This window comes from Ornithinimicrobium tianjinense (assembly GCF_014636495.1).
Classification (GTDB): Bacteria; Actinomycetota; Actinomycetes; order Actinomycetales; family Dermatophilaceae; genus Ornithinicoccus; species Ornithinicoccus tianjinensis.
Genome location: NZ_BMEM01000005.1, coordinates 1 through 55,892, shown reverse-complemented (window position 1 = coordinate 55,892; position 55,892 = coordinate 1). Strand labels below are relative to the sequence as shown.

The following is a 55,892-nucleotide window of genomic DNA, read 5'->3' as shown; positions in this document are numbered from 1 at the left end:
CGTGCCGTCGGCGAGGGAGACCTGGCCGGCGTGCAGGGACCGGCCGATCCCGACACCGCCGCCGTGGTGCAACGACACCCACGAGGCACCCGACGCCGTGTTGACGAGGGCGTTGAGCAGCGGCCAGTCGGCGATCGCGTCGGACCCGTCGAGCATCCCCTCGGTCTCGCGGTAGGGGCTGGCCACGGAGCCGCAGTCGAGGTGGTCGCGACCGATGACGATCGGCGCGGACAGCTCGCCGGAGGCGACCATGTCGTTGAACCTCACGCCGGCCTTGTCGCGCTCCCCGTAGCCGAGCCAGCAGATGCGGGCGGGCAGACCCTCGAAGTGGACCTTGTCCCGCGCGCCGCGCAGCCACTTCTGCAGGCGGTCGTTGTCGGGGAAGAGATCCATGACGGCCTGGTCGGTGGCGTAGATGTCCTTGGGGTCGCCCGAGAGCGCCGCCCAGCGGAACGGACCCTTGCCCTCGCAGAACAGCGGGCGGATGTACTTCGGCACGAAGCCCTCGACGTCGAAGGCGCGGTCGTAGCCGCCCTTGCGCGCCTCGTCGCGGATGCTGTTGCCGTAGTCGAAGACCTCGACGCCCTTGTCCTGGAAGCCGACCATGGCCTCCACATGGCGGGCCATGGACTCCTGGGCGCGGTCGGTGAACTCCTCGGGCTTCTTCTCGGCATACTCGAACCACTCGTCCACCGACACCCCGACCGGTAGGTAGGACAGCGGGTCGTGGGCCGACGTCTGGTCGGTGACGATGTCGATGTCGACGCCGTGGCGCAGCAGCTCGGGGAAGATCTCCGCAGCGTTGCCCTCGATGCCGACCGACAGCGCGCGCCGCTCGGCCTTCGCCTTCAGCGCCTGCTCGACACCGGCGTCGAGGGAGTCGGCGATCACGTCCAGGTAGCCGTGGTCGACCCTGCGCTGCAGGCGCGAGCGGTCGACGTCGACGATGAGGCAGACGCCGCCGTTGAGCGTGACGGCCAGGGGCTGGGCGCCGCCCATGCCGCCGCAGCCGCCGGTGAGGGTCAGGGTGCCGGCGAGCGTGCCGCCGAACTTGCGCTCGCCGATCGCGGCGAAGCACTCGTAGGTGCCCTGGAGGATGCCCTGGCTGCCGATGTAGATCCAGGAACCCGCGGTCATCTGGCCGTACATCGTCAGCCCGAGCTGCTCGAGGCGACGGAACTCCGGCCAGGTGGCCCAGTCGGGCACGAGGTTGGAGTTGGCGATGAGCACCCGCGGCGCCCACTCGTGCGTCTGCATGACGCCGACCGGACGCCCGGACTGGACGAGCATGGTCTCGTCCTGCTTGAGCGTGGTGAGGGTGCGCACCATCGCGTCGAAGCTCTTCCAGTCGCGCGCGGCGCGGCCGGTGCCGCCGTAGACGACGAGGTCGTCGGGACGCTCGGCGACCTCGGGGTCGAGGTTGTTCATGAGCATCCGCAGGGGGGCCTCGGTCGCCCAGGACCGGGCGGTCAGGGTGGTTCCGCGGGGTGAGCGGACGGGTCGTGCGCCTTCCATCGTGGTCTCCTTCGACTGGGTATGGCGTGGGCTGGGGCAGGGGGCCAGCGCCGGGTGGCGCGGGCCGGGTGGTCAGCTGAGCAGGCCGGTCTCGCGCTCGGCGGCGGCGCGGACGCGCCCGTCGAGGACGAGGTCGACGGTGCTCTCGATCTCCGGGGAGAGGTAGCGGTCGGGGCCGGGGCCCTCGACGCCGGACTCCCGCAGCAGCGCGACGACGGCGGCCGTCGCGGGGGCGGGGGCGAGCGGGGCGCGCAGGTCGAGGGCGCGCGCCGCGGTGAGGATCTCGATCGCGAGGACCCGGCCGAGGCCGTCGACGCTCCTGCGCAGCTTGCGCGCGGCGTTCCAGCCCATCGAGACGTGGTCCTCCTGCATCGCCGAGCTCGGGATCGAGTCCACGCTCGCCGGGGCGGCGAGGCTCTTGAGCTCGGAGACGATCGCGGCCTGGGTGTACTGCGCGATCATGTGGCCGCTGTCGGTGCCGGGGTCGTCCGCGAGGAACGGCGGGAGGCCGTGGTTGCGGGCCACGTCCAGGAACCGGTCGGTGCGCCGCTCGGAGATGCTCGCGAGGTCGGCGGTGACCACGGCCAGGAAGTCCAGGACGTGGGCGACGGGGGCGCCGTGGAAGTTGCCGTTGGACTCGACGCGGCCGTCCAGGGTGACCACCGGGTTGTCGACGGCGGCGGCCAGCTCGCGCTGGGCCACGACCTCGGCGTGGTCGCAGGTGTCGCGGACCGAGCCGTGGACCTGCGGGGAGCAGCGCAGCGAGTAGGCGTCCTGCACCCGGGTGCAGGCCTCGGTGCGGTGGCTCTCGCGGATGGCGCTGCCCGCCATGAGCGTGCGCATGTTCTCGGCGGCGCGCGCCTGGCCCGGGTGCGGGCGCAGGGCGTGCAGGTCGGCGGCGAAGACGTCGTCGGTGCCGAGCTGTCCCTCGACGCTCATCGCCGCGGCGATGTCGGCGGTGGTCAGCAGGGTCCGCAGGTCGTGCAGGGCCAGGACCAGCATGCCGAGCATGCCGTCGGTGCCGTTGATGAGGGCCAGGCCCTCCTTCTCGGCCAGCTGGACCGGGGCGATCCCGGCCGCGGCGAGCGCCTGGGCGGCGGGCACGAGCTCGCCGGCGGTCCCGTCGGTGCCGTCGCCGACCCGGACCATGCCCTCGCCCATGACGGCGAGGGCGCAGTGGGCCAGCGGGGCCAGGTCACCGGAGCAGCCGAGCGAGCCGTACTCCTTGACGACCGGGGTGATGCCCGCGTTGAGGAGCGCGGCATACGCCTGCGCCGTCTCGACCTTGACGCCGGTGCGGCCGGTGGCCAGGGTCGACAGGCGCAGCAGCATGAGCGCACGGATCACCTCGCGCTCGACCTCGGGGCCGGAGCCCGCGGCGTGGCTGCGGACGAGGCTGCGCTGCAGCTGGGCGCGCTTCTCCGGCGGGATGCTGGTGTTGGCCAGGGCGCCGAAGCCCGTGGAGATGCCGTAGTGCGGCTGGGTGTCGCTCGCGAGGTCCTCGATGATCCGGCGGGTCGCCGCGATGCCCTCGACGGCGGCGTCGGAGAGGCGGACGGGGGCACCGTGGCGGGCGACGGCCACGACGTCGGCGAAGCTCAGGGGGCCGACGTCGACGGTGACCTCGGTGGGGGTGTCGTGCTCGGGGAGGCGGCTCATGACACTACTGTCGGGGCATACTGCGCCCTCGTGGTGCGTCGTGGAGGGGGGTCCCGTCTCAGATGCAAGACCGCGCCCGCGTCCTGCGCCATACTTGAGGGATGGCCAACGCACGCGCCGCCGCCCACGCGCTCGACGTGCTCACCTTCCTCGCCCGCCACGCGACCCCCCAGCCGGCCGCCGCGATCGCGCGCGAGCTGGGGCTGCCAAGGTCCACGACCTACCACCTCCTCACCGTGCTCGTGGAGCGCGGTTTCGTCGTGCACCTGCCCGAGGAGCGTCGCTACGGCCTCGGCGTGGCGGCCTTCGAGCTGGGCTCGGCCTACTCGAGGCACGGCCCGCTGCAGCGGCTGGCCGCGCCGGTGCTGCGGCGCCTCGCCGACAGCGTCCAGGAGAACGCCCACCTGGCGGTGCTCCACGGCCGGGACATCGTCTACCTCGTCGAGGAGCGGGTCGCCGGACGGCCCTCGCTCGTCAGCGACGTCGGCGTGCGGCTGCCGGCGTCGTTGACGGCGACCGGTCTGGCGATCCTCTCCGCGCTCCCCGCGGCGCAGGTCCGCGCGCTCTTCCCCTCCCCCGACGCCTTCGTGCAGCGGCACGGCGCGGGGCCGACCTCGCTCACCACCCTGCACCCCCTGCTGGCGCAGGCACGGGCGCAGGGGTATGCCGCGGAGTCCGGCTACGTCACGCCCGGCCTGAACTCGGTGGCCGCCCCCGTGCTCGACCACGGCGGTCACCCGGTGGCGGGCGTCGCCGTCACCGCGGAGGTCGGGCGGATGACGCCGGAGGCCCGGGAGGAGATCGTCCGCCAGGTCCGGCGCACCACCGAGGAGATCTCGCGCCGGCTGGGCGGACGCAGCACCTCCACGACCCGCTGACCGACCGGACAGGCGTTCCTGCCAGACCGGACAGGCGTTCCTGCCCCACCGGACAGGCGTTCCTGCCCCACCGGACAGGCGTTCCTGCCCCACCGGACAGGCGCTCCTGCCGGACCGGCCCCGAGTCGCTGACCAGCACCGATCCACGCGCCACCGGCGACGATCTCTGGCGCACCGGCCCGCACGGGGGTACTTTCTTCCCACGGGAGCCGACCCTCGCTCCCCCAGGTCGACGACGATCGGAGCCTCCTTATGTCACCTCGCAGCTGGCCCACCCGCACGCTTCGAGCCGGGGCTGTCGCGGCAGCCGCGCTCCTGACCCTCACCGCCTGCGGCGACGGCGGGGGCGAGGGCGGCGACGCCGCTTCCTTCCCCGAGGACGACATCTCGATGATCGTGCCCTTCTCCGCCGGCGGCCCCACGGACACCGTGACCCGCCTCATCGCCGAGCCTATGGGCGAGGCGCTGGAGGTGCAGGTCCTCGTCGAGAACGTCGAGGGCGCCGGCGGCACCGTCGGTGGCGCCGAGGCCGCTCAGGCCGACCCCGACGGCTACACCGTCCTCATGCACCACATCGGCATGTCCACCGCGCCGACGCTCTACGAGGACCTCGCCTACGACCCGCAGACCGACTTCAAGACCGTCGGGCTGGTGACCGAGGTGCCGATGACGATCATCGCCCGCAAGGACTTCGAGGCGACCGACGCCAAGGACCTCATCACCTATCTCAAGGAGAATGCCGACTCGGTCAACCTCGCCCACGCCGGTGTCGGCTCGGCCTCCAACCTCTGCGGCCTGCTGCTGCAGGACGCGCTGGGCGTGACGTTCAACGAGGTGCCCTACGACGGGACAGGCCCGGCCATGACCGAGCTGGTGGGCGGACAGGTCGACCTCATGTGCGACCAGACGACCAACACCTCCAGCCAGATCAAGGACGGCAGCGTCAAGGCCTACGCGGTGACCACGCCAGAGCGTGTCGAGTCGCTCTCGGACCTCCCGACGGCGCAGGAGTCGGGACTGGACCTGGAGGTCAGCGTGTGGCACGGCCTCTACGTGCCGGCGGAGACTCCTGACGACGTCGTCGCGAAGCTGACCGAGGCGCTCCAGGCCGCGCTCAAGGACCAGACGGTCATCGACGAGATGGCCAAGCTCGGCACCGCACCGGTGGCCGAGGACCAGGCCACCCCGGAGGCGCACTCGGCCAAGCTCAAGGAGCAGACCGAGCTCTGGGCGGGGATCCTGCCGGCCGGTGGCTGACATCAGCGCCGGCACCCCCGCCGCGTCCTCCTCCGACGGGCCGACGAACGTCGACCCGTCGGAGGGGGCACGGCAGCGCACCTGGTCCTCCGCGGACCTCGCCGCGGGCATCATCTTCGTGCTCCTCGGGCTCGCCTTCGCCCTCGGCTCGCTGCAGTACGAGATGGGCACCCTGCTGAAGATGGGCCCGGGCTACGTCCCGCTGAGCGTCGGGCTCGTGCTGTGCGCCCTCGGCGTCGGCGTGATCGTCAAGGCGTTCGTCGGTCCCGACCGCACGGCGGATCTCGCCGGCGTCAGCGACCCGCAGGGCGCACCCCGTGAGTTCGGGCGGCTGCAGTGGCGGCCTACGGTCCTCGTGCTGGCCGCGGTGCTCTTCTTCGCGCTGACCTTCGAGGGCCTCGGGCTGTTCCTCTCCGTCTTCGGCACCTCTCTGCTCGCCTCCTACGCCCGCCCCGGGACGACGGCGGTGCAGGCTCTCGCGCCGGCCGCCGGGCTGACCGTCGCATCGTGGTTGATCTTCGTCCTGGGACTCCAGCAACGACTGCCGTTGCTGGGCGAGTGGTTGGGGGGCTGACGTGGACCTCTTCGACAACCTCATCCTGGGCCTGACGACCGCGTTCCAGCTCAAGAACCTCCTCTTCTGCCTGCTCGGCGTCGCGCTGGGCACAGCGGTCGGCGTGCTCCCGGGCATCGGCCCGACGGCCACGGTGGCGATGCTGCTGCCGATCACCTTCGGCTTCGACGAGCCGGTCACCGCCATCATCATGCTCGCCGGCATCTACTACGGCGCGCAGTATGGCGGTTCCACCACCGCGATCCTGATCAACCTTCCGGGAGAGTCGTCCTCGGCGGTCACCGCCCTGGACGGACACCAGCTTGCTCGCCAGGGCAAGGCCGGGACCGCCCTGGCCATCGCCGCCCTCTCCTCCTTCGCCGCCGGCACCGTGGCCACGGTGGCGATCGCCGTCGCCGCCCCGCCGCTCACGGCGGTGGCGCTGAAGTTCGGGCAGGCCGAGCTGTTCTCCGTCGTGGTGCTCGGCCTCATCGTCTCGATCGCCCTGGCCAGCGGCTCACCGCTCAAGGCGCTGGCGATGATCGTCCTGGGCATCCTGCTCAGCACCGTCGGCCGCGACGGCTTCACCAACACGGCTCGCTTCACCTTCGGCATCCCCGACCTTGACGCCGGGTTCAACTTCGTCTCGGTGGCCGTCGGCCTGTTCGGCGTCGCCGAGATCCTGCGCAACCTGCACGACCCCCAGCACAGCGGCCGGATCGTCGGCGCCATCAAGGGCCTGTGGCCGGGGCGCGAGGACCTGCGCCGGTCCGTGGCGCCCGCCACCCGCGGCACCGTGCTGGGATCGATCCTCGGCGTGCTGCCCGGCGGCGGTCACGTGCTCGCGTCGTTCGGCTCCTACGCCCTGGAGAAGAAGGTCTCCAGGAACCCCAAGGAGTTCGGCCACGGTGCGATCGCCGGCGTCGCCGGACCCGAGGCCGCCAACAACGCCGCGGCGCAGACGAGCTTCATACCCCTCCTGACCCTGGGCCTGCCGGCGAACGGCGTCATGGCCATGATCGCGGGCGCCCTCATCCTGCAGGGCATCGCCCTCGGTCCTTCGGTCATCCAGGACGAGCCGGAGCTGGTCTGGGGGCTCATCGCCTCGATGTGGATCGGCAACTTCCTGCTGGTGCTGCTCAACCTCCCCCTGATCGGGATGTGGGTCAAGATGCTGCAGGTGCCCTACTGGGTGCTCTTCCCGGCCATCGTCGTCTTCGCCTGCATCGGCTGCTACTCGATCCGCGGCAACATCTACGAGGTCCTGGGGATCGTGGTCTTCGGCCTCATCGGCTACCTGCTCATCCGCGCTGGCTGCGAGCCGGTCCCGCTGCTGCTCGGCTTCGTCCTCGGCCCGTTCCTGGAGGAGTACCTCCGTCGCGCGCTGATCATCAGCCGTGGCGACCCGATGACCTTCCTCACCCGCCCGATCTCCGCGACGCTCCTGGGGCTGGCCCTCGTGGCCCTGGTGATCGCGGTCCTGCCGACGATCCGCCGCAAGCGCGAGGTGGTCTTCGCCGAGGAGGAGTAGGTGCCGCTCGAGGTGCTGCTCCTGATGTGCGGCACCGTGTGCCTGGGCGCGCTCCTGCAGAGGACGGCGGGGATGGGGCTCGGCATGGTCGCGGCCCCGCTGCTGACCCTGCTGCTGGGCCCGGTCGCCGGGGTGACGACCAGCAACATGGCTGCCGTGGCCGTCGCCCTGCTCGTGCTCCGCGACCTGCGGCACCACGTCGACTGGCGCCGGTATGCCGCGCTCGCGCCGCTCATCGTCGTGGGCTCGGTGCTGGGCGCCCTCGCCGTCCGCTCGACGCCGGCCGCCTGGCTCGACGTGCTGGTGGGAGGTTCGGTGCTCCTCGCCCTCGTCGCCGGCGGCGTGCTGGCCAGGCGCACCGAGATCACGCTGCCCGGCACCTCCGTGGTCGCCGGCCTGGCCGCCGGCTTCATGAACACCACCTCAGGCGTCGCCGCACCGGCGATGACGGCCTACTCGCTGGCCACCCGGTGGGAGCACCGCGCCTTCCGCGCCACCCTGCAACCGGTCTTCCTCACCGCCAACCTGACCTCGCTGCTCACCAAGGGACTGCTCGGCGCCGCACCCGCGCCGGGGGTGCTGCCTGTGGTGATCTGGCCAGCCCTGGCGGCAGCCGCGGTGCTCGGCGTCCTCCTGGGCAGGCCGGTGGCGAGGCGACTCTCGGCCCGCGCCGCGGCACGCACGGCGCTGGTGCTGGCCACCGCCGGCGCCTGCGCCGCCCTGGTGCGCGGGCTGCTGAGCCTCGCCTAGCGTTGTGCTCATGCGCGCCATCGAGATCCGAGAGCCGGGCGAGGCCGAGGTCCTCGTGCCCGTGGACGTCCCCGCCCCCACCCCCGGCGAGGGTGAGGTCATCGTCGACGTCGTCGCGGCCGGCGTCAACCGCGCCGACGTGCAGCAGCGGAAAGGCTTCTACCCGCCGCCGCCCGGCGCCAGCCCGCTGCCGGGGCTCGAGGTGAGCGGCCGGGTGGCCGCGCTCGGCCCCGGGGTGAACGGCTGGTCCGTCGGCGACGAGGTCTGCGCGCTCCTCACCGGCGGCGGGTATGCCGAGCACGTCGCCGTCCCCGCGGGGCAGCTCCTGCCGGTGCCGCACGGCATACCCCTGGCCGATGCCGCGGCACTGCCGGAGGTGGCGTGCACGGTCTGGAGCAACCTGGTGAGCGAGGCCGGCCTGCGCGACGGCGAGACCGTGCTGCTGCACGGCGGTTCGAGCGGCATCGGCACCATGGCGATCCAGGTCGCCTCGGCGCTGGGGGCGCGGGTCGTCGTGACCGCGGGCAGCGAGGACAAGCTCGACGCGTGCCGTGAGCTCGGCGCGGACGTGCTCGTGAACTACCGCGAGCAGGACTTCGTCGAGGAGGTGCGGGCGGCGACCGATGGCCGGGGAGCCGACGTGATCCTCGACGTGGTCGGTGCGAAGTACCTAACCCGCAACGTCGACGCGCTGGCCCCGGACGGCCGGCTCGTCGTCATCGGGCTCCTCGGCGGACGGCGGGCCGAGCTGGACCTCGGGACGCTGCTGAGCAAACGCGCGCGGGTCATCGCCACGTCGCTGCGCTCCCGACCGGCGGACGGCAAGGCCGGGATCGTGGCCGAGGTCCGCGAGCGGGTGTGGCCGTGGCTCGAGGACGGACGGGTGCGCACCGTCATCCAGTCCCGCTACCCGCTCGACCGGGCCGCCGACGCCCATCGGGAGATGGAGGCCTCCGGACACGTCGGCAAGATCCTCCTCGACGTGGGCCCCGCCTGACCGTGGCCGTTGCGCCTGTCCGGTCCGGCCGTTGCGCCTGTCCGGTGCGGCCGTTGCGCCTGTCCGGTGCGGCCGTTGCGCCTGTCCGGTCCGGCCGTTGCGCCTGTCCGGTCCGGCCGTTGCGCCTGTCCGGTGCGGCCGTTGCGCCTGTCCGGTCCGGCCGTTGCGCCTACCGGCCGGCGTCCCGCAGCAGCCGCCCCGGTCGGCGCGGCTGGTCCGCGGCCTGGATCGCCGCGAGGATGCCGACGGTGCTGCGGTCGGCCTCATCGAGCTCGGCAGGCGCCACCCACATCGCTTTCCTGGCCTCGGTCGCGAGCCCCAGCACGGGCCTGGCCTCGAGCGGCACCCGGAAGATCACGTCGATGCCCTGCCGCTCCACGTCGACCTGCACGGCCACGACGTCGCCGGGGTCGACCTCGATCCCGATCTCCTCGGCCACCTCCCTGCGCACGGCGTCCTCGGGCGTCTCGCCCTTGCCCATGAACCCGCCGGGCAGGCTCCAGCCCGCCCGGTGCGGCTGCCACAGCACGAGGATCTCGCCGGCATGCTCCAGGACGCACACGGCGCCGGCGGTGTAGCTGGGCGAGGCCAGCCGCACCACGTGGCGCTTCAGCGGCGTCGGGATCCCCCGGAAGGCCAGCAGCGCAGCCGTCCCCAGCTTGCGGCGCAGCGTGCCCGTGTCCATCCGTCCACCCAACCACATCGACCTGGCACCGGCCCGGCCACCGCATGGCACGATGAGGCACCGTGTCGCCTACGTATCGAGAGAAGCCCGTCGGTCCCGTCGCCTGGCTCGTCCTCGCCGCCCTGATCCTGCTCGGTCTCTACCTCGTCCGGCTGCGCCTGGGCACCCTCGACGGCCTGGCGCTGGCGATCGTCGGGGTGGTCGCCGTCCCGGCCGCCATCGCGATGTGGTCGACCAACCACTACTCCGGTCTGCGGATCACCGACACCCACCTGGTCGTCGGCCGCGACAGGATCCCGCTCTCCTCGATCGACCCGGCGAGCGTCCGGGCCCCCGGCGAGCCGGACCCCGCCCCGCGGGGCAACCTGGCTGGCGGAGGGTATGCCGTGCCGCTGGGCATGAAGGCGGTCGCCGCCTTCGTGCACGGCCGGGGTCAGGTCCGCTTCCCGACCCACCGGCCGGAGGAGCTGGCCGAGGCCCTGCGCGCCGCGCTCACCAGAAGTCGAGATTAGCCGTCCGGTAGGCCGGGGGCGCCACCCCACGGAAGAGCTCGTCGGCCGTCCACATGAGCGCCAGCACGAGCTCGGCCAGGCGAGTGCCCTCCACCCAGCTCACGCCGGTGGTCCGCGACCCCTCCGCCATCACCTGCTCGAGCAGGGGCGGCAGGTCGTGCGTGACCACGACGGTGCCGTCGGCGCGCTCCAGGAGCGCGCGGTGCGTGCCGACCGAGCGCTCCTTGACCGGCCGGGGGACCGTCGGACCCACCACCCGGTAGACCCACGAGCCACCGCCGTCCTCACGAGCCGCCACGAGCTGGGTGTGCGCCACCAGCGGGCTGCGCGGCGTAGGTTCGACGGCCACCCGCCCGCAGGTGACCTCCACGCCGCCCAGCGTCAGCGGCATCGTGGTCCAGGGCCAGGGCAGCGCCTCGTGGAACTGCGCCTGCCCGCTCGCGACCGGCGCGCCGCGCCAGGTCGCGACGAGCTGGCGGCCGGTGGCCCACGCGAGCTCCAGGCGTCCCTGGGCGAGGTCGTACGAGCCCCGGGGCAGCGACCCCGGTTCCTCCGTCGAGCGCCGGTCCCAGGTGCGCCGGTCCAGGAAGGTCGTGGTGGCCGAGCCGGCCGCCAGGAGCGTGTCCCACACGTCAGCGCCCGGCGAGGCGCCCGGGCTCACTGCGGCGCACCGGTCGTGGCCAGCTCGCGCTCACGGGCCTGGGCGGCCCAGGCGTCGGCCCGGACCCGGCCGGCCCGGTGCCGCAGGTCGCGTGCCGCGGCCTGGGCGGCGTTGCGGTAGGTCCAGACCTGCCCGCGGACGTCGTCGGCGTGGGGGCAGTCCCAGAGCGGACTGGCCGCCGTAGCGCTCACGCCGTCGAGGACCGTCTCGACGTCGTCCGCGAGCGTCTCGAGCTGGCGGGCACGGGCAAAGAGCTGTTCAGAGGTCATGGCTGCTCCTGTCCTAGAACCAGTTCATCGGGTTGAGGTCGGACTCGGCGACGTCCTCGAGCCGGTCGCCGGCCCAGTCCGCGGCCTGGTCGGCCGCGGCGGTGATGTCGTCCCAGTGCTCGACGACCTCGGCACCGGCCCAGACCACGCCCGTCACGGCCACCAGGCCCAGCGTCACCGGGTTCGGCGCGACCATGGCGGCCGTCATGGAGGCGTTGAAGGCCGTCTCGGCATACTCCCCGACGACGTGCGCCCGGCCCTCGACCCCTCCCTCGTTCCACATCTGCTGGTGCTCGTCGAAGTTGTTCACCAGGCCGACGACCCCGTCCACAGTGGCGAACGCGCTGCCTGCCGCGCCCGCGACGCGCAGCGCGCCGGCGGAGGAGAGCATGGTGCGCACCCCGCTCTGGTTGGCCATCGAGAGCATGTTGCCCGCGCCGCGGACATAGGTCGCCCCGGTCGTCGGGTTGGTCCAGGCCCGGCCCAGGACGCCGTTGGTGATCGCGGACAGCCGCGTGGCGAGCTGCCCCCCGCTGGTGGTGCTGAGGATGCCGCTCACCCACGTCGTCGCCCGGGTCCCGGTCTGGGACTGCAGGAAGCGGGCCAGCAGGGTGGACCGCTGCACCCCCTGGACCTGGTACGGCTGGGTCCGGCTGGCCATGCGAGCGACCCAGTCGTCGAAGTTCTCGGTGATCGGGGTGATCGTCGTCAGGACCCGCCCGGCGGTGTTGGGCACGAAGGCGCCGGGGTACTTGAACTGCGTGCGCCCCCGCAGGTAGTAGTCGTCGAGCGTGTTCAGCGCCGAGCTGATGCGGTTGGCCCAGGCGGCCCGCGAGCCCTCGTTGACCGTGGCGAGCGCGTCGAGGGCCGGGGTGACGATCCGCGACCGCGCGAGCAGGTTGGCCAGCGCCGGCCCGCCCACCTGGAAGATCGCGGCCATCGAGGACACGCTGACGTAACCCACCTGCGCGACGTCGTTGACCAGCCCGAAGGCCTCGACGAGCGCCTCCGCCTGCTCCTGGTTGGCCATCCCCGCGAGGCGCCGGATCGCGTCGGCCTGGAGCTGCTCGAAGAGCTCCTTGAGGTTGGCGGGGTCGGTGTTCTGCCACCTGCGGTCGTCGGGGTCGGCGAGCGCCACGGCGATCATCGCGTCGTCGATCGGCGTCTGCCCGCCGGCGATCTCGGTCGCCAGCTCGCGGGACATCGTCACGCCGCCGATCGTCACGGTGGCGCCGTTGATCTTGTCGACGATGCCGATCCGCTTGGTGATCTCGCGAGAGGTGTCGGTGGCCCAGCCCTCCACCGGGGCGAGGCGGGCGACGTCGCCGGCCGCGTCCAGGTCACGGGCCCGGCTCAGCAGCCCGGGCAGCTCACGCGCCGCGGTGTCGAGGGCGACCACGGTGGCGGCCAGCACGTCCGGGTCGACCTTGACCCCCATCAGCCGGCCGCCCTCGTGACCGCCTCACGCAGCTGCGAGGAGCCGGGGAGCAGACCGGCATACAGCGTCCAGACCTCCGCGGCCCGGACGGGACGGAAGGTGGCGACCGTCTCCGGGGTGACGTCCTCGCGCCGCAGCGGCTCGGCCGGGCTCTCGCGGACCCAGTAGCCACCGTCGCCGCAGTCCCACACCGCGACCCCGGCGCAGTCCGAGACCTCCGGCCCCCAGACCACGGTGACCCGGTGGCTGCTGCGCAGGTGCGCCAGCGTGGCCATGACCAGGTGGGCGTCCTCGTCGGGCAGGCCGTCGAAGTAGGTGTCGAACTTCGCGGTCACGACCGTGCGCACCGAGTCCCACGCCTCGGCGTCGACCGCCATGGCGCCGAGCACCGCGTCGACCGCCCCGAGCGGGACGCTGAACGGCCTGGCGGCCGCGGGGACCTCGTGCCGCCGCAGACCGGTGAGGCGGGCCATGAGGAACACCAGCTGGGTCAGCTCGTCCCGGTGGTAGACCGTGGCGTCGCGGGTCTCCCCGGGCCACGGGTCGGTGTACCACATCGTCTCGCCGTGCACGGCGACCGTCGCCACGGTCGGACCCTGCGGCCCGGCGACCTCGACCAGCACCTGCAGCAGCGGCTCGTGCACCGCCTGCACGAGGTCGAGCACGAGCGGGTGGACCGCCTCCGTGCCGTCGTGCTCGACGACCAGGCCGCTCTCGCGCACCCGTCGACCTGCCTCGCTGTCGCTGACCGCGGCCCCGTGGTTGATCTCCCGCAGGGCCTCCAGCTCCCTCTCGGTGACCTCGATCCGCTGGCGTACCTCGTCAAGCCGTGCCATGTGCTTCCTCCCGGTGGTGAAGACGGCGCCAGTCCTCCCCCGACACCCTGCGCCACCCTACCGGCTCCGGGACGGTCCCACCCGGAGTAGTCACGGGGCTCGTTAGGGTGGGCCGTGATGGGCATCCGTGAGCGCATCCCGACGACCGTCGCCCTCGGCCTGCGGCGGGGTCTCGTCGTGGGGCTGCTCGCCCTCGTCGCCTTCCTCGGGGGCGTCTCCGCGACCCAGCTGTGGCCGGTGCACGCGCAGACGCGCTACTTCTCGGCCGACGTCGCGGTCACGCCGAGGCTGGACTCGACGGTCGAGCTGCCCACGGTCGTCGGCGACGTGATCATCACCTTCGACGGCCCCCTGCCCGCGCCCGGGCTGACCGCACAGGTGCAGGTGCGCGACGAGGTGACCGACCTGCTCCGCTCGGGGCGCCTGCGCAGCGCCGACCTCCAGCCCGACCGGGCCGAGCTGCGGGCGGCCATGGACGGCGCGGTGCGCGAGGTGGCGTGGAAGTTCGCCGCCGGTGCCCTCGGCACCTCCCTGCTCGCCCTCCTCGCGTATGCCGTCTCCCGCCCCCACCACGCCCGTCAGGTCGTCGTGGCGTCGGGGCTGGCGACGGGGCTGGCGCTGGCCGGGTCGGGCGGGGCGGCCTCCCTGACCTACCGCACCGACCGCGTCGCGGAGTACCGCGCGACCTCGCTCCTGTCGCTGGTCCAGACCAACGCGAGCATCCTGGACGACCTCGACCGCAAGGCCGACCAGGGCGCGATCTACGTCACCAACCTGCTCGCGCTCTCCGACGCGGTGCGTGAGGAGTTCACCTCCGCGGTGGCGCAGCAGCCCGAGGCCGCGCGCTTCCTGCTGGTCAGCGACATCCACGGGATGAACCAGTACCCGCTCATGCGTCAGGTCATCGCCTCGGAGGACATCGACGCGGTCATCGACGCCGGCGACCTCATCAACTTCGGGCAGGCGCGCGAGGGCGAGCTGACCGGGATGTACGACGGGATCGAGAGCCTGGGCGTGCCCTACATCTTCGTTCGCGGCAACCACGACGCGTTCTCCGCGACGGACGAGGGTCTGCTGCGGCGGATGGCGCGGGTGCCCAACGTGGTGCTGCTCGAGCCGACTGCGGGACAGTTCAACCGCGTCGAGGTCAACGGCGTCTCGCTCAGCGGTTTCAACGACGTCCGCTGGTACAACCAGCGCAGCGAGGACTACGGCGGGGAGCAGGTCTCGGCGGCCGAGCGCTTCGGGGCTGCCCAGGACGGTCTGGAGCCGACCGACCTTGTCGTCACCCACCAGCCCTACGCCGCGCACCGGGTCACCACCGGCGCCATCACCGTCAACGGGCACATGCACGTCCCGGCCCTTGAACGAGAGCACGTGCAGGTGGGCTCGTTCACCGGGGGCGGCCTCGTCAACCAGTTCCAGCTGCCGCCGCTGACCGAGGAGGCGCGTGAGGCCGCCGCCGAGGACCCGGAGACGCGCGGTGAGCTCGAGGGCAACCCCTACGCCTTCGACATCCTCACCGTCGGCCAGGACTGCTCGCTGCTCAGCCTCACGCGGTTCAGCTACCGTAACCTGGTGTCCGGGCGCCCGCAGTACGACGATGTCAGCGTCCTCAACGGCCGGACCCTCCAGCCGGACGTGCCCGAGGGCCGCACCTGCGGACCTGAGCTCGGCCTGACCGTCGGTCCGCTCTCCAGCGGCCCGCCGCTGGGCGGGACGACCGGCGACGACTCGTCGGTCACCACCGTGCCCTGACGGCGCGGCGGTCACAGCCGCCAGGTGTGGCGCACCTCGTACCTCGGCGTCCCCCCGGGCCCCTGCCCCAGGAATGAGGCGACCAGCACGACCTCGTCGGCCGTCCAGGCGGGCGTGCGCAGCGTGTCGAGGGCCTGGAGAAGGTGGCCGGCCGACCGCGGTCGACCGACGGAGCGGGCGAGGGTGACGTGCGGGCTGAACCTCGTCCCGGTGACCGAGGCCCCGGCGTGGCTGGCCAGGGCCCGCAGGTCCTTGGCCCAGCCGGCCAGCGTCCCCGGCGCGTGCTCCTCGACCGCGGCCCAGAGCACCCGCGCGGAGCCCGGGTCGGGGAAGGCCCCGGCGCCGGCGAGCGCCAGGCGGACCGGGGTATGCCGCTCCGCCCACCTCTCCCCGTCCTCGACGAGCTGCTCCTCGCGCCACTCCTCCAGCTCGGGCAGGAAGGCCAGGGTGAGATGCACGTGCTCGGAACGGGTCCAGCGCCACTGCCCCGAGCCGGACAGCGCGTCCCGGCGCGGCTCGAGGAAGGCCTCGACGGACTCCACCACCTCCGCGGGCGGCACGACGGCGAGGAAGGCGCGCACCCGCCCAGCCTGCCACGGGAGGGCCGTGGCAGGGTGGGTGCGTGACCGTGACGCCGTCGTCCCCGCCCCCACCAGCCCCTCCGAGCGACAGCCGCGCGGTGTCCATCGCCTGGGCGGCGGCGGCGATCGTCGTGGCCCTGGTGATCGGGTTCATCGCCTGGCTGGCCATGGGCGACCGCGCTGAGCAGACGGCGGCCCCGCCCGGCACCGCCTCGACCGCGCCCCAGCCGACCGCGTCCCACCCGACCGCGCCCGAGCCCGAGGTGGCGCAGATGATGCTCGACCTGCAGCGGCCCGACCCCGAGGACCTGCTGGCCGTCGGCGAGGTCGACGCGCCGGTGGTGATGATCGAGTACGCCGACTACCGCTGCCCCTACTGCGCGAAGTTCCACGCCGAGGTGCGCCCTGCGCTGCAGGAGCTGGTCGACGACGGCACCCTGCGGATCGAGTACCGCGACCTCGTGATCTTCGAGGAGCAGTCCCAGCAGGCGGCCGTCGCGGCACGGGCCGCAGCGCAGCAGGACAAGGGCGCCGACTACCAGACGGCGCTGTTCGCCCGCAGCTCCGCGGGTCACGCCGAGCTCGCCCGCGAGGACCTCCTCGCCATCGCCGAGGAGGTCGGCGTGCCGGACCTCGCGGCGTTCGAGGCCGCGCTGGACGACGACCGGTTGGACGCTCTCGTCACGGCGGACACCGCGGAGGCCAAGGGGCTCGGGATCAGCTCGACGCCGACCTTCCTCATCAACACCGCGGTCGTGCAGGGCGCCTCCGACGCCGCGCACGTGATCAGCGTGATCGAGCAGCAGAAGGAGCTCGCGCTGACCGGTCAGCAGTCGTGACCCCACCTCGTCGGAGGCCGGCTCCGCGGTGACCGAGAGAGCCGCGAGGGCTTCGCGCAGTCACCCTGAAGCCGCGTCGTCATCTGCCGCTCGCCGTCCCACCCACTCCCCCGGCGTGTCGCGCACCGTGCACTTCTGGTGCTGCGTGTCGCGCGCCATGACGCGGATCCTGCAGCACGTCCGACGCACAGGCCGTCAGCGTGATCGCGCAGCAGAAGGAGCTGGCGCTGACCGGTCAGCAGTCGTGACCCCCACCTCGTCGGAGGCCGGGTCCGCGGCGCGGCGACGGCGCACGGCATACCAGCGGTGGGCGAGCGCGACGACCAGGGCGAGCGCGACCGCCACGGCGACCACGAGCCCAGGGCCGCCGGCGACCGCTGCCTCCAGGAGCGCCGCCCAGACCGCGAAGCCGATCGTGGCGTAGATGACCGCCCAGGCCAGCGCACCGGGCACCTGCGCGAGCGTGAACCGCAGCCAGCGCATGCGCAGCACCCCGGCGGAGGCGATGACGACGCTCTGCAGACCGACGGTCAGGTAGCACAGCGGCACGGCGGCCACCCCGCAGCGCTCGATCGCCCCTCGCCCATGGTCCATCGCCTCGCTCGAGAGCCACCGGTGGACCCTCGCGCGCCAGCCCCGCGTCGGGCGGGTGCGGCGCAGCGTCTGCTCGGTCACGGTGCGGGCCAGCCAGTAGGTCGCCTGCCCGCGCGTCATCGCCCCGGCCCAGAGCAGGACCAGCGTGAGCGCGAAGGGGAAGGACCCGAGCGAGGCCATGCCTCCTAGCCTGCCACGACCTGCGGCATACTCACCGCTCATGAGGGTCGTCGTCGCGCTCGGGGGCAACGCGCTGCTGCAGCGCGGGCAGGTGCCGGACGCCGCCGCCCAGGTCGACAACATCCGCCGGGCCATGCACGCCCTGGCGCCGCTCACCGACGACCACGCGGTGGTCATCACCCACGGCAACGGCCCGCAGGTCGGCATCCTGGCGATGGAGAGCGCCGACGACGCCCGGCTGAGCCAGCCCTACCCCTTCGACGCGCTCGGCGCGATGACCCAGGGGCTCATCGGCTACTGGATCCTGCAGGCGATCGGCAACGAGCGCCCCTACCGGCAGTTCGCCGCCGTCCTCAACCAGACGCTCGTGGACGCCGACGACCCCGCCTTCGACAACCCCACGAAGTTCGTCGGGGAGGTGTATGACGAGGCCGCCGCCCGCGCGCTCGCGGACCGGCACGGGTGGCAGGTCAGGCAGGACGGCCAGCACTGGCGTCGGGTCGTGGCCTCGCCGCGGCCGCGGGAGATCATCGAGACCAGGCTCATCGACCACCTCCTGGACGAGTCGGTGATCGTCGTCTGCGCCGGCGGCGGAGGGGTGCCCGTCGTGCGGACGTCCTCCGGCGACCTGCGGGGCGTCGAGGCGGTGATCGACAAGGACCTGTCCGCCGCGCTGCTGGCGCACCGGCTCAAGGCAGACCGGCTCCTCGTGCTCACGGACGTGCCGGCGGTGATGGAGGGCTTCGGGACGACGGACGCCCGACCGGTGCGGCGCACCACGCCCGCCGCGCTGCGCGCGCTCGACCTGCCGGACGGGTCGATGGGGCCCAAGGTGGAGGCGGTATGCCGCTTCGTCGAGCTGGGCGGGAAGGGCGTGGCCGCCGCCATCGGCAACCTCGAGGAGGCGCTGGCCCTCGTCGACGGGTCGGCCGGCACGTTCGTCACGGCCGACGGCTGAGGCCGCCAGTCAGAGCTCGGCGTCAGAGCTCGTCGGCCAGCGCTCCGTCGAACCACGCGCCCAGCACCGGCGTCCACTCGCGCACGGCCACCTGCTCGACCAGGCCCTGCTGCTGGAAGGGGTCCTCCCGCAGCAGCTCGACGAGCTCGGCCGCCGACTCCCCCCGCAGGATGAGCAGCGCCGCGTCGGGCGCCTCGTCCACGGCGGCGTAGGGGCCGGAGATCATCACGACACCGTCGGCGGCCAGGCCGGACAGGAACTCCCGGTGCGCCGCGCGGTGCTCGTCCCGCGCGGCCGTGTCGTCGGTGTAGCTGTAGTGCACGGCGAAGAGGCTCATGGCAGGCAATCTATCGGCCGTCGAGCGAGCGGCGGACGCCGTGGCGGAGCGCCTGGTCGAGATCGGCCCAGAGGTCCTCAACGTCCTCCACGCCGACGGACAGCCGGATGAGGTTCTCGGGCACGGTGTCGACCTCGAGGACGTGCCGGCGCCGTCGCTCCAGCTGCGACTCGACCCCGCCCAGGCTGGTCGAGTGCATCCACAGCCGCGTGGCGTCGCACACCGCGTCCGCCGCGTCAGCTCCCCCGTCCACCTCGATCGAGACCATCGCGCCGAACCCGGGGTAGCGGACATGCTGCACGGCAGGGTGCTCCTCCAGCCGCGCGACGAGCACCTCCGCCGAGGCGCTGGCGCGCTCCAGCCGCACGTGCAGGGTGCGGATCCCGCGCAGCACCAGCCACGCCTCCATCGGACCCGGGATCGCCCCGTGCAGCGTCCGGTAGGTGTGCACCCGCTCCCGCAGGTCAGCACGCTCCGGATGGGCCACCACCGCGCCGAGCAGCACGTCGGAGTGGCCGGCGAGGTACTTGGTCGCCGAGTGCACGACCAGGTCGACGCCCCACCGCAGCGGCTGCTGCCCCAACGGCGTGGCGAAGGTGTTGTCGAAGGCGACGACCGGCCGCTCGGCGCCGTAGCGGGTGCGCAGCCCGCGCATCACCGCCGGCACGTCGGTCAGCTCCATCATCGGGTTGCTCGGCGACTCGAGCAGGAGCAGCGAGGCTCCCTCGCAGGCGGCGACGACGGACTCCACGTCCTCGGGGTCGACCCGCCGCACCCGCAGCGCACCGGTGGCGGCCAGCTCGTCGAGCAGACCGGTCACCCCGTTGTAGACGTGCCGCGGGGCGACCACCGTGCCGCCGGCGGGGACCAGCCCCACGACCGCTGCGAGCGCGCCCATGCCCGAGGCGAACGCGAGCGCCATACCCGGGCCCTCCTCGAGCGCCCCCAGCACCTCCTCCAGCGCCTCCCACGTCGGGTTGGAGGTGCGGGCGTAGATCGTCGGTCCCCCCGCCACGAACGTCGAGGTGAAGGTCACCGGCACGTTGACGGCGGCACCCGGAGCGCGCTCCGGGCGGCCGAGCGCCACGACCTGGGTCGCGGCGCGTGCCGCGTGGGGAAGGTGCTCCATGCCTCAACGCTGCCATACTCGGTGCGCTGCGCACGGCGCGGCCGCTCGGAAAGGAAGCAGCGACGCGCTGCCCAGAACAAAGGCAGGACCATGAGTGACTCCACCTACCAGCTGATCGCGATCGCGATCTACATGCTGGCCATGCTCGGCATCGGCTACGTCGCCTACCGCCGCACGTCCGACCTGGACGACTACATGCTCGCCGGCCGCGGCCTGCACCCCGCCGTCGCCGCCCTCTCCGCCGGTGCGGCGGACATGTCGGGCTGGCTGCTCATGGGTCTGCCCGGGGCGATCTACGCCAGCGGCCTGTTCGAGGCCTGGATCGCGATCGGCCTGACGATCGGCGCCTGGCTCAACTGGAAGTTCGTCGCCCCGCGCCTGCGCGCCTACACCGAGGTGTCGCAGAACGCCATCACCATCCCCAGCTTCTTCGAGAAGCGCCTCAAGGACAGCTCGCACCTGCTGCGCATCGCCGCGAGCGTGATCATCCTCGTGTTCTTCACCTTCTACGTCTCCTCCGGCATGGTCGCCGCGGGCAAGTTCTTCGACTCCTCGTTCGGGTGGAACTACACGACCGGCCTGATGCTGGTGGCCGGCGTCACCCTCGTCTACACGATGTTCGGCGGCTTCCTCGGCGCGACCCTGACCGACGTGGCCCAGGGCCTGCTCATGTTCGCCGCCCTCGTCACCGTGCCGATCGTCGCCGTCTTCGCCGTCGGCGGCCTCGACAACGCCTTCGCCGGCATGCGCGAGGTCAACCCCGACGCGCTCAACCTCTTCGCCGGCATCGGCGAGGGCTCGGCCCTCATGTGGGTCGTCGGCGTCATCTCCACCGCCGCGTGGGGCCTGGGCTACTTCGGCCAGCCGCACATCATCACCCGGTTCATGGCGCTGCGCTCCCCCGCGGACGCGAAGGCCGGTCGTCGCATCGGCATCGGCTGGATGGTCCTGACCTGCCTCGGCGCCATCGCCACCGCGCTCGTCGGCATCGGCTACTTCGCCGACAACCCCGAGAAGCAGCTCGAGGACCCCGAGACGGTCTTCCTCCTGCTGAGCCAGATCTTCTTCCACCCGCTCGTCGCGGGCCTGGTGCTGGCCGCGGTGCTCGCCGCGATCATGTCGACGATGTCCTCCCAGCTCGTCGTGTGCTCCTCGGCCCTGGTCGAGGACCTCTACAACCTCGCGGGCCGGCGCTCGACCCCCAAGCAGGAGGTCATGCTCGGCCGTCTCGGCGTGCTCGTCGTCGCGATCATCGCCTTCCTGCTGGCGCTCAACCCCGACTCCTCGGTCCTGGAGCTGGTGGCCTTCGCGTGGGCCGGCTTCGGCGGCGCCTTCGGCCCGCTGGTCCTGCTCAGCCTCTACTGGCGTGACCTGACCGCCAAGGGCGCGCTGGCCGGCATGGTCCTGGGCGCGGTCACCGTCTTCGTCTGGGGCAACATCGAGTCGCTCTCCAGCACGATGTACGAGATCGTCCCCGGCTTCCTCGTCACCCTGATCGTGGCGGTCGTCGTGTCCAAGCTGGCTCCGGAGCACAAGCCGGAGATCGAGCAGGAGTTCTCCCAGATGGAGGCCGAGCTCGGTCGCACCCACGCGGAGGAGCGCGCCGCCCAGGTCTGACCCCTTCCCCGGGTATGCCGCGCGCGTGCCCGTCAGTCCGTGGCCGCGGTGGCCTGCCTCTCCCGGTAGGCCGCCGCGGCCATCCTGTTGCCGCAGGTGGTGCTGCAGAAGCGCCGCGACCGGTTGCGGGAGAGGTCGACGTGGACGCGCTCGCAGTCGTCGGCCTCGCAGGTGCGCAGCCGCCGCAGCTCACCGGCGCGCAGCACGTCACCCATGGCCATCGCGGCCTCCACCGCCATCCGCTGCGCCAGCGGGGCGTCGTCGGAGGTGGCGTGCAGGTGCCAGCCGTAGTCGTCGTGGTTGACCAGGCGCGGCAGGGCGCGGGCCTCCTCGAGCAGCGCGTTGCACAGGTCCGCGAACGGCACCTCGTCGAGCTCCCAGAACTGCGCGAGCCGGGGGCGCAGGGCGCGCACCAGGTCCACCTCGGCCCGGTCACGGTCGCGCCGACCCGACCAGCGCCATACCCGCACGTAGTCGTCGAGGTCCGCGACGGTCGAGAGCTCGTCCGCGTCGCCGGGGCGGCGGACGGCCGTGTTGACCAGACCCGCCGCGCTCTGGAGGGCGATCTCCGTGTCATGGGTGAACTGCATCTTGACTCCTGACCGGGACTGGACGTATCGTCATGGGTGTCAAGTCCTGACATCCATGATGACACGAGAGAGGGGGAGATCGCGGATGACGACGATCCAGTCGCACCACACGCTCCACGAGCCCACCAGCACGACCACCCAGGAGGACACCGTGCGACGCGCCCTGATCATCGGCCTGCTCGTCGCCGTCGTCTCCGCCGCGCTCTTCGGCACCTCGGGCGCGGTCGCCAAGAGCCTGATCGTCACCGGCTGGGACCCCGGCGCCGCGGTGGCGATGCGCATCTCCCTCGGCGCCCTCGTCCTGGCGCCCTTCGCCCTCCGGTCGATGGCCGGCCGCTGGCACCTCCTGCGCACCCCCGTCGCGCTCGCCCACGTCGGCGGCTTCGGCCTGGTCGCGGTCGCCGGGTGCCAGCTCTTCTACTTCCTCGCCGTCGAGCGGCTCTCGGTCGGCGTGGCTCTCATGCTGGAGTACCTCGGCCCGATCCTCGTCGTCGGGTGGCTCTGGCTGGCGCACGGGCAGCGTCCGCGGCGCCTCACCGTCGCGGGGATCGGCCTGGCGATGGTCGGCCTGCTCCTCGTCCTCGACGTGATGGGCGACGTGCAGCTCAGCACCGTCGGCGTGCTCTGGGGTCTTGCGGCCGCGGTCGGCCTGGCCGTCTTCTTCGTCATCGGCTCGGACGACGCCTCCGGCCTGCCGCCGATCGCCTTCTCCTGCTTCGGTATGGCGATCGGCGCCGCGGCCCTCGCCCTCGCCGGGGCGGTCGGCCTGGTCCCGATGGCCTGGTCGACGAGCGCGGTGTCGCTGGCCGGCGTCGAGGCACCCTTCTGGGTGCCGCTGCTGTGGCTGGGGGTCGGGGCCGCCGCGCTGGCCTATGTCACGGGGATCGTGGCCGCGCGGGCGCTCGGCGCCAAGGTGAGCTCGTTCGTCGGCCTGGCCGAGGTGATGTTCGCGGTGCTGTGGGCCTGGCTGCTCCTCGGCGAGCTGCCCGCCCCCGTGCAGCTGCTCGGCGGTCTGCTCATCCTCGCCGGCGTCGTCGCGGTCAAGATCGACGAGCGCGACGACGAGAGCCCGATCGAGGTCGAGCCGGTCCCGGCCCCCTGAGACGCGGCGCTCAGCCGGCCGGGCGACCCGGGTCGGCCGGCCGACGGTACTCGTGGGTGAGGACCCCCTCGGGGTCGAGCCGGTCGAGCATCGCGTCGGCGATCGCCCCGAGCTGGGAGACCTGCTCGTCGTCCAGCCGGTCGAAGACGTAGCGCCGCACCGCGTCGACGTGCCCCGGGGCCGCGGCGACGAGCACGGCATACCCCTCCTCCGTCAGGTGCACGAGGACCGAGCGGCCGTCCTGCGGGTCGGGCGTGCGCCGCACCAGACCGCGCTCGGCCATCTTGCGGACGACGTGCGAGAGCCGCGGCAGGGTGGCGTTGGTGCGGGCGGCGAGGGCGCTCATGCGCAGCACCCGCCCGTCCGCCTCGGAGAGCATCGCGAGGACGTAGTACTCGAAGTAGGTGAGCTCGGCCGCGCGGCGCAGCTCCGAGTCGAGGGCGCTGGGCAGGAGCTCCATGACGGCCTTGAGCCGGACCCACACGTTGAGCTGCTCGTCGTCGAGCCACGTCGTGACCATGATCACACCCTAGCAGGCATAGTTGTAGGAACAAGTATTTGCCAGGTGGTGTTGGACCGGGTACACCCGCCCCGAAAGGACCCACCTCATGAGCACCGTCACGATCATCGGCACCGGCAACATGGCCCAGGCGATCTCCGGCATCGTCAGCAAGGCCGGCGGCACCGCCCAGCTCCTCGGCACCGAGGACTTCGCCACCCCGGTCGCGGGCGAGATCGTCGTCCTGGCCGTCCCCTTCCCCGCGGTCGACGAGGTCATCGCGCAGCGCCCGGGCCAGCTCGACGGCAAGATCGTGGTGGACATCACCAACCCGCTGAACTTCGAGACCTTCGACTCGCTCGTCGTGCCCGCCGACTCCTCCGCCGCGCAGGAGATCGCCGCCCAGCTGCCGACCGCCCGCGTGCTCAAGGCCTTCAACACCACCTTCGCGGGCACCCTCGCGGCCGGCACCGTCGGCCCGCTGACCACGACCGTGCTCATCGCCGGTGACGACACCGCCGCCAAGGAGCAGCTGGCCGGCATCGTCCGCGCCGGTGGCCTCAACGCCGTCGACGCCGGTGCCCTCAAGCGCGCCCGCGAGATGGAGGCCCTGGGCTTCCTGCAGCTGACCCTCGCGGCCTCCGAGAAGATCTCCTGGACCGGCGGCTTCGGCGTCGTCGCCTGAGCTTCTCCTCCGCCGCACCGCGGCTCCCCGAGCACGGGCCACTCACGTGAGTGAGTTACGCACGCGCTTGCCGGGTATGCCGTGCCTAACCCACTCACGTGAGTGAGTTGCGCACGCGTCTGCCGGGTATGCCGTGCAGAACCCGCTCACGTGAGTGAGTTACGCACGCGCTTGCCGGGTATGCCGTGCCCAACCCACTCACGTGAGTGAGTTGCGCACGCGCTTGCCGGGTATGCCGTGCCCCACCCACTCACGTGAGTGGCCCGTGCGCAGGCCTCGGGTGTCAGAGCGCGCTGGCGCGCCGCACGAAGTCGGTGATGCCCTCGGCCTCCTCGGCGCGGGTCGCGGCACCGACATACGGCATGTGACCGGTCTCGAACCACGCGTGCTCGATCCGGTCGAGCGCCTGCTCCGGCAGCTTCAGGTGGGCCACCATGTCCTCGGCGGCGCCGTACGGCGTGGCGAGGTCGTAGTAGCCGTACTCGATCCGCACCCGCAGGTGCGGGTTGGCGCGCATGACCCGCTCCAGCTTGTCGGTCACGTTGACCGGCCGGCCCTCGAACTCCTTGTAGGACCAGTGCTCGATGGCGTCCGAGAAGACCGCGTAGGGCAGGTCGAGCTCGGAGCGCAGCTCGCCGCGCAGGTAGTGGTGGATCGCGGCGGAGTAGGGGCCCATGATCATGTCGATCGAGGGGTCGGCGTCCATCCCCTCGGCGATGCCCGAGTGCAGCACCCCGGTGATCCGGCCGTCGATGCGCCCGACGGTCAGCCCCCGGTCGCGCAGCAGCTCGGTGCAGAAGCGCCAGTGCTCGGGCCGCAGGTCGCAGCGCTCGAGGTAGTCCTCGGACAGGCCCGTGAGCGAGGCCAGGCGGGCGCGCACGTCATACCGCTCCTCGTCGGTGAGCCGGTGCCCGCGCCCGAGCGCCCACCGGTAGGTGCCGGCGGCGAACTCCTCGGCCTCGGTCAGCACCTCCTGCAGCGTCCGACCCTCGTGCTTGCCGTGGTAGTGCGCGATCGCGGCGTAGGTCGGCAGGTAGGACTGGCAGGCCTCGTCGTGGCGCAGGAAGCGGAAGTCCTGGGTGCCGAAGTCCAGCACGCTCGAGATGAGGACCAGGCCGTTGAGCTGCATGCCGAAGCGCTCGAAGAGGTGCTCGGCGACCGACACGGCCCGCGTCGTCCCGTAGGACTCGCCGCAGAGGAACTTCGGGCTCATCCACCGGTCCTCGCGGGTGCACCAGAGGCGGATCAGCTCGCTGACCTGCTCCACGTCCTTCTTCCAGCCGTGGTAGTCCTTGGCCTTGCCGCCCTCGACCGCCCGCGAGAGCCCGGTCGACATCGGGTCGACGAAGACGAGGTCGGTCGCGCGCAGCACCGTCTGCGGGTTGTCCTCAAGGGCGTAGGGCGGGGGCGTCGGCGCCCCGGGCTCCCCCGCGTCGACGACACGCGGGCCGAGCACGCCCAGGTGCAGCCACAGCGAGCTGGAGCCCGGGCCGCCGTTGAAGACGAAGGTGATCGGCCGAGTCGGGTCGGCGCCGGTGCGCCCGTCGGGACCCTCCACGTCCAGCGTGTAGGCCGTGACCGCCAGCTCGGCGCGCGGCCTCCAGCCCTGGAAGACGTCGTCCTTGTACTCCTCCTCACGGAGCACGACGCGGCCGGTGCGCACCGTGTAGGCCAGCTCGCCGTCGTCGGTGCGCACGGTGTGCGAGGTCTCGACCAGGACGTCCTGGGGCTCGGGCCGGTCCGGGGTGGCCACGGTGGTGCCGGGCTTCGTCACGTCGGTGTCCGTCATGACGGCGACCCTACGGCCTCACCCGACCGCGGAGCCGAACCAGGTGACCGACCCCAGGATCGCCGGGGGCAGCGTGGAGGACACCGCGGTCCGCGGCGGCCGGGGACCGAAGACCGTCGTCACCGCGCGACGCAGCAGGCGGCCCTGGCGCCAGACGTCCGGCTCCTCCTCGGAGAGCACCGGGAAGCCGCTGCCGAGGTCCACCACGTGCGGCGCGACGCGGAAGGTGAGCAGCTCGCTCAGCACCGCCCGGGCGGTCGTCAGCTCCTGGACCCAGACCCCCGGGTCGGCCCAGGTGAGCGGCACGCGGACGCCGAGCGTCGTCATACCGAGCTGGTCGGCGAGGAGGAGCGCGTCGACGGCGTCGTCGGCCCCGTCACCGCAGCGACCCGACACCTCGGCGAGCACCGCCGCGTCATCGCCCGCGCACGCGGCGGCGAGCCGGATCACCCCGCCGACGTCGCGCACCACCGTGCGGCGCACCCCGAGGGCGGCCAGCCCGGCGAGCTCGTCCCGTCCTGCGCGGGCGTCGGCCAGCACCAGGTCGCCCGTCCGGACGCCGCCGTCGACGCAGACCCGGGCGGTCACGACGTCGGGCACGTCCACGCGGACCCGGGCCGCGCGCAGGAGCCGCAGCAGCCCGGCGTCGGCCCCACCCGACGGCAGCTCCACACAGACCTCGGTGCCCGGCAGCGCCGAGCACAGGGTCTGGTAGGCGCCCAGCGCCCGGTGCGCGTCGGCGGGCGGGCCCGGGCGGGTGAGCGTGGCGGTCGTCATGCACTCTGGAGGATCGGCGCGCCGCGCAGATACCGCCTGGCGCGTTCGTCGCCGCCGCCCGGCAGGGACCGGCACTCATCGGCACCCGCGGCCTGACCCCCGCACCCACCTTCCTGCGCCGCATCGGCTTCCGCCGGGCGCCGAGCCTGTTCCACCTGCACTGGTCCGACCGATTCTTCACCGCCGTCTGCTGGACGGGTGCCGGGCTGGCCGCGCTGTCCCTGGTCGGGGTGACCAGCCGCCTCCCGCTCCTGCTGTCGGCCGCCGTGTGGCTGGTCCTCTGGGCGCTCTACCTCTCGGTCGTCGACGTCGGGCAGGTCTGGTACTCCTTCGGCTGGGAGACGCTTCTGTGCGAGGTCGGCTTCCTCGCGGTCTTCCTCGGCAACGCCGACGTCGTCCCACCCCTGCCCGGGATGCTGCTTCTCCTGTGGGTGCTCTTCCGCCTGGAGGTCGGGGCCGGCCTGATCAAGCTGCGCGGCGACCCGTGCTGGCGCGACCTCACCTGCCTGGACTTCCACCACGAGACCCAGCCGATGCCGGGGCCGCTCTCCTGGTTCTTCCACCACCTGCCGCGGCCGCTGCACCGGGTCGAGGTCGCCGCCAACCACGTGACCCAGCTGGTCCTGCCCTTCGGGCTGTTCCTCCCCCAGCCGGTCTCCGGGAGCTGCGCCGCGGTCATGCTCGTCACCCAGCTGTGGCTCGTGGCCTCGGGCAACTTCGCCTGGCTCAACTGGCTGGCCGTGCTGCTGGCCACCTCCGCGATCCCGGACGGCGCCTGGGTCCGGGCGCTGCCCCGCCCCGTCGAGGACTGGCTCGTGCCCGCGCAGGGCGACGCCACGCCATACCCCTGGGTCGTCGCGGTCCTGCTCCTGACCGGGCTGGTCCTCGTGCTGAGCCGGCGCCCCGTGCTCAACATGCTCTCCCCCCACCAGGCGATGAACGCCTCCTTCGACCCGCTGCGGCTGGTCAACACCTACGGCGCCTTCGGCTCCGTGAGCAAGGTCCGGCACGAGGTGGTGCTCGAGGGCCGGGGTCAGGACGGGGTATGGCGTGAGTACGGCTTCCGGGGCAAGCCCGGCTTCCCTTCGCGCTGGCCCCGGCAGGTCGCGCCCTACCACCTGCGGCTCGACTGGCTGATGTGGTTCGTCAGCCTGTCGCCGGGCTACGCCCGCCCGTGGCTGCCGCGGCTGCTCAGGCGGCTGCTGGAGGCCGACCCCCGGACGCTGCGGCTGCTGGCCCACGACCCCTTCGAGGGCCGCCGCCCCGTCGCGGTGCGCGCGCTGGTCTACCGCTACCGCTACACGACCTGGGCCGAGCTGCGGGCCTCGGGGCGACTGCTGGCGCCGGGTCTGCCAGGGTGAGCTGGTGCCCGCCCTGACGCTCGCGGACGCCGTGCCGGACTGGTGGTGAGGACGCCCCACGGCCGGGCCCACTCCTCGCGCTGTGCTGGGATGGGTGCATGACCAACCCGCTCCTGGCTCCTTCGGAGCTGCCCTTCGCCCTGCCCGACTACGCGAACCTCACCGACGAGCACGTCCGCGAGGCCGCCCTCCTCGGCATGGACGAGCAGCTGCGGGAGCTGGCCGCCGTGGCGGCCGACACCGCCCCCGCCACGGTCGAGAACGTCCTGCACGCCTGGGAGCGCACCGGCCGCACGCTGACCCGCACCATGGCGGCGTTCTGGGTCGCGCGGGCGGCGGACACGACGCCTGCGCGTGACGCGCTCATGGCCGAGCTGTCGCCGCTCCTGGCGGCGCACAGCGACGCGGTCATGCTCGACGAGGCGCTCTTCCGGCGGCTCGTCGCCCTGCGCGCGCGGGCCGACGCCGGCGAGGTGACCCTGGACGAGCAGGACGAGCACCTCCTGACCCGCCGTCTGCAGGACTTCCGCCGCAGCGGCATCGACCTGGCCGAGGACGGCAAGGAGCGGCTGCGGAGCCTCAACGCCGAGCTCGCCACGCTGTCGACCGCGTTCGACACCGCGCTCACGGCCGGCCGCAACGCCGCCGCCGTCCACGTCACGGACGAGGCCGAGCTCGATGGGCTCGCCGACGACGAGCGCGCGACGCTGCGCGAGGCCGCGGCCGCGCGGGGGCTGGACGGCTGGCTCATCCCGGTCGTCAACACCTCCGGTCAGCCGCTGCTCGACTCGCTGGCCCACCGCGGGCTGCGCGAGCGCCTCTACCGCGCCTCCGTCGACCGGGGTCTCGGCGTCGGCCGCGAGGGCAGCGACGGCGACAACGGCAGCGACACGTCGCACGACACCCGCGACCTGCTCGTGCGCATCGCCCGGCTGCGCGCCGAGCGGGCCGAGCTGCTTGGCTACCCCCACCACGCCGCCTACGTCCACGAGGTGGCCTGCGCGGGCTCGACCGACGCGGTCAACGACATCCTGGCCCGGCTCACCCCCGGCGTCGTCGAGATCACCGACCGGGAGGCCGAGCAGCTGGCGGCCCTCCTGGAGCAGATCGAGCCCGGCGCGACCCTCGAGCCGTGGGACTGGCAGTACCTCTCCACCCGGGCCGCCTCCTCCGGCGGCGCGGAGTCGTTCGACACCGACCAGCTCAAGCCCTACCTGGAGTTCGAGCGGGTCCTGCACGAGGGCGTCTTCGCCGCCGCCACCGCGCTCTACGGGCTGACCTTCCACGAGCGCCCGGAGCTGGTCGGCTACACCGAGGAGGCGAGGGTCTTCGAGGTCCGCGAGGAGGACGGCAGCGTGCTCGGGGCGGTGGCCATCGACCCCTACACCCGCCCGACCAAGAAGGGCGGCGCGTGGATGACCTCGATCGTGCACCAGTCGCACCTGCTCGGCGAGGCGCCGCTGGTGACCAACACCTGCAACGTGCCGCCGCCCGCGCCCGGGTCCCCCAGCCTGATGACCTGGGACAACGTCATCACGCTCTTCCACGAGTTCGGTCACGACCTGCACGGCCTCCTCTCCGACGTCCGCTACCCGTCGCGCTCGGGCACCTCGGTCCCCCGCGACTTCGTCGAGTTCCCCAGCCAGGTCAACGAGATCTGGGCGTGGGAGCCGAGCCTGCTCACGGCGTACCTGCGCCACCACGAGACGGGCGAGCCGGCCCCGGCCGGGTGGGTGGAGGCCCTCGTGGCGAGCCGGCAGGAGAGCGGCCGCGACACCCTGGAGCTGCTGGCGGCGATGCTGCTCGACCAGGCCTGGCACCAGACGCCGCTCGCCGAGCTGCCCGAGGACGGCTCCGGCGTGGAGGCGTTCGAGGCCGCCGCGCTGGAGCGGGCCGGCGCCGCGCACCGCCTCGTCCCGCCGCGCTACCGGTCGGCCTACTTCCACCACATCTTCGGAGGTGGCTACGCCGCGGGCTACTACTCCTACCTGTGGTCGGAGGTGATGGACGCCGACACCGTGGCGTGGTTCCGCGAGCAGGGCGACCCCGACAACCCCGGAGGTATGACGCGCGCCGCCGGCGAGCGCTTCCGCCGCGAGCTGCTCGGGCGGGGCGGGTCGATCGACGCGCTGGAGACCTACCGCCGGTTCCGGGGCCGCGACCCGGAGGTCGGGCCGCTCCTCGCCCGTCTCGGCCTGGGCTGACGGCTCCGTGCCGGCGACGCGCCCGGCCCGGGAGGCGTGGGCGTAGGCTGGGAAGGACCTCGGAGAGGAGGTCCTCATGTCGACGAAGTCACGACTGGCGCTCGCGTACGCCCTGTCGGCCCTGCTGGCGCTCGCGCTGGGCGCCCTCACCCAGAACGGCCTCCTGGCCCTGCTCGGCGTCCTCATCCTCGCCGTCGGCACGCTGCACGTGATGCGTCTCGGCCAGGGGCAACGGCTCGCCGACCAGCAGCACGTGCACGACCAGGCGGAGTCGCTCGTGCGGCGCGGCAACATCCCGCCGGAGCGCCCGCGCGGCGGGATCTGACCCTCAGCCGGTGAGCTCGCGGGCCAGGCTGGCGGGCAGGTAGTCGTAGCGGACGAAGGACCGGGTGAAGCTGCCCGAGCCGTGCGAGACCGAGCGCAGGTCGATCGGGTAGCGCGACAGCTCGTGCTGCGGCACCTCCGCCCGCACCAGCGTGTGGCCCTCGAGCTCGGCCGGCTCGGTGCCCTGCACCTGGGCGCGCCGCCCGCGCAGGTCGGCCATGACCGCGCCGACGAAGTCGTCGCCCACGACGACCTCCACGAGGTCCACCGGCTCCAGCAGGGAGACCGTGGACTCGTTGGCCGCCTCGCGCAGCGCCTGGGCCGCGGCGGACTGGAAGGCCATGTCCGAGGAGTCGACGGAGTGGGCCTTGCCGTCGGTCAGGGTGACCCGCACGTCGACGCAGGGGTAGCCCGCGAGGACGCCCTCGGTGAGCTGGTGGCGCAACCCCTTCTCGACGGACGGGATGAAGTTGCGGGGCACGGCGCCGCCGACGACCTTGTCCACGAACTCGAAGCCGGCCCCGCGCTCGAGGGGCTCGATCTCGAGCTGGACGACGGCATACTGACCGTGCCCGCCGGACTGCTTGACCAGACGTCCCTGGATCGAGACCGGCCGCACGAAGGTCTCGCGCATCGAGGTGCGGACCGGCTCGGTGGTGATCTCGACGCGGTGCCGGTCACGGAGGCGGTCGAGGATGTCGTCCACCTGCGCCTGCCCGAGGGTCCAGAGGACGAGCTGGTGCGTCTCGGCGTTGCGCTCGAGCCGCAGGGTCAGGTCCTCGGAGATGAGCCGCTGCAGGGCGGCCGCGAGCTTGTCCTCGTCCTTGGTGTTGGCGGCGGCGATCGCGACCGGCAGGAGCGGCTCGGGCAGCAGCCAGGGCTCGACGAGGGCCGGGCGCTCGACGGAGGAGAGGGTGTCCGAGGTGCCGGCCGTCGTCAGCTTGGTGACCTGCACCAGCTCGCCGGCGATCGCGGCGTCGCGGGGCGCAGACCCGCCGAGCACCGGGGAGCTCAGTTGGCCCGGGCGCTCGTCGTCCTCGTCGTGGCCCGGGTGCCCCTCGACCTCGTGGCCCACGACCCACTCCAGGTGGCCGCTGACGTGGAGGTGGGCGTCGGCGCGGAGGGTGCCGGAGAAGACGCGCACGAGCGAGAGCCGGCCGACGTAGGGGTCGGTCGTGGTGCGGATCACCTGGGCGACGAGGGGCCCGTCGGGGTCGGCCGCGAGCGGTCCGACGTCGCCGCCCTCCGGCGTCATCACCGCGGGCAGCCAGGCCCGGTCCGGTGAGGGGAACGCGTTGACCATGAGGTCCAGGAGCGCGGGCACCCCGACGCCGGTCGGCGGGTTCACCGGCACGATCGGGAAGAACCGCGCGGTCGCCACGGCCTTGGCCAGGTCCTCGCGCAGGACGTCGGCGCTGATCTGCTCACCCTCCAGATAGCGATCGAGCAGCCCCTCGTCCTCGGACTGCTCGATCACGGCCTCGACGAAGGCGCCGCGGGCCTCCTCCACCCGGGCCGCCTCCTCCTCGGTCAGCGCGCGCGCCTCTCCCGTCGCGTCGTGCGCCACCTCCTCGAGCAGGTCCAGGACACCGGTCATGGCGGCCGGGGCGCCCTCGATCACGGGCAGACCCATCGGCACCGCCTCGCCGAGGATGCGTCGGCAGTCGCTGACGACCTGGTCCCAGTCGGCGCGGGCGAGCTCGAGCTGGGTGACCGCCACGGCCCGGGGTATGCCGACCGCCGCGCACTCCCGCCAGAGCATCCGGGTGGCCTCGTCGATGCCGCTGCCGGCCGCGATGACGAAGAGGACGGCGTCGGCCGCCCGCAGCCCGGCGCGCACCTCGCCCACGAACTCGGGGCGGCCAGGGGTGTCCACGAGCGTCACCACCGTGCCGCTGGCCTCGTGCACGGTGCTGACCACGCCGAGCGCGGTGGAGGCGTCCTCGGCCTCCTTGACGTGACCGAGCTGGCCGCTGGCCAGCTGCTCCAGGAGCGCGCTCTTGCCCGTGCCCTGCGGTCCCACCAGGACCACGTTGCGGATCTCGGACGGGGCACCAGGAGCGGCGAACGGCGCCGCAGCATTGCGGTTCATGGGGTCAACCTACGCCTACGACGAGAGGTCGTGTCGAGCGCCTGGCCTGTGGTCACCGCGTGGTGGAAGCCTCTGCTCGCGCCGTGCCCACCGGGGGCATCGGTGATACTTGAGGGGACCGGGCACGCGGGGGCGCTTGCCCGCCTGGACCACCGACCGAAGGACGACCGTGTCCCGCCTGACCCTCTTCAGCGTCCGCAACCGGGCACTGGTCGCCCTGGCGACCCTCTTCGCGGTCGTGGCCGGCCTGTGGTCAGCCGGGGCGCTGCCCCGCGAGCTCTTCCCCTCCCTCCAGTTCCCCGTGCTCGTCGTGGCGACGCCGGTGCAGGGATCGAGCGCGAGCGTGGTCGAGGAGCAGGTGACCAAGCCCGTCGAGGTGGCGGCGCAGGGTCTCCCGGACGTCGTGGAGGTGCAGTCCACCACCGCGGAAGGCTTCTCCTCGGTCATCGTCGAGCTCGACTACGGGACCGACCTGGGCTCCGCGCAGACGGACCTGCAGCGCTCCGTCCTGGCGCTGCCCGACCTCCCCGACACCGCCACGCCCCAGATCTTCGCGGGCAACCTGGACGACTTCCCGATCATCCAGCTGGCGGCCGTCGGGGGTGCGGGGGTCGAGGCGCACGAGCTGGTCGACCGGCTCGAGCGCTTCGTCATCCCCGAGATCGAGGATCTCGAGGGCGTGCGCGCCGTCACGCTCTCCGGGGTCGCCGACCGCATCGTCACCGTCGACCTCGACGAGGACGAGGCAGCCGCCCAGGGGATCTCCCCGGCCACGGTCGCGCAGGTGCTCCAGGCCAACGGCGTCGTCCTGCCCGGCGGGCGGGTGCTCGACGGCGAGACCGAGCTGCCGGTGCAGGTCGGGGCCCGGCTGGCCTCGGCGCAGGAGGTGGCCGACCTGCCGCTCCTGACCCCTCAGATCCTCGCCCAGCAGCAGGCAGCGGCTCAGCAGCGGCAGCCGGTCGGGGTGGAGACCCCCACCCTCGGGGACGTCGCGGCGGTGACGCTGGAGGACCGGGAGGCCACGGCATACACGAGGACCGACGGGGAGCCGAGCGTCGGCCTGGCCATCACGAAGACCCCCGACGGCAACGCCGTCGAGATCAGTCACGCGCTGGCGGACCTCGCGCCCGAGGTGAGCACGTCGCTCGCGGGCGGCGAGCTGGTGACGATCTACGACGGGGCGCCGTTCATCGAGAAGTCCATCGAGGACCTGGCCACCGAGGGGCTGCTGGGGCTGGGCTTCGCGATCCTCGTGGTGCTCGTCTTCCTGCTGTCGGTCCGGCTGACGCTGGTGACGGCGCTGTCGATCCCGCTGTCCCTGCTCATCGCGCTCATCGGCCTCAAGGCGCTGGACTACAGCCTCAACATCCTCACCCTGGGCGCCCTGACGATCGCGGTCGGCCGCGTGGTGGACGACTCGATCGTGGTCATCGAGAACATCAAGCGCCACATCGCCCGGGGCGACGAGCGGCGCACCGCCGTCGTGGAGGCGACCCGCGAGGTGGCGAGCGCGATCACCTCGGCGACCGTCGCGACGGTGGCGGTGTTCCTGCCGCTCGGCTTCGTCGGCGGTCAGGTGGGTGAGCTGTTCCGGCCGTTCGCCGTGACGGTCTCCCTGGCCATGCTGGCCTCGCTGCTCGTGGCGCTGACGATCGTCCCGGTCCTGGGCTACTGGTTCCTCGGCGGTGCCGCCCACGGACGGCACGAGGAGGCGTCCGCGCGCGAGCAGACCGAGGCTGCGGACCGGCCCGACCGGCTGCAGCGGGCCTACCTGCCCGTGCTCCGCGGCGCCGTGGCCCACCCGTGGGTCACCCTGCTCCTGGCCGCCGCGGTCCTCGGCGGCACCGGCTGGGCGGCGACCCAGCTCAAGACGGACTTCATCGGCGGCTCCGGCGAGAACACCCTGCAGGCCACCCTGCGGATGCCGACCGGCACCACGCTGGACGAGACGGACTCCCGGGCGGCCGACGTCGAGACCTGGCTCGGGGAGCATCCTGACGTCGAGTCCTACCAGGTGACCGTGGGCTCCCCCGGCGGCATCGAGGCGGTCTTCCTCGGCAGCGGGGCCAACACCGCGACCTTCGCGATCACCCTCGACGAGCGTGTGGAGGGCCGGGCCTTCGGCGCCGAGATGACCGGGGCGTTCGAGGACGACCTCCCCGGCGAGGCGAGCTTCGTCGCGCAGGCCGGCCAGTCGATGGGGCCGACCTCCCTGGAGGTGCGGGTCCAGGCCCAGGACGCCGACGACCTGCGCGCCACCGCCGACGAGGTCACCGCGCTCATGCGCGACTCCGGCGCCGACGACGTCACCAACAACCTCACCGACACCGTGCCCGCGCTGCACGTCGAGGTCGACCGGGCGGCCGCGGCCGACGCCGGGCTGACCGAGGCGCAGCTCGGCCAGGTCGTCCAGGCGGCGACGTCCGGCGCCACGGTCGGCCGGATCGAGCTCGACGGCACACCGGTCGACGTCGTCGTCCGGCAGGCCGAGGCATCCGACGTCGAGGAGCTCGAGACGCTCGAGGTGGGGCCGGGCGCCGCGGGTGAGCCGCTCCGGCTCGGCGACGTCGCGCGCCTGTCGACCGTCGAGGAGGCGGTGAGCATCACCCGCATCGACGGGCTCCGGGCCGCCACCGTCACCGGCCGACCGGCCAGCGACGACCTGGGCGCGGTGACCCGCGACCTCCAGACGCGGCTCGACACGCTGGAGGTGCCCGACGGTGTCTCGGTCGAGCTCGCCGGGGTCAGCGCCGACCAGCAGTCGGCCTTCCGCGCCATGTCCCTCGCGCTCGCCGCAGCGGTGGCGATCGTCTACCTCGTCATGGTGGCGACCTTCAACTCGCTCGTGCAGCCGCTGATCCTGCTGGTGTCGGTGCCCTTCGCGGCCACCGGCTCGATCGCCCTGCTGCTCCTCACCGACACCCCGCTGGACGTGGCCTCGATGGTCGGTCTGCTCATGCTCGTCGGCATCGTGGTCACCAACGCGATCGTGCTGATCGACCTCGTCAACCAGTACCGGTCCCGCGGCCTCGACCGCCGTACCGCGCTCATCGAGGGAGCCCGGCACCGGCTCCGGCCGATCGTCATGACCGCCCTGGCGACGGTCCTGGCGCTCACGCCGATGGCGCTGGCTGTCACCGGTGGCGGTGCCTTCATCTCCCAGCCGCTCGCCATCGTCGTGATCGGCGGGCTGCTCAGCTCGACGCTGCTGACGCTCGTCCTCGTGCCCGTGCTCTACGAGCTGGTCGAGCGCGGGTCGTCGTGGGTGCACCGCCGGGGGGAGCGCCGGGCTCAGCGCCGGGGCACGGTCCCCCAGCCGGCCGGCCCGTCGGACCCGGCCGCGTAGTCCTGCAGCGGCACCTTGTTGGCGCGCCAGGCGGCGAGGACGGGCTCGACGATGCGCCACAGCTCCTCCGCCTCGTCGCCGCGGATCGTCAGGAGGGGATCCGCGTCCAGGATCGCGCCGAGGATCTCGCCGTAGGGCAGCATCCGCGGCTTGCCCAGCTCGGCGTGCAGCTCCTTCTGCTCCAGCTCGAAGGGGTTGCCCTCGGCGTTCATCGACAGCTCGACGTCGACTGCGCCGGGCTTGAGCTGCAGGACGAGGCGGTCGGGCTCGGTGTTGTCCTCCAGACCGGTCGGCACGTGCGCGGGCGGCCTGAAGGTCACGACGACCTCCTTGCGCTGGTCCCCGATGGCCTTGCCCGAGCGCAGGATGAACGGCACCCCGCTCCAGCGCAGGTTGTCGATCTGCACGACGAGCTCGGACAGGGTCTCGGTATGCCGTGCGGCCTCGACCCCTTCCTCCGCCACGTAGTCAGGGATCGAGCGCCCCTCGATCGACCCTGCGGTGTAGCGCGCCCGGCGCGAGGCCCGCGCCGGGTCGTGGCCCCAGGCGTGCGTCGCGCGCAGCACCTGCGCCTTGAGGCCGCGGACCTCGTCGGCGTGCATCGTCGCCGGCGGCTCCATGGCGAAGAAGGCCAGGATCTCCAGCAGGTGCGACTGCGTCATGTCGAGCAGCGCGCCGGCCTTGTCGTAGTAGCCGGCACGCCCCTCCAGGGCGAGCGACTCGTCATACACGATCTCGACCTTCTCGATGTGCTCGCTGGTCCAGATGGGCTGCAGCAGCCGGTTGGCGAAGCGGATCCCGATGAGGTTGAGGATGGTGTTGACGCCGAGGAAGTGGTCGATGCGGAAGATGTCGTTCTCCGGCACCACCCGGAGCAGCTGGCGGTTGAGCTCGCGCGCGGACTCGAGGTCGTTGCCGAACGGCTTCTCCAGCGCCAGGCGCGTCCCCCGCGGCACCCCGATCTTCTCGAGCAGCGCGCAGGCCTGGACGGTCACCGCGGGCGGGAGCGCGAAGTAGAGGACCAGGGGCTCGCCGGCCTCCGCCAGCAACGAGCGCACCTGCGCCTCGTCGAGCACGTCGGTCTTGAGGTAGCGCGAGTCCGCGGCGATCGGCTCGGCGACCGCGGTGTCCAGCCCGGCCTCGGCGAAGGCGTCGCGGACCTTGGTCTGCCAGTCCTCCTGACTGAGGTCGACGCGGTCGGCCCCGACGACGCGCACGCGCCGCGTGGGCTCGGCGGACAGCAGAGTGCCCAGGCCGGGGAGGAGGAGTCGACGGGTCAGGTCGCCGGAGGCGCCGAGGATCACCAGGGTGGTGGGTGCGTCAGCCATGGGGCCAGGGTATGCGGTCGCCCTCGCCTCGGCAGGTCGTCGCCGACCCGTCACGCGGGCGACACCGGGGCGCCACCCGGACGCCACCGCGAGCCGGTCTGATCTGCGGTATGCAGATCGCCCGCCGCTCCCTGACCGTCACCTCCGCCGCCTGCGTCCTCGCCCTCGCGACGTCCCCTGCCTTCGCCGCCCGCCCCACGCCGACCGGCGCGGACGCGGACAGCACGCGCTCGGCATACCACCTCTCCGGGTGGGCGGTGCTGCCGGCGGAGACCTTCGTGCCGGGCTCGGAGGAGTCCGGAGCGTTCACCGGCAACCCCGCGGCGCCCTTCCCGGGGCAGCCCGTCCAGGGCTTCTCGGCCGTGCACGCCGTCGGGGACGGCAGCTACCTGGTGATGAGCGACAACGGCTTCGGCGCCAGGACCAACTCCCAGGACTTCCAGCTGCGCGTCCACCACATCCGTCCGGACCTGGTCAGCGGCGAGGTCGAGCTCCTCGACGGCGGCTTCGTGCTCAGCGACCCTGACGCGCACGTCGGCTGGAGCCTGTGGCGCGCGGACCGGGTGCTCACCGGCTGGGACTTCGACATCGAGTCGATGCAGATCGCCACGGACGGCACGTTCTGGTTCGGCGACGAGTTCGGCCCCTACCTGCTGCACACCGACGCGCAGGGCCGGCTGCTGGAGGCGCCGATCCCGACCCCCGGCGTGCAGGCACCGCAGAACGCCCAGCTCGTCGGCGAGCCGAACCTGCTGGGCTCCAAGGGTTTCGAGGGGATGGCCATCGCCCCGAACGGTCAGCACCTCTACCCGATGCTGGAGGGCGCGACGGCGGAGGACAAGGCTGCCGGGCTCGCCGCGGACCTGCGCATCTACGACGTCCGGCTGCACCCGGCCACGGGCGCCGCGTTCACCGGTGAGTTCGTCCGCTACCGCATGGAGTCGGCGGCGCACGCGCTGGGCGACGCCATCGCGATCAACGCGCACCAGTTGCTCATCATCGAGCGCGACAGCAAGCAGGGCGCGGAGGCGTCCTTCAAGCGGGTCTACCTCGTGGACCTGCGCGACCGCGACCGCGACGGCTATGTCGACAAGCAGCTGCTCGTGGACCTGATGGACGTGCCGAACCCCGAGCTCCTGGGCACCGGCACCGACCCGTTCACCTTCCCCTACTTCACGATCGAGGACGTGGAGATCCTCGACGCCGACACGATCGCGGTGCTCAACGACAACAACTACCCGGCCGCCGGTGGCCGGGGGCCGGGCGTCCAGGACGTCAACGAGTTCCTCACGATCGACCTGGCCGAGCCGCTGGCGGTGGATCACCGCCTCCTGCCCGGTATGCCGTGACCGTCCCCGTCAGACGACGGTGACCCCGAGGAGCGAGCCGATCGCGTAGGTCAGGCCCATCGCCAGCAGGCCACCCAGCACGTTGCGCAGCACGGCCGGGGTGCGCGCGCTGGCGCCCAGGGTCGCGCTCACGGCGCCGGTCGTGAACAGGGCGACGAGCACGGCCCCGACCGTGACGACGACCTCCCAGCCGGTGGGGGCGAGCAGGATCGCGGCGAGCGGGAGCAGCGCACCCAGGGTGAAGGCGACCATCGACGCCCAGGCCGCGTGCCAGGGGTTGGTGAGCTCGTCGGGGTTGATCCCGAGCTCGGCCTCCGCGTGCGCGGCGAGGGCGTCGTGCTCGGTGAGCTGCCGCGCCACCTCGTGGGCGAGGTCGTCGCTGATCCCCTTGTCGCGGTAGATGCCGGCGAGCTCCTCGAGCTCCTCCTCGGGCGTCTCGGCGAGCTCGCGGCGCTCCTTCTCCAGGAGCGCCATCTCGCTGTCCCGCTGGGTGCTCACCGAGACGTACTCACCGACGGCCATCGACATCGCGCCCGCTGCCAGCGTCGCAAGGCCGGCGACGGCGACCGCGGTGCGGTCAGGGGTGGCGGCCACGACACCGATCACGACACCGGCCGTGGAGATGATGCCGTCGTTGGCCCCGAGGACACCGGCGCGCAGCCAGTTGAGCCGGGCGGCGCTGGTGTCGGGCTCGACGTGGGTCTCGTCTACCTGGCTCATGAAGCCCATCCTGGCCGATCGGTGGCCCGTCCGCCAGGGTGGGAAGGCTTGCCTGAGCAACCACCTGACGCGCTCGGTGGGAATGGTGGCTGGGGGTGTGGGGTGGTCACCCGGCCCAGGTGGGAGCGGACCAGGCGAGGCTGTGGCCGATCTCCTCGAGGGTGCCCTCGTCGACCGACCAGACGTCGACGGAGCCCTCGCGCTCGGCGGCGACCACGAGGTGGCGGCCCTCCTCACCGGGCAGCCAGCCGATGAATCGTGGCCAGTGCCCGGTCACCACCTGCTGCCGCAGCGTGAGCCGCCCGTCGTCGCCGGCCGCGAACGCCGAGACGGTGTCCGTCCCGCGGGTGCTGACGTAGACGTGGGAGCCGTCGGGCGACACGACGATCCCCGCGGTGGTCGTCTCGCCGGGGCCCGGTCCGCCGGGGACGGTCGAGACCGTCTGCCGCACGGCCCATCCCGCAGGTTCGCGCACCACGGTGTGGACGCTCTGGTCGAGCTCGCCGACGACCCACAGGAGGTCCTCCCGGCCGGGCGCGAGGGCCAGGTGGCGGGGGCCCGTGCCCGGGGGCAGGGTGATGTCCCCGGTATGCCGCAGCGCCCCCTCCCCGACGCTCACCTCGTGGACCTGGTCGGTCCCCAGGTCGCAGACGAGCAGCCGCTCCTCGTCCAGGAACACGGCCTGGTGCGCGTGCGGGGCGTCCTGCCGCTCGTGCGGCCCGGACCCGCCGAAGACCAGCCGGTCGAGCACCCGCAGACCGGGGTCGTGGGCCTCGGCGTCGCCGTCGATCCCGAGCAGCGTGATGCTGCCCCCGACGTAGCTGCTGGCCACCAGACGCCGGCCGTCCGGCGACAGCGCGAGGTGGCACGGGCCCCCGCCCTCGAGGGCCGCCTCGGCGACCACGCCCGAGCCGGGACGCACCCGGGCGACGCTCGGGGCGGGACCCTCGGAGACGGCATACACCTCCGTGCCGGCACGGACCAGCCAGGAGGGGTCGGCGGGGCCGTCGACCTGCTCGACGTCACCGAAGCCGTCCGGCGTCCAGGTCACCCGCGCGAGACCGGACCGGTGCGGGGGCTGGCCGCTGGTGTACCCACCGAGGTAGATCGTCGACATGCTGCCCATCGTGTCAGCACCCCGGCCTAGAGTGAGGCCTCATGGGCCGCGAGTACGACCAGGACACGACGATCGGCGCCGGCAAGCTGCGCATCCGCACCCGGGGACGGGCGGTGCTGTCCAACCCGATGACCAACCGGGGCACCGCGTTCACCGCGGCGGAGCGCGAGGCGCTGGAGATCGACGGCCTCATGCCGACGGGCTACACCACCCTTGAGAACCAGACCCGCCGCGTCTACGAGCAGTACCGCTCCAACAAGTCGATGCTCGGCAAGTTCCTCACGCTCAACGCCCTGCGCGACCGCAACGAGGTCCTCTTCTACCGCCTGCTCTCCGACCACCTCCAGGAGATGCTCCCGGTCATCTACACCCCGACGATCGGTGAGGCGATCGAGCGGTTCAGCAGCACCTACAACCGGCCCCGGGGCGTCTTCCTGTCCATCGACCGCCCCGACAAGATGGAGCAGTCGCTGCGCAACTACGGCCTGGGCGCCGACGACGTCGACCTCATCTGCGTGACCGACTCGGAGGGCATCCTCGGCATCGGCGACCAGGGCATCGGCGGGATCCAGATCGCCATCGGCAAGCTGTCGGTCTACACCGCCGCCGCCGGCATCCACCCGCGGCGGGTCATCCCGGTGGTGCTGGACGTAGGTACCGACAACCTCGGGCTGCTCTCGAGCGACCTCTACCTGGGCGAGCCGCACAGCCGGGTGCGCGGCGAGCGGTATGACGATTTCATCGCCCAGTTCGTCTCGACGGTGACCGAGCTGTTCCCCCAGGCCCTGATCCACTGGGAGGACGTCGGCACGGCCAACGCCTACCGGATCCTGGATCGCTACAAGGACGAGGTCTGCACCTTCAACGACGACATCCAGGGGACCGCAGCCGTGGTCCTCGCCGCGCTCCTGGCCGCCGTGGAGGTGACCGGTGTCGACCTCGACGACCACCGGATCGTGGTCTTCGGCGCGGGCAGCGCGGGCATGGGGATCGCCAGCCTGGTGCGGGACCAGATGTTGCGGACCGGGCACTCGGAGACCGAGGAGGAGGCCTACTCACGGTTCTGGCCGATCGGGATCCAGGGCCTCTACCTCGAGGACGACCACCGGCTGCACGAGTTCCAGAAGCCGTGGGCGCGCAGCCGCACGGACGTGGCCGGGTGGGAGCTCGAGCGGCCGGACCACATCGGACTGATGGACGTCATCCGCAACGTGCGGCCCACGATCCTCATCGGCACCTCGACCAAGGGCGGCGCCTTCACCCGGGAGATCGTCGAGGAGATGGCCCGCCACACGGCGCGGCCGATCATCTTCCCCCTGTCCAACCCGACGAGCCGCGCGGAGGCGACGCCCGCCGACCTGCTGGAGTGGACCGACGGCAAGGCGTTGGTGGCGACGGGAAGCCCGTTCGACCCGGTCGACCACGACGGGGTGCGGCACGTCATCGCCCAGTCCAACAACGCGCTCATCTTCCCCGGGCTCGGGCTGGGTGTGGCCGCGTGCCGCGCGAGCCGGGTGACCGACGGGATGATCGCCGCGGCGGCCCAGGCGCTGGCCGGCATGGTCAACACCTGGCGCCCCGGCGCCCCGCTCCTGCCGGGCATGGGCGACCTGCGCCTGGTCTCCGCCACAGTCGCGATCGCCGTGGCCACGCGGGCGACCGAGGAGGGGGTGGCCCAGCGGCCGCTCACCGACCCGGTCGGCCAGGTCTTCGAGCGCATGTGGCAGCCGCGCTACCCCGAGATCGAAGCCATCTGACCACCGGACAGGCGTTACTGCCACACCGGACAGGCGTTACTGCCACCGGACAGGCGCTACTGCACACCGGACAGGCGTTAGTGCCAGCCCCGCCCCGCGTGTCCTGCCCCCACACGACCGGACAGGCGCTCCTGCCACACCGGACAGGCGCTACTGCACACCGGACAGGCGCTAGCGCCAGACCCGCTCCGCCTGTCCTGTCCCCACCCCGTCCGGACAGGCGCTAGCGCCACCACGGTCAGGGCATCTGCTCTCACCCGACCGGCCAGGCGTTAGTGCCAGTCACTTCGGGCAGGAACGCCTGTCCGGTCCGGCACTAACGCCTGTCCGGTCCGGCACTAACGCCTGTCCGGTCGGGCAGGAACGCCTGTCCGGTCCGGCAGGAACGACTGTCCGGTCCGGCAAGAACGCCTGTCCGGTCGGGCAGCAACGCCTGTCCGGTCGGGCACTAACGCCTGTCCGGTCGGCGGTGCAGCAGGACGGAGAGCGCGAGCAGCGCCAGCCCGCCCGCGGACAGGCCGGCCCCGACGAGGGACGGGGCACGCAGGCCGTAGCCGCCGGCGATCACGAGGCCGCCGAGCCAGGCACCGAGAGCGTTCGCGACGTTGAGGGCGGAGTGGTTCATGGCGGCGCCGAGCGTCTTGGCCTCGCCGGCGACCAGCATCAGCCGCAGCTGGAGCACGACCACCCATGACGACCCCGACAGCGCCACGAACGCGAGGGTCACCAGGGCAGGCACGGCCCAGCGGCTCGTCTGCCAGAACGCCAGCAGCGACACCGCCGAGACGATCCCCATGAGGGCCAGCGATCGCAGGACCGACCAGTCCCCGAGCCGGCCGCCCATCGAGGTCCCGATCAGCGAGAAGACGCCGTACACCAGCAGGAAGAGCGGCACCCACCCGCGGTCCAGGCCGGTCACCTGCTCGATGGTGGGCGCGATGTAGGAGTACATCGCGAACATCCCGCCGAAGCCGACCGCCCCGACGAGCATCGCCAGCCAGAACTGCAGGTTGCCGAATGCGCGGAGCTCGGTCCGGAAGGAGCGGTCCTTCTCGGCCGGGAAGTGGGGCACCCACGCCCGCACCAGCAGGGCTGTGACCAACCCGATCACGGCCACCGCCCAGTAGGCGGCCCGCCAGCCGAGCACCTGCCCCGCCCACGTCCCGAGCGGCACCCCGACGACCATCGCGATCGGAATGCCGAGCATCACCGTCCCGACTGCCCGGCCCCCTTGACCGCGGGGCGCCATCGCGACGGCGACCAGCGAGGCGAGACCGAAGAAGCCGCCGTGCGGCAGCCCCGCGAGGAAGCGGGCCCCGACGAGCGTCTCGTAGGTCGGGGCCGCGGCAGCGAGCGCGTTCCCCACCGCGAAGACCCCCATGAGCGCGACGAGGACGGCGCGCATCGGCATACGGGCGGCGCCCAGGGCGATGAGGGGAGAGCCGACGACGACACCGAGGGCGTAGGCGGAGATGGCGTGCCCCGCGGCCGGCAGGTCCACCCCCAGCCCCTCGGCGATCTGGGGCAGCAGGCCCATGGTGACGAACTCGGTGATCCCGATGCCGACCCCGCCGAGCACGAGGGCGATGGCGGCGAGCTGACGACTGGGCACCGAACCAGGCTACGGCCCCTGGGCAGGGCGGCCCTTCCCTGCCACAGTGATGCCGGGCACCTACGCGACCGGCCGGGCGGGCAACAGGCCCTCGGGGTGGACCCGGTCGCTCAGCCCTGACCGCGCGCGTCCCGGCGGCGGAAGTAGCCGGCCAGCACTGCGCCGGACAGGTTGTGCCACACGGAGAAGACCGCGCCGGGCAGGCCCGCGACCGGGGTGAAGAACTGGGCGGCAAGACCCGCGGCGAGGCCGGAGTTCTGCATACCGACCTCGATCGCCATGGTGCGGGCCGACCGTTCGCCCTGTCCGGTGACCCGGCCGAAGGCGTAACCCAGCGCGAGGCCCAGACCGTTGTGCAGGATCACCGCCAGCAGGACGACCAGACCGGCCTCGACGATCTTGTCCGCGGACAGCGACACGACGATCGCGACGACGATGCAGATCACGGCCACCGAGAACCACGGCAGCGCCGGCAGGAACCGACGCACGAGCGAGGGCAGGAAGGCGCGGACCACGAGCCCGAGCAGCACCGGCACCAGCACGATCTGGACGATCGCCAGCGCCATACCGACGCCGTCGACGGGCAGCCGCTCGCCGACCAGCCACAGGGTGAGCAGCGGCGTCATGATCGGCGCCAGCAGCGTCGACACGGAGGTCATGGCCACCGACAGCGCGACGTCGGCGCGGGCCAGGTAGGACACCACGTTGGAGGCGGTGCCACCGGGGACGCAGCCGACGAGGATCACGCCGACGGCGAGCTCGGGGGGCAGCCGCAGGAGGGTGGCGACGGCCAGACCGAGGAGCGGCATGATGCCGTACTGCGCCACGACGCCGAGCAGCACCGGCAGCGGCCGCGCGACGACGAGCCGGAAGTCCGGCAGGGTGAGCGTCAGGCCCATCCCGAACATGATGACGCCGAGCAGGGGCGTGATCAGCCCGACCTGCGTGGAGATGGGGCCGGCGAAGAGCCATCCGGCGAGGCCCGCCAGCAGCACGAGGACCGGGAAGATGGTCACGGCGCGCAGGGCGCTCGCGTCCTCGGCGGCGGTGGGGCCGGTGGCGGGGGTGTGTTCGTCGACGACGCTCATGGGTTCCTCGGGGTCGGGGTGCCGGACCCGAGCAGGCTACCCACCCCCACCCACCTGGTTGACGTCGGGTCAGCCGTCGACGGCCTCGGCGATCGCGACGAAGTTGGCCTTGCGGTGACCGTCGGAGCGCTCGCCCAGGGAGTCGTCGCAGGTGATGAGGGCGATGCGGGCCACCTCGTCCTGGTCGCCCCAGACCTGCGGCGCGGTCTGCAGACCCTTCTTGCTGATCTGCTGGGTGTCGGTGATGACGAAGTCGCGCGTGGTGCCGTTGCGGTAGCCGATGGTGACGACGTCGCCCTCCGTGACCTCGCCGAGGTCGTAGAAGACGTCCGGCTCCTCGTAGTAGATCATGTGCGCCGCGATGACCGCGGTCCCGCGCTGGCCCGGCACGACGCGGCCGCTGCCGTCGTACCAGATCGTCTCCCCCTGGTCGGGGTCCACGGTCCCCTGGGCGGTGAGCCCCTCCGGCGCGACCGGTTCCTTCTCGATGCCGGCCGCCTGGACGGTCAGCCAGGCCGGGGCGTCGGCCCCGTCGGCGGACACCGACCGCCCCCGGCTGTCGGCCAGCGCCCCCACCGCCTGCACGGTCAGCGTGCTCACTCCGAGCGCGGCGACGAGCAGGCCGGTGGGGACGACGAGGCTGAGGTTGCGTTTCATTCAGGTATGCCGTGGGTCAGGTCCGGTGGCCCGGTCGGGTCGGGCTTCTCTCGCGGACGACAGGGTGTCGAGGCTCAGCGGGCGTCGGGCCGACGACGCATCGCCCACCCGGCCGCACCCGCACCGGCGAGCGCGAGCGCGGCGCCGCCCACGAGACCCACGTTGGCCGACCGCGAGGACGGACCGTCGGTCTCGACGGGCGGACCGGTGGGCGAGGTGGTCTCGCCGGGCTCGGTCGTCTCCCCCGGCTCGGTCGTCTCGCCGGGATCCGTGGTCTCCTCCGGGTCGGTCGTCTGCTCCGGGTCGGTGGTCTCCTCGGCGTCCTCGCCGGGGCCCTGGCACATGATGATGTGGGTGACGTTGCCCGGGGATTCGCCCGGGACCTCGCCGCCGTAGGTGTAGACCCCGTAGCCGGTCCAGGCCTGGGGCTCGTAGTCGTCGGCGACCTTGAGGACGATCCCGATCCACTCGTTGCCCTCGGACAGCTCGGCGTCCCAGGCGTCGGTCACGGTGATGGACAGGTCGGCGTTGGACGGCGCGGGCACGGCGGTGCACGCGACCCCCTCCATGCCGAGGCCGGTGTAGTACTCCTCCCAGAACTCGCCGGTGGGCTGTCCGGGGATGGCCTGGGCGGCCACGGCACCGGCCAGGACCAGGACGGCGGCACCGGTCCCTGCGGCAAGGCCGCGGGCGGTCATGGTGGTGCGCATAGCGGTTCCTCTCGACGGCGACGACGTGGCGACCTGCCCCGCCCGTTCACGTATCAGGAGTCACACCAGTCACAAATGACACAGGTGCAACTTCTGACGCTCCCGTACCATAGTGCGGCTGTCGCGCCGACGCCAGCACCCCGGCGTGTCGCGCGTGTCCCCCGCACCAGACGCCGCCTCAGACCCGACTCACACCCCGCCTCGGACCCGACTCAGACGCGAGGACGGACCAGCGCCACCAGGGTCACGCCCGTCTGCGGGGCCGGGTCCGCGACCGTCACCACCCGGGCCGTGCGGCCGGTGACGGTGAAGAGGTGCACGGCGTCCGGCTCGCGCTCCTCGAACTGCGCCAGCGAGTGCTTGTCGGTGAGCCGGGTATGCCGCACCTGCATCCCCTCGCGCACGCGCCGCTCCAGCTCGGGTGCGGTCAGCGGCGGGTCGAAGGCGATCTGCCCGGTGAGGCGGGAGGCCGTGCGCTGCGTGTCCTTGCTGCCCACCCCCTGCCGGCTCAGCTGGTAGGTCTGCCGCGAGCCCAGCGTCCGCCCGAACTCCTTGACCGCCGTGGAGTTGCTGTCGTCGTCGTAGGTGGCGGCGACCAACGAGCCGATGCCGGCGAGCTCCATGTCCTCCACGGCATACTCCGACAGGATGTGGGTGCGCTCCACGCGCAGGCCGGCGAGCCGCGCCTGCATGACCTCCGAGGGGGCCAGGCTCACCAGCAGGGTGGGCACCCCGAGGCGACCCAGCACCTCGGCGGCCTGCCGGGCCCAGGTGGAGGCGCCCGCGAAGAGCACGCCGTTGGGGGTCGTCGTGGCCAGGCCCAGCCGCTCCGCGAGCCGACCGACGCCCAGGCCGTAGACGGCGACGGTCACCACGATGGTGACGAAGACCAGCGGCACGAGGTCGGCCGACTCCACGACGAGGGACCGGAGCCGCTCGGCGTCGGCCTCCAGCGCCAGCGTCTCCACCGGGGTCTCGCCGCCGCGCAGCGCCCGCTCGGACGCCCGCTCGGCGGCGTGCTCGATCTCCAGGGCGAAGACGCTCGTCACCGACGCGGCCACGATGCCGCGCGGCGCCATGAACGCCATCAGGGTCCGCTCCGCGCGGGACGCCTCGGTCCCGAGCAGCCCCAGCCACACCGAGGCCGGCCGCACCACGAGGACCAGCAGGGTGACGAAGACCACCGCGGTCGGGGCCACCTCGACCACCTGTGCCGGCGTGACCCGTCCGGCGAGCAGCACGAAGAGGGTCCCGACGATGAGGATCTGCAGGTTCTCCTTGAACTCCCGGACGTGCTCCAGCCGCAGGCCCGGACGGTTGGCCAGGTAGATCCCCAGCATCGTCACGGTGAGCAGCCCGCTGTCCGGCTGCAGGGCACCCGAGAGGACGAACGCACCGACCGCGGCGGCGAGGAAGCACACCCCCTCCAGGAAGTCGGGTATGACGTAGCGACGCAGCGCGACCTCCAGCAGCGCCCCGACCGCGACGCTCAGCACCGTCGCGACCACCACCGTCCGCACGAGCGTGAGCCCCGCCGTGGCGAGCGCCCCCTCCGAGCCGCCGACGATGATGGCCTGGAAGACGAGCAGGGCCAGCACCGCGCCGATGGGGTCGACGACGATCCCCTCCCAGCGCAGCATCGAGGAGACCCGCCGGGTCGGCCGCAGCTGGCGCACGATCGGCGCGATCACGGTGGGGCCGGTCACGACGAGCAGCGCCCCGACCAGCAGCGCGAGCTCCCACGGCAGGCCGGCCACCATCGCCGCCGAGGTGATGAGCACCCAGGCGAGCGCGACGGTGACGGTGCACAGACGCCATACCGAGCGGGACAGCCCCCGCAGGTCACGGAACCGCAGCGACAGCGAGCCCTCGAAGAGGATCACCGCCACGGCCAGGCTGACCCCGGCGAAGAGCACGTCGCGACCGAGCAGCTTCTCCGGCGAGAGGAGCTGGCCAAGGCCGAAGCCGGCGACGAGCAGGAGCAGGATCGAGGGGATGCGCAGACGGTAGGCCACCAGCTGACAGACCGCCCCCACGGTCAGGACGAGGGCGAGGTAGGCAGCAGGTGTCACGGCCGACCAGTGTGCCAGCCACGACCGGGGTGGAGCTCAGTCCTCGAGGCGCTCGAGCAGCCCGGCGCGGACGAGGTCGGCGAGCGCGGCCCGCGTCAGGGTGAGGAGGTCGCCCGTCGGCGGCGCCCCGAACCGCTCCTCCAGCATCCGCGCGAGCACGTCCTCCCCGACCGGCTGCGCAGCGAGCTCCCGCACGGCCGTCCCCAGCGCGGAGACGCGCTGGACCCGGCCGTCGACCAGCACCAGCGACTCCCCGTCGCGGTGCAGCTCGTCGTGCGCGGGGACCGCGCGCCAGGTCACCACGGCGACCTCCGCCCGCAGATCTCGCCGACGAGCGGCTCGAGCTCGCCCACCTCGCCGTAGGTGACCCGGCGTGCGCCGCCCGTGCGGTCGAGGACGTCCGCGAGCCAGTGCAGCGGCCGCTCCGTCCGCATGAACGCCGAGGACTCCGGGGTGATGGCCATGATGGCGTCGAGCACGTCGAGCTCCTCGACCTCCGGGGCCCCCCTGTGCCCCTCGACGCGCCGCAGCAGGACCACCCCGGCCAGCCAGGGGGTCACCTCCGGCGCGCGCAGCCCCAGACTCCCCGGCGCCTGCTCGTCCTTGACGCCCGCCCAGTCGGGCCGGCGGGTCGACAACGGCTTGGGGTATGGCGTGACCGTCCCGTCCCGGCGCACCCCTACGGTCTCGTCGGAGACATAGGAGCGTGCCGGCCCCAGGGTGCGGCACAGGGTCGTCTTGCCGGTGTTGCCGGGGGCCACGAACGCCGCGGTCGCGCCCGTCACCGGGTCGGCGAGGCCGGCTGCGTGGAGCATGAGCAGCTCGCCGGAGCGGGCGCCGATCGCGGCATACGTCACGGACTGCGTCAGGCGCTGGAGGAGCCGGGGCTCGTCGGAGTCGCTGACCGAGTCCCCGCGGGCCCAGCCGGGCGCGGCGGCCGGGTCCGAGGTGGCGCTCGCGCCGGGCGCGGCGTCCGGCTCGAGGAGGGTGGCGCCCACGACCTGCGGAGGCTCGGCAGAGGTCGGCGTCCCGTCGGCGCGCAGGCACAGGTGCCAGCGGTCACGGAGGACTTGGACCAGATGAGGCGTGCGGTGGCCGCCGACGTGGAGGTCCACATCGGTCCCCAGGACGTGCAGGGGGACGATGTCGGACGCGGCCACGGGCACAGCCTAGGTGGCCGGCACTCCTCTAGGGTCGGCACCATGGCCGACAGCGCTCCCGACCCCGTCGCCGCGGAGGCGCTGGCGCGTGCGGTCGACGCGGTCTACGCCGTGGCGCCGGAGGCCTTCGTCGCGACGCGCAAGGAGCAGGTCGCCCGGCTGCGGGCCGAGGGGCTGCGCGAGGTGGCCACGCAGGTCGCGGCGCTGAGCAAGCCGAGCGTCGCCGCCGCGGCCGTCAACGCCCTCGTGCGCGCGGACGACCCGGTGGTGGAGGAGCTGCTCGACGTCGGCGCGCGGATGCGGCACGCGCAGTCGGCGATGGACATGGCGGCGCTGGCCGGCCTGAGGGGCGAGCGCGACGACCTGCTCGCGGCGTGGGTCGCCGCAGCGAGGGCGCACTCCCCCGGGGGCAGCCTGACCGCCGCCGTCGAGGCGGAGGTGCGCGACACCGCCGTCGCCGCGCTCGCGGACGCCGCCGCGACCGAGGTGGTCACGAGCGGGTCGCTGACCCGGGGCCTGAGCTACAGCGGGTTCGGCGAGGTCGACGTCGCCGACGCGGTCGCCCGCACCAGCACCGGCGTGGTGTTCACCCGGATCGAGGGTGGTCGGGCCGCGCGCGAGGAGCCGGAGGAGCCGGTCGAGCAGGAAGAGCCGGAAGAGCCGGAAGAGCCGGTCGAGCCCGCCGAGGCACAGGAGCAGGTGGAGCCCCCGGAGCCCGAGGCACAGGAGCGGGTGGAGCCCGCGGGGCCCGAGGCAGCGGAACCCGCCGAGCCGGTCGAGCATCAGGACGGGAAGGCCACCGCCGATCGCGTGGCCGAGCTGGAGATGGAGCTGGACGAGGCCGAGAAGGCCGTCGCCGCGGCCCGCGCTGCCCGCAAGGCGGCTGCCGACGCCGACCAGAAGGCCGCCGACGACGCTGAGGTCGCGCGCGAGCAGGTGGCCCAGGCCGAGCGGCTGCTCGCCCAGGCCCGCGCCCATCAGGACACCGCCGACGCTTCGCGCACGAAGGCGGCCGCGGCTCTCGAGTCCGCCGAGGAGGACCTCCGGAGCGCGCGGGACCAGCGTGACCTGGCCCGCGCGGCCCTGGAGGAGGCCGAGGACTCCTGACGCTTGCGGACCGGACCGGACCGGACCCGACGTGCCGTGGCCACCCGTCCCGTCACGAAGAAGACCGTGGCGACTTATGGCCCCCGGGAGGGCCACAGGTCGCCACGGTCTTCTGGCGCGAGGAGGCTCAGCCCCCCGCGAGGAGGCTCCAGCCCCCCGTGAGGAGGCTCAGCCCAAGCGAGGAGGCTCAGCCCCGGCGACCGACCAGCTTCCAGACGGCCGGGAAGAGCAGGGCGGCGATGCCGGCCTTGATGATGCCGGGGACGATGAACGGGGTGACGCCCCACTCCATGAGCAGGGCCGGGTCGGACTCGCCCAGCACGTAGCCCATGAACGGCACGCCGACGACGAACGGCAGCGCGGTCGCCGCGAGGAAGCCCAGCATCGCCTTGGCGACGTTGCGGTCCCACGCGCGCTCGGCCGCCCAGCCGGCGAGCGCGGCCGCGGGCACGAAGCCGACGATGTAGCCGAACGACGGGGCCATCACCATCGCCGTCCCGCCGTTGGCCTCGGCGAACCACGGCACACCGGCGAGGCCGACGAGCATGTAGACGAGCAGCGACAGCGCCCCCCGACGCATCCCCAGCGCACCGCCGACCAGCATCACGGCCAGCGTCTGACCGGTGATCGGCACCGGCCACATCGGGATGGTCACCTGGGCCAGGGCACCCACGATGGCGGCGCCGCCGACGACGAGCGCGGCGTCGGTGAGCACCGAGCTGGTGGGGACGAGACGGTCGGCGAGCACGCCCGGGCGGGCGACGGCGGTGGAGGTCGACACTGATGGCTCCTGGATCACGAGATGGACGGGGCGGGAGGCGGCCCGACAGCGCACGCCCACCGACGGGACAACGTGGGCCAAGCCTGCCACAGCGGCACCCCTACTCAGGAGTCCGGACCGGCCTCACGTTGACACCCGGGCGCGCGCACGGCATACCCTGAGAACCGCGACGACGCCGGACGCCTCCTCGAGGCGCCCGGCGTCCTGCGTCACGGGCCTGCGCCCGCACCCGCACGCCCGAGCCCCGACCCGGAGGAACACATGAAGATCGGCCTGCTCACCGCCGGTGGCGACTGCCCCGGCCTCAACGCCGTCATCCGCGGCGTGGTGCTCAAGGGCGACCGCATCTACGAGCACGAGTTCGTGGGGATCAAGGGCGGCTTCCGAGGCCTGGTGCAGGACGACATCGTGCCGCTGCCGCGCCAGCGGGTCCGCGGACTGTCCAAGGTCGGCGGCACCATCCTGGGCACCTCCCGGGTGAGCCCGTTCGACCACGGCGGCACGGAGCGGGTCCAGGAGGTCATGGACAAGCACCAGATCGACGCGCTCGTCGCGATCGGCGGCGAGGGGACGCTGACGGTGGCCCGGATGTTCCACGACGACGGCATCCACGTCGTCGGCGTGCCGAAGACCATCGACAACGACCTGTCCGCCACCGACCGCACCTTCGGCTTCGACACGGCGGTCTCGGTCGCGACCGAGTCGATAGACCGCCTCCGGACCACCGGCGAGGCGCACAGCCGCTGCATGGTCGTGGAGGTCATGGGCCGTCAGGTGGGCTGGATCGCGCTCCACGCGGGGATGGCCAGCGGCGCCCACGTCATCCTGATCCCGGAGGTCCCGGTGACCCGGGAGCAGGTCTGCGGCTGGGTGCAGCACGCGATGGACCGCGGTCGCGCGCCGGTCGTCGTGGTCGCCGAGGGCTTCAGCTTCCCGGGCGAGGAGCAGCAGGCCGACACGCGTCAGGCGGACGCCCTCGGCCGCCCGCGCCTGGGCGGCATCGGCGAGCAGGTGACCCGCCTCATCGAGGAGCAGACCGGCATCGAGACGCGCAACACCACGCTGGGCCACCTCCAGCGCGGCGGCGTGCCGAGCTCCTACGACCGCGTGCTCGCGACCCGCTTCGGCACCGCCGCGGTCGACGCGGTGAGCGCCAAGCTGTGGGGCACGATGGTCGCCCTCCAGGGCATCGACATCGTCAACGTCAACCTCCGGGACGCGACGAGCGCGCTCAAGACGGTCCCCCGGGACCAGTGGGAAGAGGCCGCGATCCTCTTCGGCTGAGGTGGCCTCCGCGCTGTGGGGTGGTCGTTCCCTAGGATCGAGCGGTATGACGCTCCTCACCGACGCGCAGTCCCTCCAGCCGTCCCTGTCCGCGCTCCGTCGTGAGCTGCACCAGGTGCCCGAGGTCGGGCTCGACCTGCCGCAGACCCAGGCCATCGTGCTGCGCGAGCTCGAGGGGCTGCCGCTGGAGATCACCACCGGCACCCGGACCACGTCGGTCGTCGCCGTGCTGCGCGGCGGGCGTCCCGGTCCGACCGTGCTGCTGCGCGGGGACATGGACGGCCTGCCCGTCACCGAGCAGACCGGCCTGGACTACGCCGCCACCACCGGCACCATGCACGCGTGCGGGCACGACCTGCACACGGCCGGGCTCGTGGGGGCGGCGCGGCTGCTCAGCGCCCGTCGTGAGGAGCTCGCCGGCAACGTCCTCTTCATGTTCCAGCCGGGCGAGGAGGGCTACGCCGGGGCGAAGGTCATGCTCGAGGAGGGTCTCCTGACGGCCAGCGGCGAGAAGCCGGTCGCGGCCTACGCGATCCACGTCTTCCCCGGGCCGGTCGGCGTCTTCGAGCACCGCTCCGGCCCCGCGCTCGCGGGCTCCAACACCCTGCGCATCACCGTCACCGGCAAGGGCGGCCACGGCTCGCAGCCGCACACCGCCGTCGACCCCGTCGCAGCGCTGATCGCCGTCGCGGGCGAGCTGCAGACGATGGTCACCCGTCGCTTCAGCGTCTTCGACCCGGTCGTGCTGACCGTGACCCAGCTGTCCGCGGGAGAGGCGGTCAACGTCATACCGGAGAGCGCCTCCCTGGGCGCCACGGTGCGCACGCTCTCCCACGCGAGCGTGGACGCCATGCGCGAGCAGACGACCCGCCTCGCCCAGGGCATCGCCGCGGCGCACGGGTGCACGGCGGAGGTGGAGTTCGCGGCGCAGTACCCCGTGACGATCAACGACGACGCGGAGTCCGCGTGGGTGGGTGAGCAGCTGCGGGACCTCTTCGGTGCCGAGCGCGTCATCGAGTCCCCGGACCCGCTCATGGGGTCTGAGGACTTCAGCTTCGTCCTCGAGGAGGTGCCGGGCACCTTCCTCTTCCTGCACGCCAGCCCCGCCGGCGTCGACCACGCCACGGCGGCGATGAACCACTCCCCGGGCGTCCTCTTCGACGACGCCGTCCTGGCTGACCAGGCCGCTGCCCTGGCCGAGCTGGCGCTGCGCCGGCTGGCCCGCGAGGCGTCGTGAGCGAGCTGACGCTGCCGAGCGCCGAGGACGTCGACGCCGCAGCAGAGCGCATCTCCGGTCGGGCTGCTCGCACGCCGCTGCAGCTCTGCAGCCGGCTGTCGGAGGCGACCGGTGCCCGGGTCTGGCTCAAGCGGGAGGACCTGCAGCCGGTCCGCTCCTACAAGGTCCGTGGGGCCGCCAACCTCATCGCCCAGCTGGACAGCGAGCAGATCTGGGCCGGTGTCGTCTGCGCCAGCGCCGGCAACCACGCCCAGGGCGTGGCGCATGCCTGCTCGACCCTGGGCGTCAACGCCCGGATCTACCTGCCCGCCAACACCCCGCGCCAGAAGCGCGAGCGGGTGGCGGCGTTCGGCGGCGACTGGGTCGAGGCGATCGTGGGCGGCCAGACCTACGACGAGGCCGCCGCTGCGGCCAAGGCCGACGTGGAGAGGACCGGGGCCACGCTGGTGCCGGCCTTCGACCACCCGCACACCATCGCCGGCCAGGGCACGGTCGCCCGCGAGGTCGTCGAGGACCTCGGTCACGCGCCGGACGTCCTCGTCCTTCCGGTCGGCGGCGGCGGTCTGCTGGCGGGCTGCCTGACCTGGCTCGCGGAGCGGCACCCTGACACCCGCGTCGTCGGTGTCGAGCCGGGGGGCGCTGCGTGCCTCATCGAGGCCACGCGCGCCGGCGGCCCGGTCACCCTGGAGCACATCGACCGGTTCGTCGACGGCGCGGCCGTCGCGCGCGCGGGCGACTGGACCTACCAGGTGGTCGCACGGCATACCCCCGGGCTCGTCGCCGTCCCGGAGGGACGCGTGTGCACCGAGATGATCGCGCTCTACCAGTCGGACGGGATCATCGCCGAGCCTGCCGGAGCCCTCGCCGCCGCGGCGCTCGACCAGCTCGACCTGCCGGACGGCGGCGACGTGGTCGTCGTCGTCTCCGGCGGCAACAACGACCTGCTCCGGTATGCCGAGGTCGTCGAGCGGTCCCTCATCCACGAGGGGCTCAAGCACTACTTCCTCGTCGACTTCCCGCAGGAGCCGGGCATGCTGCGGCGCTTCCTCGACGAGGTGCTGGGCCCGGACGACGACATCGCGCTGTTCGAGTACGTCAAGCGCAACAACCGCGAGACCGGGCCTGCGCTCGTCGGCATCGAGCTCGGGTCACGGGCCGACCTCGCGCCGCTGCTGGAGCGGATGGCCGGCAGCTCCATGGAGGTCGAGCCGATCGCGCCGGACAGCCCGCTCTTCCGGTTCATCCTCTGAGGCCGGCGGCGCCGGCCCTCGTCGGCCCGTCGTCAGCCCTGTTCAGCCCACCTGACCTCGGCCACGTGTCGCCCCCGGCGCCCTGACCTCCGCCACGCGTGGCCTCGGGCCCCTTGGCCTCCGCCACGTGTCGCCCCCGGCCCCCTGACCTCGGCCACGTGTCGCTCGGGCCCACCTGACCTCGGCCATCCCCTCCTAGCCAGACAGGATTGTGCACCTCATGCAGCGTCGACGAGGGTGCATCAGGTGCAAGATCTTGTCTGCGTCGCGCGTCCGGTTCGCGTGCCACGGACTGCCCCGCCCGCCCCTCCGCAAGCCCACCCTCGACGGCGGCCGCTCCACCCCGCCCCTTCCACCGGC

Annotated in this window: 50 protein-coding genes (1 of these 50 running past the window's edge); 23 read left to right on the top strand and 27 right to left on the bottom strand. The window is 72.9% G+C overall.

All coding sequences use genetic code 11. From position 1 onward, the window contains the following. Positions 1-1,515: the 5' portion of a urocanate hydratase gene (hutU, locus tag IEV65_RS13625; protein WP_188431707.1), read on the bottom strand. It extends 150 nt beyond the left edge of the window; only the first 1,515 of its 1,665 coding nucleotides appear in the window; the start codon lies at positions 1,513-1,515; its stop codon lies off the left edge, out of view. A gap of 72 nt (positions 1,516-1,587) precedes the next feature. After that, complete coding sequence (hutH, locus tag IEV65_RS13620) at positions 1,588-3,174, bottom strand: histidine ammonia-lyase (RefSeq protein WP_188431705.1); 1,587 nt, start codon at positions 3,172-3,174, stop codon at positions 1,588-1,590. 101 nt (positions 3,175-3,275) lie between these two features. Here hutH and IEV65_RS13615 point away from each other — a divergent pair, with 101 nt between their 5' ends. The 6 genes from IEV65_RS13615 to IEV65_RS13590 all read left to right on the top strand — a co-directional run bounded on the left by IEV65_RS13615 (position 3,276) and on the right by IEV65_RS13590 (position 9,140). Further along, a complete protein-coding gene (locus IEV65_RS13615) occupies positions 3,276-4,052 on the top strand; it encodes an IclR family transcriptional regulator (protein WP_188431703.1) in 777 nt (258 codons plus the stop codon). 252 nt (positions 4,053-4,304) lie between these two features. Further along, on the top strand, positions 4,305-5,309 hold the full coding sequence (locus tag IEV65_RS13610) for a tripartite tricarboxylate transporter substrate-binding protein (protein WP_188431701.1): 1,005 nt from the start codon (positions 4,305-4,307) through the stop codon (positions 5,307-5,309). After that, complete coding sequence (locus IEV65_RS13605) at positions 5,302-5,883, top strand: tripartite tricarboxylate transporter TctB family protein (protein WP_188431699.1); 582 nt, start codon at positions 5,302-5,304, stop codon at positions 5,881-5,883. Before IEV65_RS13610 ends, IEV65_RS13605 begins: the two co-directional genes overlap by 8 nt. Before the next feature lies 1 nt (position 5,884). Further along, positions 5,885-7,393, top strand: coding sequence for a tripartite tricarboxylate transporter permease (locus IEV65_RS13600; RefSeq protein WP_188431698.1), 1,509 nt, complete (start codon positions 5,885-5,887; stop codon positions 7,391-7,393). Beyond that, positions 7,394-8,143 (top strand): sulfite exporter TauE/SafE family protein, encoded by a 750-nt coding sequence (locus IEV65_RS13595; RefSeq protein ID WP_229735290.1) that lies wholly within the window; start codon positions 7,394-7,396, stop codon positions 8,141-8,143. 10 nt (positions 8,144-8,153) lie between these two features. Next, on the top strand, positions 8,154-9,140 hold the full coding sequence (locus IEV65_RS13590) for an NAD(P)H-quinone oxidoreductase (RefSeq protein WP_188431696.1): 987 nt from the start codon (positions 8,154-8,156) through the stop codon (positions 9,138-9,140). A gap of 169 nt (positions 9,141-9,309) precedes the next feature. Here the strand turns inward: IEV65_RS13590 and IEV65_RS13585 are convergent, their stop codons facing one another. Then, positions 9,310-9,825, bottom strand: coding sequence for an NUDIX hydrolase (locus tag IEV65_RS13585; RefSeq protein ID WP_188431694.1), 516 nt, complete (start codon positions 9,823-9,825; stop codon positions 9,310-9,312). Between the two features lie 62 nt (positions 9,826-9,887). On the opposite strand from IEV65_RS13585, the gene IEV65_RS13580 reads away from it, so the two are divergent. Further along, on the top strand, positions 9,888-10,337 hold the full coding sequence (locus tag IEV65_RS13580) for a DUF3093 family protein (RefSeq protein ID WP_188431692.1): 450 nt from the start codon (positions 9,888-9,890) through the stop codon (positions 10,335-10,337). Here the strand turns inward: IEV65_RS13580 and IEV65_RS13575 are convergent. The 4 genes from IEV65_RS13575 to IEV65_RS13560 are packed head-to-tail and all read right to left on the bottom strand — an operon-like array spanning position 10,318 to position 13,541. Beyond that, positions 10,318-10,998 carry a hypothetical protein gene (locus IEV65_RS13575; RefSeq protein WP_188431690.1) on the bottom strand — a complete coding sequence of 227 codons (681 nt, stop codon included), beginning with the start codon at positions 10,996-10,998 and terminating at the stop codon, positions 10,318-10,320. The genes IEV65_RS13580 and IEV65_RS13575 overlap by 20 nt on opposite strands. Continuing rightward, the gene (locus IEV65_RS13570; RefSeq protein ID WP_188431688.1) at positions 10,995-11,267 is read right to left on the bottom strand and encodes a hypothetical protein; all 273 of its coding nucleotides are present in this window, start codon (positions 11,265-11,267) and stop codon (positions 10,995-10,997) included. Before IEV65_RS13570 ends, IEV65_RS13575 begins: the two co-directional genes overlap by 4 nt. A gap of 13 nt (positions 11,268-11,280) precedes the next feature. Beyond that, the gene (locus IEV65_RS13565; protein WP_188431686.1) at positions 11,281-12,705 is read right to left on the bottom strand and encodes a hypothetical protein; all 1,425 of its coding nucleotides are present in this window, start codon (positions 12,703-12,705) and stop codon (positions 11,281-11,283) included. Further along, on the bottom strand, positions 12,705-13,541 hold the full coding sequence (locus IEV65_RS13560) for a hypothetical protein (protein ID WP_188431684.1): 837 nt from the start codon (positions 13,539-13,541) through the stop codon (positions 12,705-12,707). The genes IEV65_RS13565 and IEV65_RS13560 overlap by 1 nt, the downstream gene beginning before the upstream one ends. A 117-nt stretch (positions 13,542-13,658) precedes the next feature. Here IEV65_RS13560 and IEV65_RS13555 point away from each other — a divergent pair, with 117 nt between their 5' ends. Further along, positions 13,659-15,299 carry a metallophosphoesterase family protein gene (locus IEV65_RS13555; RefSeq protein WP_188431682.1) on the top strand — a complete coding sequence of 547 codons (1,641 nt, stop codon included), beginning with the start codon at positions 13,659-13,661 and terminating at the stop codon, positions 15,297-15,299. A gap of 11 nt (positions 15,300-15,310) precedes the next feature. Here the strand turns inward: IEV65_RS13555 and thpR are convergent, their stop codons facing one another. Further along, a complete protein-coding gene (thpR, locus tag IEV65_RS13550; RefSeq protein ID WP_188431680.1) occupies positions 15,311-15,880 on the bottom strand; it encodes an RNA 2',3'-cyclic phosphodiesterase in 570 nt (189 codons plus the stop codon). 41 nt (positions 15,881-15,921) lie between these two features. Between thpR and IEV65_RS13545 the strand changes: the two genes are divergently transcribed. After that, complete coding sequence (locus tag IEV65_RS13545; RefSeq protein ID WP_188431678.1) at positions 15,922-16,719, top strand: DsbA family protein; 798 nt, start codon at positions 15,922-15,924, stop codon at positions 16,717-16,719. A 195-nt stretch (positions 16,720-16,914) separates the two neighbouring features. Here the strand turns inward: IEV65_RS13545 and IEV65_RS13540 are convergent, their stop codons facing one another. After that, a complete protein-coding gene (locus IEV65_RS13540; protein WP_188431676.1) occupies positions 16,915-17,493 on the bottom strand; it encodes a DedA family protein in 579 nt (192 codons plus the stop codon). Positions 17,494-17,533: 40 nt separating this feature from the next. On the opposite strand from IEV65_RS13540, the gene IEV65_RS13535 reads away from it, so the two are divergent. Then, the gene (locus tag IEV65_RS13535) at positions 17,534-18,451 is read left to right on the top strand and encodes a carbamate kinase (protein WP_188431674.1); all 918 of its coding nucleotides are present in this window, start codon (positions 17,534-17,536) and stop codon (positions 18,449-18,451) included. A 22-nt stretch (positions 18,452-18,473) separates the two neighbouring features. Here the strand turns inward: IEV65_RS13535 and IEV65_RS13530 are convergent, their stop codons facing one another. Both IEV65_RS13530 and IEV65_RS13525 read right to left on the bottom strand, forming a co-directional pair. Beyond that, positions 18,474-18,788 (bottom strand): YciI family protein, encoded by a 315-nt coding sequence (locus IEV65_RS13530; protein WP_188431672.1) that lies wholly within the window; start codon positions 18,786-18,788, stop codon positions 18,474-18,476. A 10-nt stretch (positions 18,789-18,798) separates the two neighbouring features. After that, positions 18,799-19,917, bottom strand: a complete 1,119-nt coding sequence (locus tag IEV65_RS13525; protein ID WP_188431670.1) for a trans-sulfuration enzyme family protein — start codon at positions 19,915-19,917, stop codon at positions 18,799-18,801. A 90-nt stretch (positions 19,918-20,007) separates the two neighbouring features. On the opposite strand from IEV65_RS13525, the gene putP reads away from it, so the two are divergent. After that, positions 20,008-21,534 carry a sodium/proline symporter PutP gene (gene putP, locus IEV65_RS13520; RefSeq protein WP_188431668.1) on the top strand — a complete coding sequence of 509 codons (1,527 nt, stop codon included), beginning with the start codon at positions 20,008-20,010 and terminating at the stop codon, positions 21,532-21,534. Between the two features lie 32 nt (positions 21,535-21,566). Here putP and IEV65_RS13515 read toward each other — a convergent pair whose 3' ends face one another. Next, positions 21,567-22,124, bottom strand: a complete 558-nt coding sequence (locus tag IEV65_RS13515; RefSeq protein ID WP_188431667.1) for a CGNR zinc finger domain-containing protein — start codon at positions 22,122-22,124, stop codon at positions 21,567-21,569. Between the two features lie 85 nt (positions 22,125-22,209). On the opposite strand from IEV65_RS13515, the gene IEV65_RS13510 reads away from it, so the two are divergent. Next, positions 22,210-23,226, top strand: coding sequence for an EamA family transporter (locus IEV65_RS13510; RefSeq protein ID WP_188431666.1), 1,017 nt, complete (start codon positions 22,210-22,212; stop codon positions 23,224-23,226). A gap of 10 nt (positions 23,227-23,236) precedes the next feature. Here the strand turns inward: IEV65_RS13510 and IEV65_RS13505 are convergent, their stop codons facing one another. Further along, positions 23,237-23,746, bottom strand: coding sequence for a MarR family winged helix-turn-helix transcriptional regulator (locus IEV65_RS13505; RefSeq protein WP_188431665.1), 510 nt, complete (start codon positions 23,744-23,746; stop codon positions 23,237-23,239). A gap of 88 nt (positions 23,747-23,834) precedes the next feature. Here IEV65_RS13505 and IEV65_RS13500 point away from each other — a divergent pair, with 88 nt between their 5' ends. After that, complete coding sequence (locus IEV65_RS13500; RefSeq protein WP_188431664.1) at positions 23,835-24,410, top strand: NADPH-dependent F420 reductase; 576 nt, start codon at positions 23,835-23,837, stop codon at positions 24,408-24,410. A gap of 283 nt (positions 24,411-24,693) precedes the next feature. Here the strand turns inward: IEV65_RS13500 and IEV65_RS13495 are convergent, their stop codons facing one another. Beyond that, on the bottom strand, positions 24,694-26,199 hold the full coding sequence (locus tag IEV65_RS13495) for a S10 family peptidase (RefSeq protein ID WP_188431663.1): 1,506 nt from the start codon (positions 26,197-26,199) through the stop codon (positions 24,694-24,696). 18 nt (positions 26,200-26,217) lie between these two features. After that, complete coding sequence (locus tag IEV65_RS13490) at positions 26,218-26,976, bottom strand: type III PLP-dependent enzyme domain-containing protein (protein WP_188431662.1); 759 nt, start codon at positions 26,974-26,976, stop codon at positions 26,218-26,220. A 5-nt stretch (positions 26,977-26,981) separates the two neighbouring features. Here IEV65_RS13490 and IEV65_RS13485 point away from each other — a divergent pair, with 5 nt between their 5' ends. The 3 genes from IEV65_RS13485 (at position 26,982) to IEV65_RS13475 (ending at position 30,866) form a co-directional block, all read left to right on the top strand. Next, the gene (locus IEV65_RS13485) at positions 26,982-28,337 is read left to right on the top strand and encodes a lipase maturation factor family protein (RefSeq protein WP_188431961.1); all 1,356 of its coding nucleotides are present in this window, start codon (positions 26,982-26,984) and stop codon (positions 28,335-28,337) included. A gap of 98 nt (positions 28,338-28,435) precedes the next feature. After that, positions 28,436-30,541: a M3 family metallopeptidase gene (locus IEV65_RS13480; RefSeq protein WP_188431660.1), complete on the top strand. Its 2,106-nt coding sequence runs from the start codon at positions 28,436-28,438 to the stop codon at positions 30,539-30,541. Between the two features lie 76 nt (positions 30,542-30,617). After that, the gene (locus IEV65_RS13475; protein ID WP_188431658.1) at positions 30,618-30,866 is read left to right on the top strand and encodes a hypothetical protein; all 249 of its coding nucleotides are present in this window, start codon (positions 30,618-30,620) and stop codon (positions 30,864-30,866) included. A 3-nt stretch (positions 30,867-30,869) separates the two neighbouring features. Here IEV65_RS13475 and IEV65_RS13470 read toward each other — a convergent pair whose 3' ends face one another. Next, on the bottom strand, positions 30,870-32,957 hold the full coding sequence (locus tag IEV65_RS13470) for an elongation factor G (RefSeq protein ID WP_188431657.1): 2,088 nt from the start codon (positions 32,955-32,957) through the stop codon (positions 30,870-30,872). A gap of 169 nt (positions 32,958-33,126) precedes the next feature. Between IEV65_RS13470 and IEV65_RS13465 the strand changes: the two genes are divergently transcribed. Beyond that, the gene (locus IEV65_RS13465; RefSeq protein ID WP_188431655.1) at positions 33,127-36,303 is read left to right on the top strand and encodes an efflux RND transporter permease subunit; all 3,177 of its coding nucleotides are present in this window, start codon (positions 33,127-33,129) and stop codon (positions 36,301-36,303) included. Here the strand turns inward: IEV65_RS13465 and IEV65_RS13460 are convergent. After that, positions 36,249-37,631, bottom strand: a complete 1,383-nt coding sequence (locus IEV65_RS13460) for a glucose-6-phosphate dehydrogenase (RefSeq protein ID WP_188431653.1) — start codon at positions 37,629-37,631, stop codon at positions 36,249-36,251. The two genes, IEV65_RS13465 and IEV65_RS13460, sit on opposite strands and share 55 nt — an antisense overlap. Positions 37,632-37,741: 110 nt before the next feature. Here IEV65_RS13460 and IEV65_RS13455 point away from each other — a divergent pair, with 110 nt between their 5' ends. Continuing rightward, positions 37,742-38,980: an esterase-like activity of phytase family protein gene (locus IEV65_RS13455; RefSeq protein WP_229735287.1), complete on the top strand. Its 1,239-nt coding sequence runs from the start codon at positions 37,742-37,744 to the stop codon at positions 38,978-38,980. Positions 38,981-38,989: 9 nt separating this feature from the next. Here IEV65_RS13455 and IEV65_RS13450 read toward each other — a convergent pair whose 3' ends face one another. Continuing rightward, a complete protein-coding gene (locus tag IEV65_RS13450; protein ID WP_229735286.1) occupies positions 38,990-39,700 on the bottom strand; it encodes a VIT1/CCC1 transporter family protein in 711 nt (236 codons plus the stop codon). Between the two features lie 106 nt (positions 39,701-39,806). Next, positions 39,807-40,817, bottom strand: a complete 1,011-nt coding sequence (locus tag IEV65_RS13445) for a lactonase family protein (protein WP_188431649.1) — start codon at positions 40,815-40,817, stop codon at positions 39,807-39,809. Between the two features lie 41 nt (positions 40,818-40,858). On the opposite strand from IEV65_RS13445, the gene IEV65_RS13440 reads away from it, so the two are divergent. Next, positions 40,859-42,574, top strand: a complete 1,716-nt coding sequence (locus IEV65_RS13440) for an NAD-dependent malic enzyme (RefSeq protein WP_188431647.1) — start codon at positions 40,859-40,861, stop codon at positions 42,572-42,574. 448 nt (positions 42,575-43,022) lie between these two features. On the opposite strand, the gene IEV65_RS13435 is transcribed toward IEV65_RS13440, so the two are convergent. The 7 genes from IEV65_RS13435 to IEV65_RS13405 form a co-directional block, all read right to left on the bottom strand. Further along, the gene (locus IEV65_RS13435) at positions 43,023-44,186 is read right to left on the bottom strand and encodes an MFS transporter (RefSeq protein WP_229735285.1); all 1,164 of its coding nucleotides are present in this window, start codon (positions 44,184-44,186) and stop codon (positions 43,023-43,025) included. Between the two features lie 110 nt (positions 44,187-44,296). Then, positions 44,297-45,274 (bottom strand): bile acid:sodium symporter family protein, encoded by a 978-nt coding sequence (locus IEV65_RS13430; protein ID WP_188431645.1) that lies wholly within the window; start codon positions 45,272-45,274, stop codon positions 44,297-44,299. A gap of 69 nt (positions 45,275-45,343) precedes the next feature. Beyond that, positions 45,344-45,931, bottom strand: a complete 588-nt coding sequence (locus IEV65_RS13425) for a class F sortase (RefSeq protein ID WP_188431643.1) — start codon at positions 45,929-45,931, stop codon at positions 45,344-45,346. Positions 45,932-46,005: 74 nt separating this feature from the next. Further along, positions 46,006-46,641, bottom strand: coding sequence for a hypothetical protein (locus IEV65_RS13420; protein WP_188431641.1), 636 nt, complete (start codon positions 46,639-46,641; stop codon positions 46,006-46,008). Between the two features lie 212 nt (positions 46,642-46,853). Continuing rightward, complete coding sequence (locus tag IEV65_RS13415; RefSeq protein WP_188431639.1) at positions 46,854-48,713, bottom strand: cation:proton antiporter; 1,860 nt, start codon at positions 48,711-48,713, stop codon at positions 46,854-46,856. 36 nt (positions 48,714-48,749) lie between these two features. Further along, positions 48,750-49,013: a hypothetical protein gene (locus tag IEV65_RS13410; protein WP_188431637.1), complete on the bottom strand. Its 264-nt coding sequence runs from the start codon at positions 49,011-49,013 to the stop codon at positions 48,750-48,752. Continuing rightward, on the bottom strand, positions 49,010-49,873 hold the full coding sequence (locus tag IEV65_RS13405; RefSeq protein WP_188431635.1) for a hypothetical protein: 864 nt from the start codon (positions 49,871-49,873) through the stop codon (positions 49,010-49,012). The genes IEV65_RS13410 and IEV65_RS13405 overlap by 4 nt, the downstream gene beginning before the upstream one ends. A gap of 42 nt (positions 49,874-49,915) precedes the next feature. On the opposite strand from IEV65_RS13405, the gene IEV65_RS13400 reads away from it, so the two are divergent. Continuing rightward, entirely contained in the window at positions 49,916-50,980 is a 1,065-nt protein-coding gene (locus IEV65_RS13400) for a hypothetical protein (protein WP_188431634.1), read from the top strand. Between the two features lie 187 nt (positions 50,981-51,167). On the opposite strand, the gene IEV65_RS13395 is transcribed toward IEV65_RS13400, so the two are convergent. Continuing rightward, positions 51,168-51,761 (bottom strand): biotin transporter BioY, encoded by a 594-nt coding sequence (locus IEV65_RS13395; protein ID WP_188431632.1) that lies wholly within the window; start codon positions 51,759-51,761, stop codon positions 51,168-51,170. A gap of 261 nt (positions 51,762-52,022) precedes the next feature. Between IEV65_RS13395 and IEV65_RS13390 the strand changes: the two genes are divergently transcribed. From IEV65_RS13390 to ilvA, 3 genes are read left to right on the top strand one after another with little or no spacing between them, the layout of a single operon-like run. Beyond that, positions 52,023-53,045, top strand: coding sequence for a 6-phosphofructokinase (locus IEV65_RS13390; protein WP_188431630.1), 1,023 nt, complete (start codon positions 52,023-52,025; stop codon positions 53,043-53,045). A 46-nt stretch (positions 53,046-53,091) separates the two neighbouring features. Further along, complete coding sequence (locus IEV65_RS13385) at positions 53,092-54,282, top strand: M20 metallopeptidase family protein (protein WP_188431628.1); 1,191 nt, start codon at positions 53,092-53,094, stop codon at positions 54,280-54,282. Continuing rightward, positions 54,279-55,532, top strand: a complete 1,254-nt coding sequence (gene ilvA / locus IEV65_RS13380; protein WP_188431626.1) for a threonine ammonia-lyase IlvA — start codon at positions 54,279-54,281, stop codon at positions 55,530-55,532. The genes IEV65_RS13385 and ilvA overlap by 4 nt, the downstream gene beginning before the upstream one ends. Positions 55,533-55,892 lie beyond the last annotated feature (360 nt).

What these genes read in the sequence shown, in the direction of transcription:
- IEV65_RS13480 (WP_188431660.1), top strand. Translation starts at nt 28,436, where the DNA reads ATGACCAACCCGCTCCTGGCTCCTTCGGAGCTGCCCTTCGCCCTGCCC.
- IEV65_RS13440 (WP_188431647.1), top strand. Translation starts at nt 40,859, where the DNA reads ATGGGCCGCGAGTACGACCAGGACACGACGATCGGCGCCGGCAAGCTG.
- IEV65_RS13560 (WP_188431684.1), bottom strand. Translation starts at nt 13,541, where the DNA reads ATGGCACGGCTTGACGAGGTACGCCAGCGGATCGAGGTCACCGAGAGG.
- IEV65_RS13495 (WP_188431663.1), bottom strand. Translation starts at nt 26,199, where the DNA reads ATGACGGACACCGACGTGACGAAGCCCGGCACCACCGTGGCCACCCCG.
- IEV65_RS13420 (WP_188431641.1), bottom strand. Translation starts at nt 46,641, where the DNA reads ATGCGCACCACCATGACCGCCCGCGGCCTTGCCGCAGGGACCGGTGCC.
- IEV65_RS13425 (WP_188431643.1), bottom strand. Translation starts at nt 45,931, where the DNA reads ATGAAACGCAACCTCAGCCTCGTCGTCCCCACCGGCCTGCTCGTCGCC.
- IEV65_RS13460 (WP_188431653.1), bottom strand. Translation starts at nt 37,631, where the DNA reads ATGGCTGACGCACCCACCACCCTGGTGATCCTCGGCGCCTCCGGCGAC.
- IEV65_RS13475 (WP_188431658.1), top strand. Translation starts at nt 30,618, where the DNA reads ATGTCGACGAAGTCACGACTGGCGCTCGCGTACGCCCTGTCGGCCCTG.
- IEV65_RS13610 (WP_188431701.1), top strand. Translation starts at nt 4,305, where the DNA reads ATGTCACCTCGCAGCTGGCCCACCCGCACGCTTCGAGCCGGGGCTGTC.
- IEV65_RS13615 (WP_188431703.1), top strand. Translation starts at nt 3,276, where the DNA reads ATGGCCAACGCACGCGCCGCCGCCCACGCGCTCGACGTGCTCACCTTC.
- IEV65_RS13565 (WP_188431686.1), bottom strand. Translation starts at nt 12,705, where the DNA reads ATGGGGGTCAAGGTCGACCCGGACGTGCTGGCCGCCACCGTGGTCGCC.
- IEV65_RS13515 (WP_188431667.1), bottom strand. Translation starts at nt 22,124, where the DNA reads ATGCAGTTCACCCATGACACGGAGATCGCCCTCCAGAGCGCGGCGGGT.
- IEV65_RS13525 (WP_188431670.1), bottom strand. Translation starts at nt 19,917, where the DNA reads ATGGAGCACCTTCCCCACGCGGCACGCGCCGCGACCCAGGTCGTGGCG.
- IEV65_RS13450 (WP_229735286.1), bottom strand. Translation starts at nt 39,700, where the DNA reads ATGAGCCAGGTAGACGAGACCCACGTCGAGCCCGACACCAGCGCCGCC.
- IEV65_RS13470 (WP_188431657.1), bottom strand. Translation starts at nt 32,957, where the DNA reads ATGAACCGCAATGCTGCGGCGCCGTTCGCCGCTCCTGGTGCCCCGTCC.
- IEV65_RS13510 (WP_188431666.1), top strand. Translation starts at nt 22,210, where the DNA reads ATGACGACGATCCAGTCGCACCACACGCTCCACGAGCCCACCAGCACG.
- IEV65_RS13490 (WP_188431662.1), bottom strand. Translation starts at nt 26,976, where the DNA reads ATGACGACCGCCACGCTCACCCGCCCGGGCCCGCCCGCCGACGCGCAC.
- IEV65_RS13385 (WP_188431628.1), top strand. Translation starts at nt 53,092, where the DNA reads ATGACGCTCCTCACCGACGCGCAGTCCCTCCAGCCGTCCCTGTCCGCG.
- IEV65_RS13505 (WP_188431665.1), bottom strand. Translation starts at nt 23,746, where the DNA reads ATGGTCACGACGTGGCTCGACGACGAGCAGCTCAACGTGTGGGTCCGG.
- IEV65_RS13590 (WP_188431696.1), top strand. Translation starts at nt 8,154, where the DNA reads ATGCGCGCCATCGAGATCCGAGAGCCGGGCGAGGCCGAGGTCCTCGTG.
- IEV65_RS13390 (WP_188431630.1), top strand. Translation starts at nt 52,023, where the DNA reads ATGAAGATCGGCCTGCTCACCGCCGGTGGCGACTGCCCCGGCCTCAAC.
- IEV65_RS13570 (WP_188431688.1), bottom strand. Translation starts at nt 11,267, where the DNA reads ATGACCTCTGAACAGCTCTTTGCCCGTGCCCGCCAGCTCGAGACGCTC.
- IEV65_RS13455 (WP_229735287.1), top strand. Translation starts at nt 37,742, where the DNA reads ATGCAGATCGCCCGCCGCTCCCTGACCGTCACCTCCGCCGCCTGCGTC.
- putP (WP_188431668.1), top strand. Translation starts at nt 20,008, where the DNA reads ATGAGTGACTCCACCTACCAGCTGATCGCGATCGCGATCTACATGCTG.
- IEV65_RS13540 (WP_188431676.1), bottom strand. Translation starts at nt 17,493, where the DNA reads ATGGCCTCGCTCGGGTCCTTCCCCTTCGCGCTCACGCTGGTCCTGCTC.
- IEV65_RS13585 (WP_188431694.1), bottom strand. Translation starts at nt 9,825, where the DNA reads ATGGACACGGGCACGCTGCGCCGCAAGCTGGGGACGGCTGCGCTGCTG.
- IEV65_RS13445 (WP_188431649.1), bottom strand. Translation starts at nt 40,817, where the DNA reads ATGTCGACGATCTACCTCGGTGGGTACACCAGCGGCCAGCCCCCGCAC.
- IEV65_RS13535 (WP_188431674.1), top strand. Translation starts at nt 17,534, where the DNA reads ATGAGGGTCGTCGTCGCGCTCGGGGGCAACGCGCTGCTGCAGCGCGGG.
- IEV65_RS13430 (WP_188431645.1), bottom strand. Translation starts at nt 45,274, where the DNA reads ATGAGCGTCGTCGACGAACACACCCCCGCCACCGGCCCCACCGCCGCC.
- IEV65_RS13500 (WP_188431664.1), top strand. Translation starts at nt 23,835, where the DNA reads ATGAGCACCGTCACGATCATCGGCACCGGCAACATGGCCCAGGCGATC.
- IEV65_RS13530 (WP_188431672.1), bottom strand. Translation starts at nt 18,788, where the DNA reads ATGAGCCTCTTCGCCGTGCACTACAGCTACACCGACGACACGGCCGCG.
- IEV65_RS13400 (WP_188431634.1), top strand. Translation starts at nt 49,916, where the DNA reads ATGGCCGACAGCGCTCCCGACCCCGTCGCCGCGGAGGCGCTGGCGCGT.
- hutH (WP_188431705.1), bottom strand. Translation starts at nt 3,174, where the DNA reads ATGAGCCGCCTCCCCGAGCACGACACCCCCACCGAGGTCACCGTCGAC.
- IEV65_RS13555 (WP_188431682.1), top strand. Translation starts at nt 13,659, where the DNA reads ATGGGCATCCGTGAGCGCATCCCGACGACCGTCGCCCTCGGCCTGCGG.